The 54,745-nt window shown below is 61.3% G+C and carries 65 protein-coding genes and 1 pseudogene (2 of these 66 cut by a window edge); 25 read left to right on the top strand and 41 right to left on the bottom strand.

Features of this window, described 5'->3' with window-relative positions; translation table 11 throughout:
• From B5526_RS06245 to B5526_RS38385, 20 genes and pseudogenes are all read right to left on the bottom strand, one after another.
• Positions 1–209, bottom strand: partial view of a hypothetical protein gene (locus B5526_RS06245; protein ID WP_079537429.1) — the 5' portion only. Its footprint begins 88 nt before the window's first position; the window shows 209 of its 297 coding nt (coding positions 1–209); its start codon is at positions 207–209; the stop codon falls past the left edge of the window.
• Positions 206–1,153 carry a hypothetical protein gene (locus B5526_RS06250; RefSeq protein ID WP_079537430.1) on the bottom strand — a complete coding sequence of 316 codons (948 nt, stop codon included), beginning with the start codon at positions 1,151–1,153 and terminating at the stop codon, positions 206–208. Before B5526_RS06250 ends, B5526_RS06245 begins: the two co-directional genes overlap by 4 nt.
• On the bottom strand, positions 1,153–1,932 hold the full coding sequence (locus tag B5526_RS06255; RefSeq protein WP_079537431.1) for an HNH endonuclease: 780 nt from the start codon (positions 1,930–1,932) through the stop codon (positions 1,153–1,155). Before B5526_RS06255 ends, B5526_RS06250 begins: the two co-directional genes overlap by 1 nt.
• On the bottom strand, positions 1,932–2,216 hold the full coding sequence (locus B5526_RS06260; protein WP_079537432.1) for a DUF2312 domain-containing protein: 285 nt from the start codon (positions 2,214–2,216) through the stop codon (positions 1,932–1,934). Before B5526_RS06260 ends, B5526_RS06255 begins: the two co-directional genes overlap by 1 nt.
• Entirely contained in the window at positions 2,213–2,485 is a 273-nt protein-coding gene (locus tag B5526_RS06265; RefSeq protein WP_079537433.1) for a hypothetical protein, read from the bottom strand. The genes B5526_RS06260 and B5526_RS06265 overlap by 4 nt, the downstream gene beginning before the upstream one ends.
• Positions 2,482–2,676: a hypothetical protein gene (locus tag B5526_RS06270; protein WP_079537434.1), complete on the bottom strand. Its 195-nt coding sequence runs from the start codon at positions 2,674–2,676 to the stop codon at positions 2,482–2,484. The genes B5526_RS06265 and B5526_RS06270 overlap by 4 nt, the downstream gene beginning before the upstream one ends.
• A complete protein-coding gene (locus B5526_RS06275; protein WP_079537435.1) occupies positions 2,673–2,999 on the bottom strand; it encodes a DUF6378 domain-containing protein in 327 nt (108 codons plus the stop codon). Before B5526_RS06275 ends, B5526_RS06270 begins: the two co-directional genes overlap by 4 nt.
• On the bottom strand, positions 2,996–3,535 hold the full coding sequence (locus B5526_RS06280) for a phosphohydrolase (RefSeq protein ID WP_079537436.1): 540 nt from the start codon (positions 3,533–3,535) through the stop codon (positions 2,996–2,998). The genes B5526_RS06275 and B5526_RS06280 overlap by 4 nt, the downstream gene beginning before the upstream one ends.
• Positions 3,532–4,146 carry an SAM-dependent methyltransferase gene (locus B5526_RS06285; RefSeq protein WP_079537437.1) on the bottom strand — a complete coding sequence of 205 codons (615 nt, stop codon included), beginning with the start codon at positions 4,144–4,146 and terminating at the stop codon, positions 3,532–3,534. Before B5526_RS06285 ends, B5526_RS06280 begins: the two co-directional genes overlap by 4 nt.
• Positions 4,143–4,700 (bottom strand): DNA N-6-adenine-methyltransferase, encoded by a 558-nt coding sequence (locus B5526_RS06290; protein ID WP_197688418.1) that lies wholly within the window; start codon positions 4,698–4,700, stop codon positions 4,143–4,145. The genes B5526_RS06285 and B5526_RS06290 overlap by 4 nt, the downstream gene beginning before the upstream one ends.
• A complete protein-coding gene (locus B5526_RS06295) occupies positions 4,697–4,978 on the bottom strand; it encodes a hypothetical protein (protein WP_079537438.1) in 282 nt (93 codons plus the stop codon). The genes B5526_RS06290 and B5526_RS06295 overlap by 4 nt, the downstream gene beginning before the upstream one ends.
• Positions 4,975–5,184 carry a hypothetical protein gene (locus tag B5526_RS06300; RefSeq protein WP_079537439.1) on the bottom strand — a complete coding sequence of 70 codons (210 nt, stop codon included), beginning with the start codon at positions 5,182–5,184 and terminating at the stop codon, positions 4,975–4,977. Before B5526_RS06300 ends, B5526_RS06295 begins: the two co-directional genes overlap by 4 nt.
• Positions 5,181–5,528: a hypothetical protein gene (locus B5526_RS06305; RefSeq protein ID WP_154071164.1), complete on the bottom strand. Its 348-nt coding sequence runs from the start codon at positions 5,526–5,528 to the stop codon at positions 5,181–5,183. The genes B5526_RS06300 and B5526_RS06305 overlap by 4 nt, the downstream gene beginning before the upstream one ends.
• A complete protein-coding gene (locus B5526_RS06310; protein WP_079537441.1) occupies positions 5,528–5,719 on the bottom strand; it encodes a hypothetical protein in 192 nt (63 codons plus the stop codon). The genes B5526_RS06305 and B5526_RS06310 overlap by 1 nt, the downstream gene beginning before the upstream one ends.
• Complete coding sequence (locus B5526_RS06315; protein WP_154071165.1) at positions 5,716–5,937, bottom strand: hypothetical protein; 222 nt, start codon at positions 5,935–5,937, stop codon at positions 5,716–5,718. The genes B5526_RS06310 and B5526_RS06315 overlap by 4 nt, the downstream gene beginning before the upstream one ends.
• A 35-nt stretch (positions 5,938–5,972) precedes the next feature.
• Complete coding sequence (locus B5526_RS06320; RefSeq protein WP_079537443.1) at positions 5,973–6,485, bottom strand: GcrA family cell cycle regulator; 513 nt, start codon at positions 6,483–6,485, stop codon at positions 5,973–5,975.
• Positions 6,485–6,784: pseudogene (locus B5526_RS38855) on the bottom strand (helix-turn-helix domain-containing protein); the annotation flags it as partial. The pseudogene B5526_RS38855 and the gene B5526_RS06320, both read right to left, overlap by 1 nt.
• Before the next feature lie 347 nt (positions 6,785–7,131).
• Positions 7,132–7,467 (bottom strand): hypothetical protein, encoded by a 336-nt coding sequence (locus tag B5526_RS06330; RefSeq protein ID WP_079537445.1) that lies wholly within the window; start codon positions 7,465–7,467, stop codon positions 7,132–7,134.
• Positions 7,468–7,595: 128 nt separating this feature from the next.
• Positions 7,596–8,051, bottom strand: coding sequence for a hypothetical protein (locus B5526_RS37435; protein WP_154071166.1), 456 nt, complete (start codon positions 8,049–8,051; stop codon positions 7,596–7,598).
• Between the two features lie 295 nt (positions 8,052–8,346).
• Positions 8,347–8,574, bottom strand: coding sequence for a hypothetical protein (locus B5526_RS38385; protein WP_079537447.1), 228 nt, complete (start codon positions 8,572–8,574; stop codon positions 8,347–8,349).
• 472 nt (positions 8,575–9,046) lie between these two features.
• Here B5526_RS38385 and B5526_RS06345 point away from each other — a divergent pair, with 472 nt between their 5' ends.
• The gene (locus B5526_RS06345) at positions 9,047–9,283 is read left to right on the top strand and encodes a hypothetical protein (RefSeq protein WP_154071167.1); all 237 of its coding nucleotides are present in this window, start codon (positions 9,047–9,049) and stop codon (positions 9,281–9,283) included.
• Here B5526_RS06345 and B5526_RS37440 read toward each other — a convergent pair.
• Positions 9,277–9,525 carry a hypothetical protein gene (locus B5526_RS37440; RefSeq protein WP_154071168.1) on the bottom strand — a complete coding sequence of 83 codons (249 nt, stop codon included), beginning with the start codon at positions 9,523–9,525 and terminating at the stop codon, positions 9,277–9,279. The two genes, B5526_RS06345 and B5526_RS37440, sit on opposite strands and share 7 nt — an antisense overlap.
• Between B5526_RS37440 and B5526_RS06355 the strand changes: the two genes are divergently transcribed.
• The 16 genes from B5526_RS06355 (at position 9,506) to B5526_RS06425 (ending at position 18,671) form a co-directional block, all read left to right on the top strand.
• Entirely contained in the window at positions 9,506–10,351 is an 846-nt protein-coding gene (locus B5526_RS06355; protein ID WP_172841983.1) for a S24 family peptidase, read from the top strand. The two genes, B5526_RS37440 and B5526_RS06355, sit on opposite strands and share 20 nt — an antisense overlap.
• Before the next feature lie 169 nt (positions 10,352–10,520).
• Positions 10,521–10,793: a hypothetical protein gene (locus B5526_RS06360; RefSeq protein WP_079537451.1), complete on the top strand. Its 273-nt coding sequence runs from the start codon at positions 10,521–10,523 to the stop codon at positions 10,791–10,793.
• Positions 10,793–11,059 carry a hypothetical protein gene (locus tag B5526_RS06365; protein WP_079537452.1) on the top strand — a complete coding sequence of 89 codons (267 nt, stop codon included), beginning with the start codon at positions 10,793–10,795 and terminating at the stop codon, positions 11,057–11,059. The genes B5526_RS06360 and B5526_RS06365 overlap by 1 nt, the downstream gene beginning before the upstream one ends.
• Positions 11,059–11,568: a hypothetical protein gene (locus B5526_RS06370; protein ID WP_154071169.1), complete on the top strand. Its 510-nt coding sequence runs from the start codon at positions 11,059–11,061 to the stop codon at positions 11,566–11,568. The genes B5526_RS06365 and B5526_RS06370 overlap by 1 nt, the downstream gene beginning before the upstream one ends.
• Positions 11,565–11,801 carry a hypothetical protein gene (locus tag B5526_RS06375; protein WP_079537454.1) on the top strand — a complete coding sequence of 79 codons (237 nt, stop codon included), beginning with the start codon at positions 11,565–11,567 and terminating at the stop codon, positions 11,799–11,801. Before B5526_RS06370 ends, B5526_RS06375 begins: the two co-directional genes overlap by 4 nt.
• Before the next feature lie 136 nt (positions 11,802–11,937).
• A complete protein-coding gene (locus tag B5526_RS06380; protein WP_079537455.1) occupies positions 11,938–12,315 on the top strand; it encodes a hypothetical protein in 378 nt (125 codons plus the stop codon).
• Between the two features lie 152 nt (positions 12,316–12,467).
• Positions 12,468–12,962: a DUF1643 domain-containing protein gene (locus B5526_RS06385; RefSeq protein WP_079537456.1), complete on the top strand. Its 495-nt coding sequence runs from the start codon at positions 12,468–12,470 to the stop codon at positions 12,960–12,962.
• A gap of 126 nt (positions 12,963–13,088) precedes the next feature.
• Entirely contained in the window at positions 13,089–14,138 is a 1,050-nt protein-coding gene (locus tag B5526_RS38630) for a hypothetical protein (protein ID WP_197688419.1), read from the top strand.
• A complete protein-coding gene (locus tag B5526_RS38390; RefSeq protein WP_079537457.1) occupies positions 14,131–14,310 on the top strand; it encodes a hypothetical protein in 180 nt (59 codons plus the stop codon). The genes B5526_RS38630 and B5526_RS38390 overlap by 8 nt, the downstream gene beginning before the upstream one ends.
• Positions 14,307–14,792, top strand: a complete 486-nt coding sequence (locus B5526_RS06400) for a hypothetical protein (RefSeq protein WP_154071170.1) — start codon at positions 14,307–14,309, stop codon at positions 14,790–14,792. Before B5526_RS38390 ends, B5526_RS06400 begins: the two co-directional genes overlap by 4 nt.
• Positions 14,792–15,403: a hypothetical protein gene (locus tag B5526_RS06405; RefSeq protein ID WP_079537459.1), complete on the top strand. Its 612-nt coding sequence runs from the start codon at positions 14,792–14,794 to the stop codon at positions 15,401–15,403. The genes B5526_RS06400 and B5526_RS06405 overlap by 1 nt, the downstream gene beginning before the upstream one ends.
• Positions 15,404–15,583: 180 nt before the next feature.
• Complete coding sequence (locus tag B5526_RS06410) at positions 15,584–15,997, top strand: hypothetical protein (protein WP_079537460.1); 414 nt, start codon at positions 15,584–15,586, stop codon at positions 15,995–15,997.
• The gene (locus B5526_RS38395; RefSeq protein WP_172841984.1) at positions 15,990–16,223 is read left to right on the top strand and encodes a hypothetical protein; all 234 of its coding nucleotides are present in this window, start codon (positions 15,990–15,992) and stop codon (positions 16,221–16,223) included. The genes B5526_RS06410 and B5526_RS38395 overlap by 8 nt, the downstream gene beginning before the upstream one ends.
• Positions 16,220–16,984, top strand: a complete 765-nt coding sequence (locus tag B5526_RS06415; RefSeq protein ID WP_079544735.1) for a hypothetical protein — start codon at positions 16,220–16,222, stop codon at positions 16,982–16,984. The genes B5526_RS38395 and B5526_RS06415 overlap by 4 nt, the downstream gene beginning before the upstream one ends.
• Before the next feature lie 339 nt (positions 16,985–17,323).
• On the top strand, positions 17,324–18,298 hold the full coding sequence (locus B5526_RS06420; protein WP_079537461.1) for a tyrosine-type recombinase/integrase: 975 nt from the start codon (positions 17,324–17,326) through the stop codon (positions 18,296–18,298).
• A complete protein-coding gene (locus B5526_RS06425) occupies positions 18,291–18,671 on the top strand; it encodes a GIY-YIG nuclease family protein (protein ID WP_172841985.1) in 381 nt (126 codons plus the stop codon). The genes B5526_RS06420 and B5526_RS06425 overlap by 8 nt, the downstream gene beginning before the upstream one ends.
• Before the next feature lie 129 nt (positions 18,672–18,800).
• Here B5526_RS06425 and B5526_RS06430 read toward each other — a convergent pair whose 3' ends face one another.
• Positions 18,801–19,037: a hypothetical protein gene (locus tag B5526_RS06430; protein WP_079537463.1), complete on the bottom strand. Its 237-nt coding sequence runs from the start codon at positions 19,035–19,037 to the stop codon at positions 18,801–18,803.
• 493 nt (positions 19,038–19,530) lie between these two features.
• On the opposite strand from B5526_RS06430, the gene B5526_RS06435 reads away from it, so the two are divergent.
• Positions 19,531–20,031 carry a hypothetical protein gene (locus tag B5526_RS06435; RefSeq protein WP_079544736.1) on the top strand — a complete coding sequence of 167 codons (501 nt, stop codon included), beginning with the start codon at positions 19,531–19,533 and terminating at the stop codon, positions 20,029–20,031.
• A gap of 148 nt (positions 20,032–20,179) precedes the next feature.
• Here the strand turns inward: B5526_RS06435 and B5526_RS06440 are convergent, their stop codons facing one another.
• The 6 genes from B5526_RS06440 to B5526_RS06465 form a co-directional block, all read right to left on the bottom strand.
• Positions 20,180–20,413 (bottom strand): LapA family protein, encoded by a 234-nt coding sequence (locus B5526_RS06440; RefSeq protein WP_079544737.1) that lies wholly within the window; start codon positions 20,411–20,413, stop codon positions 20,180–20,182.
• A 60-nt stretch (positions 20,414–20,473) separates the two neighbouring features.
• Positions 20,474–21,049 (bottom strand): HdeD family acid-resistance protein, encoded by a 576-nt coding sequence (locus tag B5526_RS06445; protein WP_079537464.1) that lies wholly within the window; start codon positions 21,047–21,049, stop codon positions 20,474–20,476.
• Between the two features lie 398 nt (positions 21,050–21,447).
• Positions 21,448–23,820, bottom strand: coding sequence for an efflux RND transporter permease subunit (locus tag B5526_RS06450; RefSeq protein ID WP_079537465.1), 2,373 nt, complete (start codon positions 23,818–23,820; stop codon positions 21,448–21,450).
• Between the two features lie 200 nt (positions 23,821–24,020).
• Positions 24,021–24,857: an ethanolamine ammonia-lyase subunit EutC gene (gene eutC, locus B5526_RS06455; RefSeq protein WP_079537466.1), complete on the bottom strand. Its 837-nt coding sequence runs from the start codon at positions 24,855–24,857 to the stop codon at positions 24,021–24,023.
• A gap of 6 nt (positions 24,858–24,863) precedes the next feature.
• Positions 24,864–26,453: a B12-binding domain-containing radical SAM protein gene (locus tag B5526_RS06460; protein WP_079537467.1), complete on the bottom strand. Its 1,590-nt coding sequence runs from the start codon at positions 26,451–26,453 to the stop codon at positions 24,864–24,866.
• Positions 26,454–26,567: 114 nt separating this feature from the next.
• Positions 26,568–27,968 (bottom strand): ethanolamine ammonia-lyase subunit EutB, encoded by a 1,401-nt coding sequence (locus B5526_RS06465; RefSeq protein ID WP_079537468.1) that lies wholly within the window; start codon positions 27,966–27,968, stop codon positions 26,568–26,570.
• Between the two features lie 186 nt (positions 27,969–28,154).
• Here B5526_RS06465 and B5526_RS06470 point away from each other — a divergent pair, with 186 nt between their 5' ends.
• Positions 28,155–29,918: a methyl-accepting chemotaxis protein gene (locus B5526_RS06470; RefSeq protein WP_244562208.1), complete on the top strand. Its 1,764-nt coding sequence runs from the start codon at positions 28,155–28,157 to the stop codon at positions 29,916–29,918.
• Between the two features lie 607 nt (positions 29,919–30,525).
• Here the strand turns inward: B5526_RS06470 and B5526_RS06475 are convergent.
• From B5526_RS06475 to hpaR, 11 genes are all read right to left on the bottom strand, one after another.
• Positions 30,526–31,404 (bottom strand): transglutaminase family protein, encoded by an 879-nt coding sequence (locus B5526_RS06475; protein WP_079537469.1) that lies wholly within the window; start codon positions 31,402–31,404, stop codon positions 30,526–30,528.
• Positions 31,401–33,941 carry a circularly permuted type 2 ATP-grasp protein gene (locus B5526_RS06480; protein ID WP_079537470.1) on the bottom strand — a complete coding sequence of 847 codons (2,541 nt, stop codon included), beginning with the start codon at positions 33,939–33,941 and terminating at the stop codon, positions 31,401–31,403. Before B5526_RS06480 ends, B5526_RS06475 begins: the two co-directional genes overlap by 4 nt.
• A gap of 25 nt (positions 33,942–33,966) precedes the next feature.
• Complete coding sequence (locus tag B5526_RS06485) at positions 33,967–37,242, bottom strand: DUF2126 domain-containing protein (RefSeq protein ID WP_079537471.1); 3,276 nt, start codon at positions 37,240–37,242, stop codon at positions 33,967–33,969.
• 175 nt (positions 37,243–37,417) lie between these two features.
• A complete protein-coding gene (locus B5526_RS06490) occupies positions 37,418–38,941 on the bottom strand; it encodes a UxaA family hydrolase (protein ID WP_079537472.1) in 1,524 nt (507 codons plus the stop codon).
• Positions 38,942–39,117: 176 nt separating this feature from the next.
• Positions 39,118–39,894 (bottom strand): HpcH/HpaI aldolase family protein, encoded by a 777-nt coding sequence (locus B5526_RS06495; protein WP_079537473.1) that lies wholly within the window; start codon positions 39,892–39,894, stop codon positions 39,118–39,120.
• Between the two features lie 53 nt (positions 39,895–39,947).
• Positions 39,948–41,033 (bottom strand): malate/lactate/ureidoglycolate dehydrogenase, encoded by a 1,086-nt coding sequence (locus B5526_RS06500; RefSeq protein ID WP_079537474.1) that lies wholly within the window; start codon positions 41,031–41,033, stop codon positions 39,948–39,950.
• Between the two features lie 15 nt (positions 41,034–41,048).
• A complete protein-coding gene (locus B5526_RS06505; protein WP_079544739.1) occupies positions 41,049–41,777 on the bottom strand; it encodes an ABC transporter ATP-binding protein in 729 nt (242 codons plus the stop codon).
• A complete protein-coding gene (locus tag B5526_RS06510) occupies positions 41,777–43,558 on the bottom strand; it encodes a branched-chain amino acid ABC transporter ATP-binding protein/permease (protein ID WP_079537475.1) in 1,782 nt (593 codons plus the stop codon). The genes B5526_RS06505 and B5526_RS06510 overlap by 1 nt, the downstream gene beginning before the upstream one ends.
• Positions 43,555–44,430 (bottom strand): branched-chain amino acid ABC transporter permease, encoded by an 876-nt coding sequence (locus B5526_RS06515; RefSeq protein WP_079537476.1) that lies wholly within the window; start codon positions 44,428–44,430, stop codon positions 43,555–43,557. The genes B5526_RS06510 and B5526_RS06515 overlap by 4 nt, the downstream gene beginning before the upstream one ends.
• Before the next feature lie 136 nt (positions 44,431–44,566).
• Complete coding sequence (locus B5526_RS06520) at positions 44,567–45,712, bottom strand: ABC transporter substrate-binding protein (protein WP_079537477.1); 1,146 nt, start codon at positions 45,710–45,712, stop codon at positions 44,567–44,569.
• Positions 45,713–45,968: 256 nt separating this feature from the next.
• Positions 45,969–46,511 (bottom strand): homoprotocatechuate degradation operon regulator HpaR, encoded by a 543-nt coding sequence (gene hpaR / locus B5526_RS06525; protein ID WP_079537478.1) that lies wholly within the window; start codon positions 46,509–46,511, stop codon positions 45,969–45,971.
• A gap of 126 nt (positions 46,512–46,637) precedes the next feature.
• On the opposite strand from hpaR, the gene hpaH reads away from it, so the two are divergent.
• From hpaH to B5526_RS06555, 6 genes are all read left to right on the top strand, one after another.
• Positions 46,638–47,444, top strand: coding sequence for a 2-oxo-hept-4-ene-1,7-dioate hydratase (hpaH, locus tag B5526_RS06530; RefSeq protein WP_079537479.1), 807 nt, complete (start codon positions 46,638–46,640; stop codon positions 47,442–47,444).
• A 30-nt stretch (positions 47,445–47,474) separates the two neighbouring features.
• On the top strand, positions 47,475–47,873 hold the full coding sequence (locus tag B5526_RS06535; protein WP_079537480.1) for a 5-carboxymethyl-2-hydroxymuconate Delta-isomerase: 399 nt from the start codon (positions 47,475–47,477) through the stop codon (positions 47,871–47,873).
• Positions 47,866–49,410: a 5-carboxymethyl-2-hydroxymuconate semialdehyde dehydrogenase gene (gene hpaE, locus B5526_RS06540; protein WP_079537481.1), complete on the top strand. Its 1,545-nt coding sequence runs from the start codon at positions 47,866–47,868 to the stop codon at positions 49,408–49,410. Before B5526_RS06535 ends, hpaE begins: the two co-directional genes overlap by 8 nt.
• Positions 49,411–49,513: 103 nt before the next feature.
• Entirely contained in the window at positions 49,514–50,497 is a 984-nt protein-coding gene (hpaD, locus tag B5526_RS06545; protein ID WP_079537482.1) for a 3,4-dihydroxyphenylacetate 2,3-dioxygenase, read from the top strand.
• 15 nt (positions 50,498–50,512) lie between these two features.
• Positions 50,513–51,385, top strand: a complete 873-nt coding sequence (locus tag B5526_RS06550) for a fumarylacetoacetate hydrolase family protein (RefSeq protein WP_079537483.1) — start codon at positions 50,513–50,515, stop codon at positions 51,383–51,385.
• Between the two features lie 28 nt (positions 51,386–51,413).
• The gene (locus B5526_RS06555) at positions 51,414–53,042 is read left to right on the top strand and encodes a thiamine pyrophosphate-dependent enzyme (RefSeq protein WP_079537484.1); all 1,629 of its coding nucleotides are present in this window, start codon (positions 51,414–51,416) and stop codon (positions 53,040–53,042) included.
• Here the strand turns inward: B5526_RS06555 and B5526_RS06560 are convergent.
• Positions 53,020–54,282: an MFS transporter gene (locus tag B5526_RS06560; RefSeq protein WP_079544740.1), complete on the bottom strand. Its 1,263-nt coding sequence runs from the start codon at positions 54,280–54,282 to the stop codon at positions 53,020–53,022. The two genes, B5526_RS06555 and B5526_RS06560, sit on opposite strands and share 23 nt — an antisense overlap.
• Positions 54,283–54,337: 55 nt before the next feature.
• A protein-coding gene (alkB, locus tag B5526_RS06565; protein WP_079544741.1) for a DNA oxidative demethylase AlkB crosses the window boundary here: on the bottom strand, positions 54,338–54,745 show its 3' portion. Its footprint extends 246 nt past the window's final position; only the last 408 of its 654 coding nucleotides appear in the window; its start codon lies off the right edge, out of view; the stop codon is at positions 54,338–54,340.

A 54,745-nucleotide genomic window follows, 5' to 3' on the forward strand; every position in this document is an offset into this window, starting at 1 on the left:
TTGACGGTGCGATTCCTGCAAACCGATCCCTCCTCCGGATCAGCACTCACGCAGTATTTCTGTTCGACGCCATTCAGAAACACGACGATCTTATAGCCGCCCGCCATCAGGTTTTTATGATTCTCGTAGCCGGGATCATTCCTGTCCGCCGATACGCGACCGCGGAAGTTCGCCGGGACGTAACGCCGTTTTTCGAATGCATCCTTCATGCTGCGTCTTCCTCTGATTGCGGGGCGATACGTTCGCCGGTTGCTTCGTCGTAGCCTGGCGCATATTCGGACGGCCACCACCAGCCGAGTTGAACGCGGCCGGTTTCCTCATCGCGCCGTTCGATCGTGCGCGACCAGGTAATTCCGCGCGTTTGTTTGATGTGCGCGACCCAGCTTTTCCAACCGAGCGTATCGAGGATGACGAAAGTTTTGTTGAGCATCGTCAGGCCGGCAGTCGCCGCCGGTACAGGCTCCGGTGTGGCGCGCTGGAACCACGAAACGAGCATCGCGTTCCAATCGTCAGCAACGGTGCCGCGGCCCATGTGGTAGGGGTGAAACCGGCTGAATTCCTTGTTAAATTGCTGATCTCCAAAGCCCATTCCGCGAATAGCTTCTCGCGTCGATTCCGATGGCGCGAACGCGATGGTTAGTTTTTCCTTCGAATCCAATCGCGAAGCCCTCGGGCGCGCGGGCTTCTCTCCCCCTCCAAGTCCTACTCCAAGGATCAAGGAGTCTCCTCCCTCCTCCCTCTGACGTACCATTTCTCCTTTTTGTGGAAATGGCTCCGGCTTAGATGGTTCGATTTCCTCTTTTGGATACTTTGAGGCGACGTACTTTCTGATTTCGTCGTCCCTTACGTCACGGAATTTCGGCGTTTTGGGTTTCTGGTACTTGCAGAAATTACGGACTGCGCCATGCGGTTTCCCCTCAAAGGAGAATTGACGCACGGCATCGGCTCGCGTCAGCTCAGCGAGCAGCGGAACTACGTCGAGATTATCGGCCGAAAACACCCGCATCTTCAGCGTAACCGGCTTCCACTCAAACACACCCTGGTCGTCTGACTCGGTCCAGATGCCCAATAGCAGCACGCGCGCGGCCATAGAGAGCGACGCGAACGCCTCATCGGTGAACAGGCCGGGATGAATGCTGCGGATGCGCGCCATCAGAACTGTTTTCCGTTCTTTTCGAGCCAATCGTCATAGGGCTTTTCGAAACTCGCGAGATCGCCCATGCGCATGCCCTTGGCATCCGACTCGATTTCCTCAAGAGAGAAGCCGCAAAGGTGCAAATGCTCGAGATAGGCAACGCAGCTATACCGCGGAGCGCGAGCGCGCTTGCGGATGATGCCCTGGATATAGAGAAGCTTACGGATATAGGGCTTCTCGGCCTCCTGCTTTTGAATGCTGCAAAACGCCGGGATCTTCGTGAAGGCTTTATTCCAACTCTTTGACGTCGGGGCACCGGATTCGTACTCAAGATAATTGCTGAACGATTCTTCCGCGGCCTGCAGGACGTCGGCGACGGTGTATTTTTTCAGCCACTTCCGAACATCGTTGCGGCCGGCGTCGTTGAGGGTAAATCCGTTCCGCTCTAAACGCTCCACCACCCGATCAAGGGTATCGGTTGATAGACGCTGCAATTCGTCGCGCCATGCAATCATCATCTCGATTTGGTCGCGGCGCTCGGCAAGCTCCGCTATTTGGTCAAGCTGCTTTGTGAGCACTGCGCGATCGATTAATTCCCGGCCACCCTTGCCTGAATTGCAATCGAAGCATGATGTAATCAGATTCAGTATGTCGGCATCGCCGCCGGCAACAACGGGCTTAACATGGTCGCATTGCAGAATGACCTCTGGCGCCTTCCGCCCACAGTACTGGCAGGTAAAGGAGTCGCGCTTGAAGACTTCAAATCGCAATTTTTGGGACAGCGCGGCCCGTGCCATTATATCATTCCAAGTGCTTGCTGGTATGTCTCGACGATAGTTTCATGTTCGGCGCGCTCGTTGGCGTCCTGCTTGCGTAGGCGGACGATCGTCCGGAGGGCTTTCACGTCGTACCCGTTGCCCTTCGCCTCCGCGTAGACATCGCGGATATCGTCGCTGATGGTTTTGCGCTCTTCCTCGAGACGTTCGATTCGTTCGATGATCGCCTTGAGTTGGTCCTTTGCGAAGGACGTCGCCGGCGCGTCTGGGGCTATAGCGGTGTTGTGGCCTGTTGCTGGCGTCATGATAACTTCCTTGCTTTCAGTTTTGCGACATTGCGGCGGCGTTCGCGCCACGTTGCGAGGGATTCAAGCCACGCCCAACAACACCAAACGATGCCGACCGCGATTGCGACGCCGATCGCGAATACCCAGGTGGTGATAACCAGCATGATCGGCCATCCGAAAAGCCAACCGAACGTCCACGCGGATGACCAATCGAATTGCGGGCCAATGAACAGGGCGTGAAGCATCGCGCCGATACCGAGATAAATTGCGAAACCGATCAGCCTCATGCCGCGCTCTCCGTTGCTGTCGCAGCCGCGAGACGTTTTCCCCGCACGATCAAATCACACGCTCCCATATCGTCTGTTTTGAAAAGGTCGCGGATCATCGCGAGTCCATCGTTGAAGGGGAGTCCACCGACCGGCGCGTATGCGAGACGCGCCTCTTCGTCAGCGCGCTTGTTGGTTGGGGTGCGGGTCATACCGCGTCGCCGTCTGGCTTGATGTACGCGCCCCGGAGACGCGATGCGGCCTCGCCAGCAAGCGCCGCCCATCCGGCTTCATCAATGTAATGGTCGAGACGCAACGGGCCGGTGTACGCCCTCGCCTGCTTGAGGCTCACCATCATTTGCGCGACGTCATGCTCGTCAATTGGCCGCTTGGGCGCCTTCCCGGCCACAGCGAGAAGCCCGTTCCATAGGAGGGCTATCCTGGCGAATCCGGGCATGGGATCGAGCCCGTAGGCTTCCTGACGGTCGCCGCCGACCAACGTCGCGGCGGACCCGATGATCTTCCCGGCCTTCATGCTGCGCGATCCTCGGTCAGGTAACGGAAATCGGATAGGAAATTGGCCCGCGCAACTAGGGGGGTCCAATACTGAAGCGTTACGCCGATCGGCGCAGCATCGGTCGACCAGCGGACAGGCGCGGTTGCCATGTTCTGCGTGCGCTCGTCGAAAAGAATCCGCCCATCAAACTCCTTGACCGCGGTCGGCATATCGGCGTCGAGGCCGAAACGCTCGCAGACAGCGCGCATGATCTTGTCCTCAGCCTCTTTGTATCCGGCCAGGAACGGCTTTAAGGGGCGCGGAACGTCGACCAGGTAGGCTTCGCTGGCGTCATGCAGGAGCGCCCAGAGCTTGTGCTCCGGCGCCGCGGCGCGTGAAAGCAGAACCGAATGTTCCGCGACGCTGTAGAACCGCAAGCAATGGCCGCCGAACCGGCAGAGCATCGAAAGCGCATGGGCGATATCGTCGATGAAAACCTCATCGGCGCGTGGGTCGATCGGCCAAAATTGCCGTCCAAGCGCTGTCTGGATCCAATCTCCTCGAGAGTCTGTCATTCCGCAGCCTGCCCCTGTATTCCAGCAAAGATCGGTTCCCATGAGATCCGGCGCAATTCGGTCGCTCCGCAGTGGCCGCGGTCCCAGACGAACCAAGCGAACGCCGTTGGGTTGCTGACCTTCGGTCCTTCCCAGCCGTCGCGATGCATCATCGGCAACCGGTTTCGGAAAACATGCACGCGCGCGAGATGGCCGCCATCAAGTATCGGCGCTCTCCTGGTGCTCTCGAGGAACGCCAGCCGAAGCAACATCACAACACGCGGGCAGAGATCGAGCGCGTGAACGACGAATTCGGAAGCGTTCTTAAATGGCGGGTTGGTGACGATGGCCTGCACGCCGATCGGTAATTGGCGCTCGGAGAGGAAGTCCCAACCGTGTTCGTCCTGGTCCGGCGACTCGTAGTCGACGAGATCGGTCGCATAGACCTGCCGGCCGGATACGCGAAGGACGCGCACGATTGAACCGGGACCGCAGGCCGGTTCCCAGATAACCGGTGGGAGGTTTTCAGCCTTTAGCAGCGCCTGCACCGCCTCCGGCGGCGTCTCGTAAAGGTCGTTCTTCCGTTCAGCCAATGCCGCTTTTGTATCGGAGATCGCGAGTCCAGCGCTCATGCCGCACCCTTTGCGAGTTCGATAAATTGTCCGGCAATTCCGCAGTCTCTCAAGATCGCAGCATCACGCTCGCCATAAGCGATCAGGACGGATGGCGCCCCTGCGTTTGCCGCGGCCCGCTTGCCGTCGACGTGATGAAAATAGAGACGACCGCGGAAGAACAGCAGCGCGGTTGCTTTCTTCCAAACCGTTTCAAAAAACAGATCGGTTTCGGTTCGCGCGAATATCAGCGTCGTCCCGATGCCATGCTCGACCATGCGGCGCATCCAGGGGCCAACGATCTGAGGGCCGCCATAGGGCGGATTGAACCACACGCGACCGTTCCATGGCTTCAGCAGTCCATTGTCGGCGATCGTGAAATGCTCTTTCGCGGTCGGCCATGGGCGAACGATCGGGGAGCATGGATCAAGATCGAACGAATCGGGGCCGCCTAACGCGTCGATAATTTCGGGCGGAGTCAGCCATTCGTCCTTGAGCATATTCGCGCTCTGATGGCCGCCCATTCCCGTGAAGCGCGCGCTCTGCTCGCGATCGAATAGGGTTTGATCGCTCATGCGATTACCGCTGCTTTCATGTGATGGAGGTAATGGCCGGTGCAGCCGTCGCCGCCGGGCTCGATTTCGATAATCTGCTCGCTCGCCTCGTGGCGGAACGTCCGCAGCGTGTTCGGATCGCGATGCCAGCCTTGACGCGCCAAGATCCCGCGCAGCGTGGTCAAATATGCGCGCGTCGCGTCATCCTCGTGCAAATAGGTCCGGCGCCCATCCGTTTCCCAGGCGTCGTCTTCCGGGCGGTATCCGAGAATGGTGAGAGTATCGGCGAGCATGTTCATACCGCTGCCTCGCGCCAGTAAATCCACTTAAATCCCTGCTGAGATGATGCCGGCTCTTTGCGAGACTTGATCGCCTTCAAATCAGCAAGTTGCGCCAATCGATTCGCGACAACGTCCGGCGAAAAGGCGTCGACACGCTTCCATATCTCCCTGGATGAAAGAGCGTTGTCGGAACCGAATGGGATGGCGTTTACGATTTCGTTCATGCGGCCCTCCCGTGGAATAGGCCGCTGCGGTAGACCGGATAATTATGATTGTGCTTGCCTGGGTCGCTCACGCAGGGGCGTATCGTCCCGGTGCGGATAATGACGCCATCCTTGATCGCGCGCAGCCAGACGGCGCCCATCGCATTCGGGTGACTTGGCCGAATCTTCAGATGCCGGAGCAGGTCGTCGACATGCACTTCACACTGCCTCCGCGCGACATGACAAATCGCTGCGTAAGCCACTTCCGCGAAATCTGGATTGACCAGCGTCTCTGCGAATTCAGCTTCGATCATGCCGACGTCGCGGTTATGTGCGGCCCAGTCGAATAGAGATACGGACTCCATCATGCGCGCACCTTTGAGGCCACGTCGGCACGAAGAACCAATTCGTTGATGGAGCGAACCATGCTGGCTTGTTCGCGGGCCGCGAATGGATCCGTCAGCGCTTGCGCGAGCGCGGCATTAATCAGCACAAGCTTTTTGAGAACCAAAAGCTCGACCGGACTGATCTCGATCTTGATTGTTCGGTCGATCACGCGCCCATCTCCGCAGTATTTCGAACTGCTTGCGCGAGCATGTCGCGGAGTTGGTTCTTTGACATTTCAGGTGCGGGACCGTAGAGCCGCCGACGCATTACGGGATCGGTTTTGCTGACCGCGAGGATCGGAGCCGCAGCCAACTTCGCGGCGCGGACTTTCGCCTTATGCCTCTTGCTCTTTGCGCGGTCGCGGGCGCGTCGGCGTTCGGCAAACATCGCGCGCTGTTCCGGTGTTTGATCTTCGCGTCTGATCATGCCGCCACCGCGATCTTTGGCGCCATTGCCGGCGCAATCCAGCCCCGCGGCGGCTGCAGTTTCAGGCGATGATGCGGACACCAGGACGTTTCCGAATCGACGGCATGGCCGCAATATCGGGCGTCCGTCAGGTCATCATTCGTGATGAAGCGGCATTCGACGGGCCTGCCGTCCTTCATGGTCAAATCAGCGAGCGCGAGATTTAACGGTTCAAGACATTGCATCGGGATTTCCCTCGGAATGGGTTTCGGTTTGAACGCAACGGAACCGCGACGCTTACGCATACGCTCGGTATTTTTTTCTCGGATACGATCTTTCCTCGCCTGGAGCTCGGACTCGGTCGGCGGCGGCTTGACGCTCCTGGACAATTTCAGCCGATCAATCTTCCCGCAAACCGCGTTGCGCGATATGCCAAGCTCGTCGGCGATGGCCTGCGCTGTTACGCCGGCTTCCCATTTGGTCTTGAGAAGATCGCGCTGTTCTTGTGACCATGTTTCGACCCACCGCATCAGATCGCATCCTGTTTTGGTTGGATGACTTCGATGATCTCGGCGATTTCAGAGGCAAGCGCGGGGTCGAATCGAAGTAACCGGGTTATCTTCCGGACGGCGTGCAAGACCGACGTATGGTCACGATCCATGCGACGACCGATTTCTGGAAGAGATTTTAGCGTCAAGGTTTTCGCCAAATACATCGTAATTTGGCGCGGCCTGACGACGGCATGGGTGCGGCGCGGTGAAAGTATATCGTCCCGCGTGATGTTATAGCGACGCGCAACAATCCTGATTAGTTCGTCAATGCGTGGTCGCGGCGCCCCGGCCGCGGGCTCATATTCGCATACGATCGAAAACCACGGTTCCTTGAATGCCGGAGCGACTTCTATCGGAGCGGGTTTTGACGGATGAAGGATGGGATCGGGCCGGAAGGTCTTATCGGCGGGAACGAAATCCGGCGCACCGAGCGCGCGCGACGCCATCCTGGCGCGACGCTCACGCCTCGCCGCAATGCGGTCACTCGATGGCAATTTCAAATAAGGATCGTGCTGAACGAGAGTCGCAATCGCCTGCATATTCCCCTACCCCATTCATTTTTAAGAAACGCGCGGCCCGCATTTGCGCGGGGTGATGCCGGGCTCAGTTATGCGTCGGAGCTATTTCAGGAGCGATCTTCACCGCGCAATTTGCGCAGAGTGCCGACAAGCGCAGCAATCGTCGGCTGATGAAAATTCGGATCGGTAACGTTAAGTCCGCTAACGATCGATTCGAGTTGTGAAGCGAGCGCCGCTGCCTCTCGTTGTGCCTGGAGGATTTCAACGGCGCGTTTAATGTCGCGAGCTGCCCAGTGATCCGGGTCTGTGATTTCACCATACCAAAGCGCTTTCACTGTTCGAAACGTTACGGTCTGAACCTTCTCCGGAACGCGAGCCAACCAACTCTCTCGCGTTACGCCCCAATCTCTCGGGCCTGCTAAAAACGCAATCTCTTTGCGCATCGAAATCACTCCTTACGCTGTACGAATTGAGTTTCCGGATTTCGGAAAGCTTTCGGAAGGACTTTCCGATTTCCGGAATTTTTAAGCTGTAACTTCACCTCATCGAAAACGGTTGACGTTGAAGGGAACTAGACGGTGGAAGAGGAAGCGGACGCCTGGACCAAGTTCGCAGACATCGAATCGAACGCGCGACTGCGTAACGAGGTCGAATTGTTCATGATGCGGTCGGAAGCGCTGATGTCGAGAAGCGACCACTGCGCTTCAAGCGCACAGATCGCGGCCTCAAGTTCGGGATCAACGGAAGTGGCGCCGGAGCCGAGAATTGCACTCGACCGCAGTAGCGGCGTTGGCCCAGCCAAATTATCGCGCGTGGCCTGTTCAACGCTGCCGGCAGAAGAGAAAAGCGGCGCCGCCTCTTTTTTAGGGCGCGGCGCCGAGTGTACCGGTGCGGGAGGAATAGAAGACACCGGATCTGAAATTGAATCTTGCGGGCCGGACGCTATCCCGGCTGACAGTTGGAGGGTGGAAGAGCCCACCTGTCGCACCCCAAGGCTCTGCTCTAGAGGGGTAGCGCCGGTCTGCATTTCCCGGCCTCCGCAAGAACTGTTTCCGGTGACGGCGGGGCACATAGCGCGATCACGCGCCCTTCCCGATGGAGCCGGCGTCGCTTCGCGACCGCCCCATGTCATTGACCTGGGCTGTTGGATGCCTGGGCCGTCACCGGAACTGGAATTGGTTGCCCCGAGGAAATCACGTTCGGGGCCAGACGTGCCGGGGCCTGTACCGGTACGGCAGGTATTAGTTGCGGCACTCTCTCCGCCCGTCACCCCCTGTAGGTGGCATTGCCTGGGGTTGGCAGCATCGGGTCCTACTCCCGATTCATGTGGCGTCGTCGATTGCGATGACGCTTGGATCAAGCCTGTACATCCGGAGACCATGCCGGACGCCGTTGGCGTCGGATTCGCGAGTGAACCGGATTGCGGAGGCGACGTCGGCAGACCATCGGAGACTGCGTTTTGTTCGGGCGCAGACATTCTCGTCGCCCTTGAATCCGCTCCAGTAAGTCTTGGGTCCGTAGCCGCCGCGGCGGATAATGAACGATTGCATGTGACCTCGCGCGAATTAGTTGCGGTCGCCACCGATGGGCCGGGGGCGAGCTTTACAGCGACGACCGCGTTCACGTCCGAAGGGGAAGCCACCGCGGACGCAACTGAATTAACGGCGACAACCGACGCGCTCAGCGCAGCAGGGGCATTGCCACCCGAGCCAGTTGTCGCAATCACGTCGGAGGAGGTAATGGCCGACGTAACGGAATTGATGAGGATCGCTTCACACGAAGCGCATAGGAAGAACGTCTCGTCGACCTGCACGACCGCAGGAGCGTTGCCGCATTCATCGCAGATGGCGCGGGTGTGCAGCGAGATCATGCTGCGCGCTCCGCCTGTTTCATTGCGGTACAGGGATGTGGCAGCGATGCAACTATCGAGCGAATTGCAAAAGCGGAATTGGAATTTAATATCGAAAGATGAACGACGGTGTTCTGATGTTCCCTCGCCTTATTTCCGCTGGGGAGCGTGCCATGCAGGACTTCGAAGCCTATGGAGTGCCGACTTTTTATATGAATGTGCCGGTTGCGGAGCCCGCCGGGGGCGGGAATGTCCGCGTCTGGAATTGCGTCCGCAGGCATGGAGTGCTCGTTCCGGTTTGCGAAATCATTATTCCGGCTGTCGAGTTGCTGGTCGCGTCCCGCATCATCACGTCTGCCGCAATCGAGACTTTCAAAATGGAGGGGGAGGCGATAATGCTCGCTCATTGAGCGGCCTCGAGCTTCGCGCGGTTAGTCTCATCGAGTTTAGCCGCAGCGAGGTCCGCCAGCGCTTCAAGCGTCACGCCCTTAATCCCGCGTTCAAGAGCGGCTTCGACGGTCCGCGGCCAGTATCCGGCCGGGATAGAGTCGCGCTGTTTCATCTGGCGCGCGTTCACATCGGGAAGCCCAAGGGCGTCCCTGAAGGGAACTACGCCACCGAAGGCCGCGATGATGTCTGAGAACGACTGCATTCCGGATTCGATACACGGAGTATCGCGCTTAGTCAATACGGCACGTATCAAAAATATCGGTACAGTCCGTATCGGCATGGCGGGTGATGATCGAGACGAGGTAATTCAGGCGCGCGCGCAAAGGCTTAAGGCCTATCGCGAGGCGGCCGGATTTCGTTTCGCGGCGGAGGCGGCGCGGCGTTACCGATGGGTCGAGCCGACATATCGGTCTCATGAAAACGGGACGCGCCCGATCGGCGATGATGACGCCGACCGCTACGCCATAGGATTTAGCCGCCCCGGCCGCAAAATAACGGGCAAGGATATCATGTATGGACCGGCGGAAACCCCGGCCGACCCGTCAGAGAGCGGCATTTTGCGCGTTCCGGTCGTTGGCATGATCGGCGCAGGCGCCGTGGTCGAGCCCGAGTTCGAACAAGTGCCCGAAGGCGGCATTTATGAGGTCGAGCTGCCCTACGCCGTCCCGGAGGATCTGATCGCGTTCCAGGTAGAGGGTGATTCGATGATGCCGCGCTATGACGATGGCGACGTTATTCTCGTCTGGAAAGACCAAAAACGATCACTTGAGAGCTTCTACGGCGAGGAAGCCGCGGTCCGGACGCACGACGGGCGGCGCTATATCAAGACGATTTTATACGGAAAAACCCGCCAAACCGTGAATTTGCAAAGCTTCAACGCCAAGCTGATCGAGGGCGTCCGGATCGAATGGATCGGCGAAATTTACTCAACGATTCGGGCTGGCCAGGTCCACCGGCTCACCAAACGGGACCGCGCGCGTAAACCGGTCGCGAAACGCCCTAGCGCCGCCAAGGGCGCGCATAAATGAACCGGGCGCCCCATCGCCGCCCAAGCCCGGCCTCTACGCCCCAATAACCGCCCCTTCCCGCGGCGCCCCACCCCTCCGAAAATAATTGATACACCCCGTATTGACTAAGGTTCGATACACGGCGTATCGTTTCGAAATCAGCCGCTTATTGCGGTCAGGGGGGAAGCAGATGGCAGCAACACTTTTCCACGAACCGACCGGTCGATGGCTCACCTATTGCTTTGATTGGGCTGAAGGCACCGTCGTAACGCTTTCGATCGGGTCGTATTCGAAAACGCGAACTTATCTCAGCGGCAAGCCGATGTGGTGCGAGTTCACGCAATACACGCTGGTTGCGCCCGTCGCTTTCGACGGTCTCACTGGGCGCCCGCTGTTCGATCTCAATGAATGCAATCCAATTTGCGCGCTTGACGTCTCGCGGCTTCGCGCGGAGGCCGCGTGATGATCGCAATTGGCGGCAAGCCTCGTAAGGCTAAACTTCCTGCGCAACCGCAAGTCGTCGTGCAGCGCGCGGCCCTTGCGAACGAATTCGCCTTGTTCGGCACCGACGACAAGGGTTTGACCATCATCACTTGGATCGGCGATCCGAACGCCGCGACGAAATTCAATTCAAAATATGAAGCCAAATCCCGAGTGCGGGAGATGGAGGATGTTCCAGAGACCCGAGTGTTCAAGGTTATGGAGCACAAAGCCAAGGTGGCCGCGTGATGCCCAGCACCACAACCCTCCCCCACGTCTTTGCGCTCGCCCCTGATGATCGTCGCGTGGCCTATGACGCCGCAGCGGCACGCGCCCTGGATGCCGCAAGCGAGGCATCGGCGGCGCACAATGCCCGCAAGGTCGATCCCCGCTCCGTTCTCGACTATCGCGGATATCAGACAATGCGGATGGTTTGCGTGTTGCTGGTTAGGCATCACGACAAGCCGGCGTCGATCGAATGCTCGCGCGACGGGACCGTGGCGCGCATCTACCTGCCGAATTCAAAAATGATCGCGCAACCGGAGTCGAGCGCCGATTTCCTGCTCTGCGTCATCCCGAAATGGCTGGCGCAAAAAGCTGAATTGATGGGCGTTACGCCCGATCTCGCTGGCGATTGGAGCGAGGAGCAGCGCGAGACGTGGAATCGACTGAAAGACGCGCGCTTCTCGATCAATCGCAAGATCCAATCTCCGCCGCGCCTGACAACTCACGCTATTTCGAGGGTAAACACCGCATGAGCAAGATTGCATACATTGAGCGCCGTCCATTCGCCGCATCGGACGCCATCGCCGAAGAATTCGGCCGCGAGATTTATGGCGCGCGCCTGGACCCGTCCGATCCAGAAGCGTGTTTCAACTTTCTCTATTGTCAATTCGGCGATCGCTGGCGCGAAGTGATGGCGAACCTGGACGGCGCAATTTATGCCGCGGGTCAGCTTTACATCGACGCCGAGATGCGGAGGGCCGGATAATGGACCTTCAGCCATTTATCGCCTGCATTGCGGTTTTCGGCTTCGTTTGCGCCGTTGTCGGCTACATCGTTGGCAGAGCCGAAGGCAAGAGCCTCGCCGCGTTTCCGGATCCGACCGAAAGCGGGAGCAATCCCCTTTGAATCTCCGCGGTTTCGAACGGCGCGAATTTCCTCTGTCGGTGCGTAAGCTGGCGTTTAAACGTTGTTGCCGCGATGGCGTGCCGCATTGCGAAAATTGCGGCATTGAATTGAAGGCCGGCAATATCGAATACGAACATCTTTTGGCGGATGGGCTTTCGGGCGAACCGACGCTTGAAAACTGCGGCGTGTGGTGCCGGTCGTCTTGTTCAAAGAAGAAGACCTTCACCGAAGATAATCCGCGGATGCAGAAGGCCGACCGCGTTCTCAAAAAGAATTTCGGGCTAACGCCGTCACGTCACAAAATTCAATCTGCCGGATTTCGCAAAGCCCCACCACAACGAACCGCATCTCGTCCTATCGAGCGCAGATCATGAATTTCAGATTAGCCCTGCGAGCCGCGTTCTGGGCCTGCTTTTTCGCCGCCGGCCTGATCTCCGCATATCTGCTTTGGATCATACTCACGATGCCGAATGCGCCAGCGTCGTTTGGAGGGTGAACGGATGCCGTCTGCACATCGGGGGACAGAATGACTGACCTATTCCTTGAGCGCGATGCAGTGATTTCGGACTGCGGCAAGTATCGCTATTTGCTGCGCCGGACATGGGATCACGGCAAGCCGCGCTGCCTATACGTCATGCTCAATCCGTCAACGGCGGATGCGGAGATCGATGACGCCACAATCCGATCCTGCATTCGTCTTGCCAAAACCTACGGCTACGGCAGCTTCGAAGTAGTCAATCTGATGGCGTGGCGCGCAACCGATCCGAAAGACTTGCCAGCAAAGCCGTCCGAGGCCATGGGATCGGACAATCCGAGGATAATTGAAGCGGCAATAGCGCGCTGCGATGTCGTGATCTGCGCCTGGGGCGCCCATCCCTACGCCGCGCGGTTCAAGGGCGCTGTCCTCGATATGGTGGGCCTATATCGACCGACCGCGTACTGCCTCGGCAAGACGAAGGCCGGCGCTCCGAAGCATCCTCTTTACATCAAGAGCGGCACTCCGCTGGAGGCATTCCGATGACCCCGCCCCGCTGTTCTCCTGGCACCGTGGACGCCCCATGATCAGAATCCGAGGAATTTGGTGGCCATGCTCGGCTTGGCATCGCCACCGTAAGCCGATCCGAGGGAAGTATCGCAGGAGAATGAAATGAGCCACTTCACCGAAGATCAGATCAAACACATGGTGAACCGTTTCTTGGGTTGGCGGCTGCCGAAGAATTTCAATCCCGACGCTGGAATTAGCTATACGCGGCCCAATTATGCGCCGTCCGTAGATGCAACGCCGAGCGGGACCAATCTTTTCGATGCCACCCAAGCAGACGCGATGGTGCGCTATATGATCGAAGGGTTGCCCATCCCCAGCACTCTTGCCGCCGCTATCAAGCGCGCCTTAGAACGGGGTGAAGGGTATGTCCGGGCTGCGACGTGGAAGGAAATCAGTGAGCCGCCTTACGAACGAGGGCGGGCCCATAAAGACTTGGCGGAAGTGCATGCTGCCCTATGCATGGCTATCAACGGTCCTGCCCAACCGCCGCTGCAAGGTATTTACGATGCAATCAACGCGCTGGGCGGCAGACCCGATCAGGACAATTGCTATGACCAGGGCATTGTTGATACCGTCGCGAAGGTGCTGGATATCATCGAGAAGGCGCAGGCTGCTGGTGTTGCCCAAGCACCATTGGACTGCGATACGCTGGCGAGCGCTATTTATTCCGCTGATGACCTCTACCTCTCTCCAGATCAATCGCGACGCGCTGCTGAAGCGGCTATTCGCTTTTTTGGGGGTGCCCAAGCATCTGCGCCGGACCCGCTCAAGGCGATGGGATTGCCGTGGGAAGATGTCGCAGAAGATGATCCCGACGTAATCCTCGCCGCCCATGCTATCGCCGAGCACGGCATTGGGCGTCAGTGGGACGATTTTCTGCCGACCAATGCCTACGACGTAGACCAGGGAGACCTGATCGAATACGCGCGAGCGGCGGTCGCGGCCTTGCGCGCGAAGGTATCCCCGGTGCCATCGACACATGAGGCACCAGTCAACCTTCCGTTTGAGCGATTGCCACAACATGCCGGCGATCCAGCCTTTGGCCCTGTGCCAAACGTAGTGCCGCTTGGTAGCAGCGATCCAAACCACCCCAGCAATACGCCGGCCGATGCGGTGGTTTCCTCTAACCACCAAGGTGACTCCGATGCGTGAGCAAGAGGACGATTTCGCATTTACGCGAACCAAGTGGCGCTGTTCGGCGTGCGGTCGGCTCAACAGCATGGAGCGCGATAACGTCTGCCCCAAGTGCTTTGATCTGGCACTTGATGAAGATCAGAAGAAGCTCGACAGCCCCGTGTCTCTACAACACCAAGGTGGCAAATGACTCCATCCGAACAGGCTGCGCTGATTGATCGGCTGACCACAATGGCTCGCTGGCAACGCGACAACATGACCAAGACCGGCGTGTATAATAATTTCACGAACGGCAGCCTCGCTGAAGAAGCCGCAGCAGCGCTCTGCAACGTTTCCGCTAACGCTTCCGGGGCCGGTGGATTGCGGGAGGCGCTGGAGAAGATCATTACCTCCGCGATGTCATGGCATCCAAGCGAGAACGGTCCTTCGTATACCGATACCAAGAAAATTTTGTTCGACCGTCTCGCCGCCCTCCCGGATCAGCGAGCATCCGCACAAGGCTGTTTCGATAACACCACCGTGGCTCCGACCAATAGAGAACTGCACGACGCAATCGCGACCGCCATGCAGCAGGACGGCCTCACATATAGCGGCATCCAACAGGCGGTTAAAGTTGTGCAATCGCTATACGCGGTGACGCGCCCACATCCCCGTACCCCAGGAGAAAAATAATGCCCACCGGATACACCTATCCCGTTGTTGACGGGAAGATCACCGAGTTTCCCGATTTCGCCCTGTTGTGTGCCCGTGCATTCGGCGCGTTGATCATGATGCGCGACGATCCGATGGACGCGTCGATCCCCGATGAATTCGAGCCAGAAACCAAATATTACGATGATCGCCTCGCTGCGGATATGAAGCGGCTTGGCGGGGTTCAGGCAATGACCATGGCCGACGCCAACACGGCGGCTTTGGAGGTCCACCGAGAGGCCCTGGCTTCGCGCTCGAAGTATCTGGCCGACAAGGAGATCGAGGCCGGACGCCTGAATGCGATGCTGGCGCACGTCCGAGCTTGGAATCCGCCGACGCCGGACCATGCCGAGATGAAGAAGTTTATGATCGACCAGCTCGTCATGTCCCTGCCCGGAGATTATGCGCCAGCCATCCCGGCGCTTCTGGACGGTGCTGCATGGCGCCAGCAGGAGATCGACCGGCTCGCTGATTCCATCGTCTACAGCCAGAAGGAAATAGCCAAAGAGGTTGAGCGAGCGCGCACCCGAACCGAATGGGTGAAGTCGCTTCGGGCATCACTGATTCCTTCGCAACAGGGAAACACCCCATGACGCTACGCTGCATAATTTGCAATTGGCCGCTTGCTGAGAGCCGAGAGAGGGGCTGTGTCCCCGGCGATTGCAGCTATCGGCCCGACGATCCTGCCGAACAAGCGCGGATCAGAGAGCGTAGGGCCACGCTTAGCGCCGAACGATCGATGCCCTCGCGCGGGTGCCCCCAGGAGACCAGCCATGACTGACGGCGAAGATCACATGGTGAAAATCAGCGCCCTGATTTCTCGCCTGCAATCGACCATGGATCAGTTTGGGGACACCTGCGTTTATATTCGGCGCGGCGGCCTATCTTGGGGCGCCGTTGCCCTCAATCGTCGATCTGACGACCAAAAACACGGCGTGTTCGACCTCCATGCGCAGCATGACCGAGACATGCTTCAACGGCTTGAACAGATTGAGCGATTGAAGGCTTCTCGAAACGCAGCCGAAGCTCGGATTACAGAGGCAGTGGCAGAGGAGCGCGAGCGGTGCGCGAAGATTGCAGACGATACCGCGAAATATTTGGTCGGCGTAGGGAGTAAGGAATTTTCCGCTGCAGTCTCTGTGGCGACGGCTATCCGCGGTCCTGTGGGAGGAGCGCGCAATGGCTGAGACCGTGAAGTGCGGCGACTGCAAGTATTTCATTCGGAACGGCAAGTGCGTCTTTTTGCAAACAGCAGAGGGGCGCGATCCTGCACGCAAGTTCGAACACGCGCCATTCTGGGTCTGGTCGGACTGCTACAGCGATAGAGAACAGGTGCGCGCCAATGTTACCAGCGCATGCCCGACGTTCGCCCTCCGCACGCAGTCTCCGGCAAATCAGGGAGGGTCGCGGTGAGCCTCCCCCGAATTGTCTGCCGGTTCTCATGTGGTGCAGCCTCGGCAGTTGCCACAAAACTTGCACTGGCAAAATACGGACATGAGCGCGTCGAGATCACTTATTCCGACACTGGCTCTGAGCACCCCGACAACAAGCGGTTTCTCGCGGATTGTGAGCGCTGGTTTGGGAAATCCGTGACTGTCATCAAGTCGGAGAAGTACGCCGACACCTGGGCCGTGTGGGAAAAAGAGCGGTTCATTATGTCCCGGCAAGGCGCGCCTTGCACGGCAGCGCTGAAACGCGAGCCGGTCTATCTCTTCGAGCGGCCGACCGATATTCAAGTGCTCGGCTACACCGCTGAGGAAGAAGATCGGGCAAAACGATTGCGTGAGCAGAACTTTGAGCGAGTCATCGAAACCCCTCTCATTGAAGCCGGGCTGACCAAGGCAGACTGCTTAGGCTTGCTAGAGCGCGCCGGCATCGAATTGCCCGCAATGTATCTCCTCGGATTCCAGAACAATAACTGCATCGGATGCCCCAAGGGCGGGCGCGGCTATTGGAACATGATCCGCAAGCATTTCCCCGATCAGTTCGAGCGCATGGCTGCGCTACAGAGGAAGCTTGGCGAGGGGTCGGCATTTTGGGTTGAGGAAGATGGCACCAAGCTAACCCTAGACAGACTTGAACCTGACCGGGGTGAACAACACAACGAACCGAGCATCGAATGCTCGATCATGTGCCATATCGCTGAGGTCGAAATCGCAGAGGCCGCAGAGTGAAAAACGATCCTAAATGCTGCTGCAACCGCGAGATTTGCACCTATGACCCGGATGTAGGATGCGGCTCTCGGCGCATGTTCGGTGATAGCCTTGGACGGAAGCGCGCAGAGATCACCGCGACAGAGGAAACAACGACCCTATCCCCGGTGTCTCAGGCACAGAGCAAGACCCCATGACGCTGCCAGCCGTTTACCGCCCCGATCAGGTCGCCCAGCATCTCGGCTGGTCGGAAAGACGTGTGCGAAGTCTCGCTAAAAGGCTTGGAGCCTGCCGGGTTTTGGGCAATCGTATGGTGTTGCTGCCCGAGGACGTGACGACCATTATGGAGGCGACGAAGCCATGCCCATCAAAATCTATCGGCGTAAAGGAAGTAACGTCTGGCAGTACCGGGGCACGGTTACCGGAAATCGATTACGAGGATCGACTGGCACAGCGAACCGCGAAATCGCGGCGCGAGTTGCGTCCGAGATCGAAAACCGCCACTGGAAACGTCATCTCGATGGGCCAGAAGACACTCTGACATTTCCGAAAGCAGTTGCCCTGTATCTCAAGGCCGGCAAGTCCGAACGGTTTGTGTGGAAGATCGAAGATTATTGGAAGAATGCCAAGGTCAAGGACATGACATCGGGCGCGATCAGACAGAGCGCGATCGATCTTTATCCCAAGGTCAGCGGAGCGACGTGGAATCGCTGCGTCATCGTGCCGACGCAGGCGATCATCAATCATTGCGCTGAGTTGGAATTGTGCCCGCGCATCCGCGTCAAGAGGTTCCCGTTCGATGAAAAGATCAAGCAGCCCGTCACGCTCGAATGGCTCGATGCCTTCTGCGCCCATGCCGACAAACAATTGGCTGCGCTAGCGCTGTTCATGTTCGCGACCGGATGCCGTATCGCCGAGGCCCGGCGCATCGAGTGGGATGATATCGATTTTCAGGCGCGCACCATCCTGATCCGCAAGACCAAGATCAGGCGCCAGCGCTTGCCGAACATGCCGCCGCGCCTCCTGCTGGCGCTCGCCAACATGGACCGCAATTGCAAGCCGTTCGGGGATGCCTACACGACGCTGCGCGACCGCTGGGAACGCGTCAGGGTCGCGGCCAAACTCAAGCGCCTGACCTTCCATTGCAGCCGCCACGGCTTCGCTACCAAGCTCCTGCATGACGGCATCGACGTGGTGACGGTCGCGAAACTCGGCGGCTGGGCATCGGCGCAGCAAGTGCTCAAGACCTACGGCCACGCCAAAGATAACCCAAAGATCACCGATGGGCTTTTTGACGCGCCCCCTGATCTTTCTAAGAAGGTGTCGAATGATTGATACCCTGCATCATGAAATCCGCTTCGTCTACGGCATCAAATCCTTGGACCTTATCAAGGTTGGCGTTGCGATGAATATCGAAAAACGAATGGAAAAAATGCGGCTCGAAAACCCTCATGGGTGCGAGTTGGTATTTTACCGAAGAACGTTCGCCCCCTTTGTCTTTGAAAAGAGGATGCACGAACTCCTAGCCGACAAGGCAGTCGGTCGCGAATGGTTTCGGGTGTCGCTGGCCGATCTCCGTCAAGCCGCGAACAAAGCAAAGGGCGCCTCCATGAAGGCCCATAGGGCATTGGAGCGATGGAAGCGAACCCCGATAGAAATTGGCACGCTAGAGACACACCCGACCTATGACGTTGAGCAAAATCAATAGCTTGCGCTGAAAAGCGCAACCCATATAGGGGAATACGACGCCAAAACCAATGCTATCTGCGATCGCTCGCCGCGGCCGCCGCGTCCGAAATAGGCCGATAACAGCCGATTACCGGACGCGTTGAGCGTTCTATTGCCCGTGGTTCTTCAACACCTGATCGCAGGCCTTGGATATCTTGGGACGATTCTGCTGCAGGCAGGCCAGAACGGTGAAGTCGCCCTGATCGATCACCGGACGGCAGTAGCGCTGAACGTCACGCGAACAGGCGGCCTGTTCCTCCGGCGTGCCGCTGCGTGGCTGATCGGCGACGGCGGCGGAAGAAAGCGATAGCGACAACAAGGTGAGTGCCAGGAAAAATTTGGACATCGTGTTCCTTCTTCTGACGGCTTAGAATTCCAACCCGAAAAGCACATGGCATCACCGGGACAGTCTAGGCAGATTGCAAATGCCGCGGACCGCAGCAGGGAGCCAGTCAGAAACGCTGGTAAATGCGGCCAAATTTGCGGCGCGGGCTTCCTAAGGACAATTTATTGATGCAAATAACCATCTGATATTACAACATTATTTTCTAGATTTAGATTTTCGCGCTTGACTGTTGCAGCTATGCCCCAGCTTTCCAAGCTGGCGCGGAGCCCGAGGGGATATCCGGCATTTCGCTGGGCGAAAAATGCCGTTCGCCTGCGCGGCGCGGTTTGTGTATTTTAGCCTCGCGCCGGTCCGGCGGTGCCGATCTGCGGGCGCAACGCGGGGGGCCGGGGCCGGATTGTCATTTGAACCTAACACTCTGCCACGACACTAAACTTTCGATGCGGCGAGACGTATCTAGCATTAGAACGTCATTTGAATGGGAAAATCCGATATGAAATTGTTTGGTTCCCGCTTGTTTGGACAGGCGATCAAGGTAGCAGGCGTAGGCGCCGCACTTATGTTGTCGGTATCGGCGGGCCATGCCCAGTCCGGCCCGTTTGTCGGTTTTGACGGATCATGGTCCGGCAACGGAACCGTTTCGCTTTCCGACGGAACGACCGAGCGGATTCGATGCAAGGCGGACTACAAGGTTAACGGCACTGGCCTTGGTCTGAAACAAAGCCTGCATTGCGCCAGCGACAGCTACAAGTTCGACCTGAGCAGCGATGTCACGAGCCAGGGCGACCGCATTTCCGGCAACTGGAGCGAAGCCAGCCGCAATATTTTCGGCAATTTGCAGGGCACCGCGGGTGGCGGCCAGATCGACGTGTTCGTCGAAGCTTCCGGCTTTGCCGCCAACCTGACCTTGCGGACCAACGGCAACAAGCAGACCGTGCAGATCAGCTCCAAGGGCGAGATCAGGGGCGTCAGCATCACGATGGTGAAGAGCTAGCGCCCGCAAGCTTCCAGGGGGGCGTGAACTCATAAACCCGCAGGCGTCGCCGGACGTCTGCTTTGGTGCGCACTACGGACTCAAGTCGCACATTGCGCGAGGTCCGAAAAGTGCCATGAGAGCGAATCGGGGGCCGGCAACGCTCGATTCAGGACGAGCCCATGATGCTTCGTCTCGACCCTTCGTACGATCGACGCAGCAGCGCAAACAGGCTGCCGCCCGTCGCGGCGCCCAGCAGGTAGGCGACAGCGACCAGCAGCGCGAGCGGTACGCCCGCATTGGAGCCCAGGAAAGAGATGGTCACTATCTCGAAGTTCTGCAGCGCGAAGATAATCGTCACGGCGGCGAACAGAATGATGACGGCGAGGTAGATCCAGCGCATGGGTGCCTCCTTATCGTCGATCAAGAGACCGCGTGGCGCGCATTCCGCCAACTACACCTCTCAATGAGCGCGGCGCAGGCCGAAGCCGAGGCCGATCCAGGCTGCGCCGGCCATGATGAGATCGATGCCGAGGAACAGGCCGAGGATATAGAGGCTCGAGACCGGCCAGTGCGCCAAAATCAGCAGGCCGAGCAGCAGCGTGATCGCACCGGACAGCAGCACCCAGATCCAGGGCGTTTCCCGTTTCATGCTGAAGGCCAGCATGATGCGCATGATGCCCGAGGCTACCAGCGATGCGCCGAGAATGAGGGTGAGCAGCGCGGCGGCGAGCAGCGGATTCTCGAACGTGACGAAGCCGGCGATGATGTAGAGCGCGCCGAGCAGGACCCAGAGCAGGAATTTGCCCCAGCTCTTGATTTGGAAGGCGCTAAATACCTCGGCGACGCCGGCGATGATCATCATCACGCCGACGACGAGGACGCTCGCGACGGTGGCCATCACAACGCTGCCAAGCGCGATAAACCCGGCGAGCAGATAGACGACGCCGAGTGCGACGATCCAGCCCCACTTGGCGCGTAGCGGCGCCATATCAGAACCGGCTTGATGATTTGTCAGGGTATCTGAAGCATTGGTCATGACGGTCCTCCGATGCGAAAACCTATCCGACGCTCGTCTGCAAGAGACGCAAGATGAGAGAGATCAGGATATCGAACAAGTCACACCAGCCACAATCACTATTTCTTGCCGTTTCGGCTTTTCTGGTTCCGATATGGGTTCCATTGCTGACAATTTTAATGAATGACCGGTCTCCCCGGATCATGCGTTGCAATTGGCACACCGGCCGTTCACGACACGCGCACCGGCTAGACGCCCGGCGATTCATTCGGGAAGACTCGCAGCCTTAGTTTTTTGCGTGAAGGAGGCGTCGCGGTAGCGAGGCAACCGCGTCCGCAGCAGTCGGGTTAGAAGGCAAGCTCGGATGTTTTGCGCTGGCTGTTGACGCGCCACCAGCCGCTCACATCTGCTGGCCCCGCCTACTCCGCCGGCTTCGCGTGCGCTTTGCCGCGAAGCCGCTCTGACAAATTGATCAGGAACATCGCCGTCGGCCGCAGGATGAAGAGATCGGCGATCAGCGCCGCCACCATCGAGAAGGCCGAGAGCCAGCCGAACAGCCGCAGCGACGGCAGGTCGGAAAACACCGTCACCACCAGGCCGCAAGCCAGCACCACCGTGGTCAGGATCAGCGCGGGGCCGACCAGCACGGTCGCGCGCTCGACCGCCAGTTCCGGACTGACGCCGGGCCTGGATTCGAGCCTGAGCCTGTTGAGGAAGTGGATCGTCGCGCTGAGCCCGAGGCCGAACGACACGGTGAGCGCGACGACGCTTGCGAACTGCAATCCCTCCCCGAGCAGCCACAGCACCGTGCCCGACAACACCACCGGGAAAATGCCCGGCAGGATGCAGGAGAACATCACGACCACCGAGCGGAAGGCGAGCCCGATGAAGATCGCGACCAGCGCGAACTCGATCGTCAATCCGCGATTGAGCTTTTCGATCATGTTGGAGCTGTTGCGCGCGGCGATCGCCGAAAGTCCGGTGACGGCGATCTCGTAACCGGGATGCGCCTTGCGCACCGTGTCCAGCGTCTGATCGAGATTTTCGACGACGGGAAGAATTTGACTTGAATCGAGGTCGGGCACCCGCCCCGACACCACCACCGCATCCTGATTGGCGGAAATGAAACGCCGCACCAGATATTCGGGGATCAGGTTGACGTATTCCTTCAACGTCGCGACGTCGGAGCTTCCGGCCTTCTCCGCAAGCCAGCGCCGCAGCGTCTCCAATGACCAGACATTGCCGACACCCGCCTGCTTCTCCACCGTTGCGTGAACGTCGGCAATGGTCTGCAGCGTCTGGGGATCATACAGCGAGGCGCCCTTGGGGAATTCGATCAGCACGTCGATTGCATTGGCGCCGGTCAGCTTGGCGTCGAGACGGCCCGATGCCGCGACCGCCTGCTGCTTGTCCGGCACCTGATCGGCGAGCCGGTAGCGCGGCTCCAGATTGGCGTAGATCACCGCCAGACCGCCGACAAAGATCACCGCGATCAGGCTGAACAGGCCGGGCCGGCTCACCATGCGCACCGCGATCCAGTAGCAAAAATTGCGCAGCATCTGAACGCCGGCGTCGGCGCTCTGGAATTTCACGGCGAAGACTTTTTCGTTGCGGACAAACAGCACCCCGAACACCGGGACCAGCGACAGCACCGCGATCAGCGCGATGATGGTGGCGGCAAGGCCTGCCTCGCCGAATTTGCGGATCAGGTCGGAATTCGAGAACTGCAGCGCAATGAACGATATGCCCGCGGTGCCATGGGTCAGCACGCAGGCCGGCCCGACCACCATCACGGCGTTCTTGAACGCGGTGTATTTATCCTGCCCAGCGATCAGGCGATCGCGCGCCGCGAATGTCAGCTGCATCGAGTCGGAGAAGCTGATCACCATGATCAGCGGCGTCATCACGTTTAAGAACATGTTGAGATTGAAATTGGCCCAGCCGAGACCACCAAGCGCGAGTATGATCGCGATGATCGGCGGGAACGCGGCGACCACCATGAACGATATCTTGCGGAAGAAGATGATCGCGATGATGCAGCCGGCCAGAATGCCGAGGATGTTATAGGTCAGCCCGTCGCGCTTGACCGCATTGCGGATTTCGAGCTGCATGACGGGAACGCCGGATAATTCCGCATTCAAACCGCTGCCCTTGAGATCCTCCGCCATCGCCTTGCGAATCTCGCCGACCACTTTGCCGAGCTTGTTGCTGGCGACGACCTCGGGCTCGAGCGACAGCACGATCAGCGCCAGCGTGCCGTCTTCGGACAACAGCTTGCCGCGGATGATCTCGTTGGTTTTGACGGTCTCGATGAATTTGTCGTAGTCGGCGCCTTGCGGCAGTTCCGAGGGGAACAGCGCCGCCGGCAGCTTGCCCGGCGCCGGCGCCTGGCGCGCCGAGAACAGCGAGATGATCCCGCGCGTGCCCTCGATCAGCTGGATATCGGTGACGAGATCGCGCATCTTTTCGAGGTTTTCGCGCTTGAGCAGCGTTTTGCCCTCGACCACCACCAGCACGTCGAATTCGACCGCCGGGAAGCGCTTGGTCTCCGCCTCGTACTGCTTGTAATCCTTGGAATTGGAGCGGAACAGCTGGCTCAGCGAATCATCGATCTTGATGCGGTCGATGCCGAACAGCGCGCCGATGATAAGCCCGACCAGAATGATGCAGGACAGGACCGGCTTCTGGACTGCAATCAGCCCGAGCCGCTCCAGCCCGAAGGCGATGCTGGCGCCCGGGCGCTGCTCTTCCTTCTCGACATGGACCTCACTGTCGCTGTTCTTTTCGAGCATGCTTTGTCCAGTTCTCACATCGGTCAATTTGTATCGCTAAAGTTCCGGGGCGCGAATGAGACCGAACTCGGCCATGGATGATTGGCGCTAGCCCTTGAAAACATGTGGTAAATTTGCGGCCGGAGGTTTAGCAGGTCTTGACCGCGTCTCGCAAGCGCGCCTCTGACGCAAATCGAGGCGTGGGCTCGCGATAATGGGCCTCAAGTCTTGGAATTGCTGTTGGATTTGTTCTTAGGGTTGTTCTTGAATTTGTCATTTACCTTTTGAATTTGTCGTGAAACGGCGGGCGTACTAACGCCGCTTTCGTCCTTTAATGCGACCCCGGTGACTTCCCGGGCGAGGCCCTCGCGGACCAGCCAGGCTATACGGAAAGCGGCTTCGTCATAGCCAAGCCCAGCGCCGTGGATGTTGGACACGCAATTGCGCTCGGCGTCGGTCAATCCCGGCCGCGGCGCGAAGGTCAGATATGCCCCAAGACTGTCGGAGGCCGACAGGCCCGGCCGCTCGCCGATCAGCATGACCATCATGCGCGCGCCCAACATCGCGCCGATCTCATCACCCAACGCGACCCGCGCGCCCGACGCCACCACGGCGCGACCGATCTCGATGCCGTCGACGGCAAGCTGGGGAATGAGCCTGCGGAGAAGTTGAATCGCGTGCGTATCGACCGCCGTCGGCGACAGGCCATCGCCGACCACGATCGCAAGCCGGCAGGGCGTGCCGCCATGGCTCTCAAGCAAAAGCTGCGAGGCCTGATCGAGGGTCCGGCCGAGATCGGGACGCCTGAGATATTCCGCCCGGTCGCGCGCACGGCTGCGGACAGCGAATGCCTCAAGACCGAGATCGCCAAGGCCTGCGACCACAGCCGATGCATCGAAGGCGGCATGCACGGCGTCGCGGGCGCGGGCATGGTCGAGGGTAAAGTCGAGCAACGCCTTGGTCGGCATGCTGGCGCCGGCCCGCCCAAGGCCAACGCGCGCCGGCGTGAACGCGCCCAGATCCCTCATCGAACGGGACGGCGGCGCTGGCGTTTTCATGTCGCGCTACTCGGCAGGGACCGACGCCTCGCGCAGCCGGAGCGAGTAGTTCGACGCGTTCTGCTGGCCAACGGACGCCGCGCGCGCGAACATGATCAAATGATGGGCGATCAGCGCCGAGGAAATCAGGCCCTCGATGTCGCCTTTCCGCAGCCGCGGCAAGGCAAACCGCCAAAACACCTTCCGGTAGTCGCCGAGCACACCGACCTTCCAGAAAATCTTCGAGAGCATGATCAATCCGCGCTTGATATTGGACCAGCTCTTCTGCGCCGCGCTGACCGGCACCTTCAGCCGGTTGGCGTAGGTGTAATCGCACTGATGCTGGTAACGCGCGTAAAGCCGTGCCGGCTGGTAGGCGATTTCCATGCATTTGCGCCAGGAACTGACGACCTGGTCATAGGGCATCAGGAAATCGACATTCGAATCGCGGGTCTCGTCGTCGTGGATCAGCCGGTTCTCGCGCTCGAGGCGATCCCACAACGGCGTCTTCGGCAGCGCCTGCAGCAGATTGATGGTCAGAAGCGGAATCCGCGACTCCTCGACGAAGGCGAGCAAGGCGTCGCCGGTCTCCGGCTTGTCGGTGTCGAGCCCCATGATGATGCCGGAGACGACCTCCATCCCGTAAGAGTTGATGGTATGCACGCCTTCCAGGATCGGGACCATCATGTTGTGGTCCTTGTGCATTGCCTTCAGCGCATCGGGATCGGGGGTTTCGATGCCGCAGAAGATCGTGACGAAAAACGCCTCGCGCATCTTCTCGAGGATCTCCGGCCGCTTGGCGATATTGAGCGTCGCCTCGCAGGCGAGCCGCATCACATAGCCGGTTTTTTTCTGCCACTCGATCAGGTGCGGCAGCAGGTCGACCGCCGCCTTGCGGTTGCCGATAAAATTATCGTCGACGAAATAGACCGAGCCCATCACCCCGCATTCGAGCAATTTGTCGAGTTCGGCGATGATCTGCTGCGGCGTCTTGAGGCGCGGATTGCGGCCGTAAAGGCCGGGGATATCGCAAAACTCGCACTGATAGGGACAGCCGCTCGAATACTGGATGCTGCCGAGAAAATAGCGTTTGACCTCGGCGAGCTCATAGGCCGGGATCGGAAAGCGGGTCATGTCGAGGCGGTCTTTGGTCTTCAGCACGATCTGCCGGTCGGGGCGGGACGGATCGCGCGCCAGGCGTGCAATCAGGTCGTCGGTGGCGTCGCCGAGTTCGCCGACATGGAGATAGTCGAACGAGGGATAGTAGTCCGGGCAGGCTGAGACCGACGGTCCGCCGATCGCAACCGCAAGCTCGAACGCATGTGCCCGGCGGCAAATATCGTTCATCTGCTGGCGCTGGATGTGCATGCCGCTGACGAAGACCGCCTCCGCCCATTCGAAATCCTCTCTGGTGGCCGGGCGGATGTTTTCATCGACGAAACGGACCGGCCAGTTGTCGGGCAGATAGGCCGCGATCAGCAGCAAACCCTGCGGCGGCATGAAGGCCTGCACGCCGTCGGTCAAAGGATAGGAATACTCGAACGTGCCGAAAGAAGACGTATAGCGCGGAAAGACGCACAGGATGCGCCGTACCGTTTCAATGCCCTCAGCTCTCATCGCCCTTCCTCTATGCGATCCCATTATTTAAGCACGTGCTTGAAAGCTCGGCTACAAATTCCTCAACATTGTGGCAGCGGTTTTACCTTGAGACGGCCTATCTTGTGCTTGGGTTCATGTTTGAGAGGCGCTTTCCGCGATCAACCGCATTGCAAAATCGGGCAGCAGACCCGTGTTTCCGGCAAGGCGGAAGCCGGCATCGGCAAGCCCCACGCGAAACAGCCAATCGTCGAACTCCGGCGCCCGCCTCAGGCCGAACAGGTCGCGAATATAAAGCGCGTCGTGGAATGAGGTGGACTGGTAGTTGAGCATGACGTCGTCGGCGCCGGGCACCCCCATGATGAAGGTCACGCCGGCGGCCGCCAATAGCGTCAACAGATTGTCCATGTCGTCCTGGTCGGCCTCGGCATGGTTGGTGTAGCAGACGTCGACCCCGAGCGGCAGGCCGAGCAGTTTGCCGCAGAAATGATCCTCGAGGCCAGCGCGGATGATCTCCTTGCCGTCGAACAGATATTCCGGGCCGATGAAGCCGACCACGCTGTTGACCAACAGCGGATCGAACGCACGCGCCACCGCGTAGGCGCGCGCTTCGCAGGTCTGCTGGTCGACGCCGTGATGGGCGCCGGCCGACAGCGCCGAGCCCTGCCCGGTCTCGAAATACATCACATTGCTGCCGACAGTCCCGCGCCGCAGCGACAATCCCGCCTGATGGGCTTGTTTGAGAAGCGCCAGATCGACGCCAAAACTCCGGTTGGCGGCTTGCGTGCCCGCGACCGACTGAAACACCAGATCGACCGGGAAGCCCTGATCGATCAATCCCAATGTCGTCGTCACATGGGTGAGCACGCAGGCCTGGGTCGGAATCTGCAATCGCGTGATGATGTCGTCGAGGTGCCGCAGCAGCCCGCCGATGATTTGCGGATCGTCGCTGGCCGGATTGATGCCGATACAGGCGTCGCCGGATCCGAGCAGCAGGCCGTCGAGGATCGAGGCCGTGATGCCCTTCAGATCGTCGAAGGGATGGTTGGGCTGCAGCCGCACGCTCATCCGCCCGCGCAGGCCGATGGTGTTGCGAAACGCCGTCGTCACCTGGCATTTCTTCGCCACCAGGATGAGGTCCTGATTGCGCATCAGTTTTGACACCGCCGCGGCCATTTCCGGTGTAACCGCGTGCGACAATTTTTGCAGCGCCTCAGGGGTCGCTGCATCCGACAGCAGCCAATCGCGGAACGCGCCGACGGTCAGCGACGACACGGCGCCAAAAGCGGACGCGTCGTGGCTGTCGATGATCAGCCTTGTGACCTCATCGTCTTCATAGGGAATGACGGCTTCGCGCAGGAATTGCTTCAAGGGCACATCCGACAGCGCAATCCGCGCCGCGATCATCTCTTCCGCGCTGTCGGCCGCGACGCCAGCCAGGCGGTCGCCGGAACGCGGCGGCGTGGCCTTGGCCAGAAGATCGCGCAGGCTTTCGAAGACGTAGGACGTGGCATCGATCGTGTGGCGATAGACCATCTCGGCTCCGGGCCATCAGCGCTTGATAGCAACGACTTGTAAAGGTTTGCCCGTTTTCACTGGTACAATTATACAATTTTCAAGAAATGCTCCAGTTTAAGTCAAAGGTTTATAATTTATGCACCCGGATTTCGCATGCTTTTTGGGCGGCCGATGGTGACGAACGGCCTCGGAGGAGAGGCCGAGATGGCTGAAGCAACGAAGTCTGATAATCCCGCATCCCCCAACGGTATGATGTCGCGGCTTTCGCTCGCCGGCAAACTGTACGCGGTGTTCGCGCTGTTCGCAGCTCTGACCGCGGCGATCACCGCTCTGTCCGACTATAATTCCCGCCGCAACGCCGAGCTCACCGAAGCCATCGAAACCGCGAGCCGCGCCGCGCTCAATGTCGAGCGCGTCAATTCGCTGGTCTATGCGGTGGTGATGGAATCGCGTGGCGTCTACATGTCGACGGACGCCGCCGCCGTGAAGAAGTTCGGCGAAGGCCTGCTCAAGTTCAACGACCAGATCCTCGCCGTGGTCAAGGATTGGGAATCCATCATCCGCGCCGACGATGCCGAGCAGTTTTCGACCTTCAAGCAGCGCATCCTGCAGTTCGTCGACTTCCGCAAGGAACTGGTCCGCCGCGCCGTCGAAATCAGTCCCGCCGCCGGCCGCGAGTTTGGCGACAACGATGCCAATCGCGCCGTGCGTTCGGCGCTGAACAGGGATCTTGAGGCGCTCTCCAGGGTCTATGACGAGCGCTCCCGGCAGATCGTCCAGCAGACCGCAGCCAACCGCAATATGTCGTTTGTCCTGACCTGTCTCGGCGCCCTGGCGCTGCTCGTGGTCATCATCGGCGTGCTGATCATTTCCCGCTCGGTGGCGCGGCCGCTTTCGCTCATCACCACGACCATCAAGCACGTCGCCGAGGGCGCGGAGAATGTCGAGGTGCCCCATATCAACCGCACTGACGAGATCGGCGCGCTGGCGCGGGCGATCCGGATTTTCCAGGAGGCGATGGAGCGCAATCGCAATCTCAATTCGCAGGTGCTGGAAGAATCCAAGTCGCGCGACCAACGCGCCCGGCATATCGAGACCTCGGTGGAAGAATTCCGCAGTGCGATTGGAAACGTGCTGCGCGCGGTCACCGATAACGCATCGGCGATGCGCGACACCGCGCAGTCGATCACCAAGGTGGCGTCAGACGCCAACGGCCGCGCGGTTGCCGCGACCGGCGCGACCGAGCAGGCCTCCAGCAACGTGTTCGCGGTCGCCGGTGCGGCCGAAGAACTATCGGCATCCGTCGAGGAAATCGGCCGTCAGGTCCGCCAGTCCGCTGATGTCGTCGAGCAGGCGGGCCTTCGCACCGAAAAATCGATCGCCGAAATCGAAAGCCTGGCGGCCGCGACCCAGCGCATCGACGGCGTGCTCAATCTGATCCAGACCATCGCCGAGCAGACCAATCTCCTGGCGCTCAACGCGACCATCGAAGCCGCCCGCGCCGGCGAGGCCGGCCGCGGCTTTGCGGTGGTTGCTCACGAGGTCAAGGCGCTGGCGGAGCAAACCGCGAAGGCGACCTCCGAAATCGGCCAGAACGTCAGCCTGATCCAGGTGTCTACGCGCAACGCGGTCGATGCGGTTCGCGAGATCGGTCATGCCGTGCGCGACATCAACGAGGTCACCTCCAACATCGCCAGCGCCGTCGAGCAACAGGATCTGGCGACCCGCGAGATCTCGGCGAACGCGCAATCCGCAGCCCAGGGCAACGAGACGTTGGTGGCCAACATCACCTCGCTCTCGGATGCCATCGGCGAGACCAACAAGTCCGCGGCATCCGTGCTGTCGACCTCCGGCGATCTGACCTCGACCGCGGAAACGCTGTCGCGCGAGGTCGACAAATTCTTCCACAATCTTCGCGCCGACCCGCTTGAGCACGGTGGTGCAAGGCAGACGGCGGTTGCCGGGTGAGTTTGTCCCGGTGATATGGGGGCACCTCGCTCCCGCACCATCGGTCGTCATACCCCGCGAAAGCGGGGTATCCAGTACGCCGCGGCTTTTCGATTCGATCGCTGACGTCTCTGGAATACTGGATCACCCGCCGGAGCCTGTCATCGGGCGGCGCGTTGCGCCGACCCGGTGGCGGGTGATGACGACCACGGATTCTAACCATCATTGCGAGCCAACGGGTCGGCGCGAAGCGCCGCCCGAGGACAGGCGCCGCGACTTGTCCGCCGTAGCTCGAAGAGCGAAGGCGGAAGCAATCCAGCTTTGGAGTCTGGAGCAAGCAAGGGGATGCCGCCCGATGCCGTAACAGCCACAGTTAACGCGATTCCCAAGGCAGCCGCGCAAAACTTCTCGCCGGTTGAAAGAGCCGCCTGTCAAAGTTTTGGACCGCATTGTCCTCCGGGCTTTGTGTGGACCTGCGGCGGCGGACGTTGCTGGTGTCGTCCCTGCCGATAAACGCGAAGCGACGGGCGGAGGTTTGATGGCCGCCTGATCCACGACCATCCGGTTTGGACATCAAGAGCCGCCTCCGGGCGGCTTTTTTGGCGGCCGCCGCCGATCGCGGGCCTTCTCATTCCACCAGCAGCACATCCACCGCGACGCCGAGCTTCTGCTTGCGCGAGCCGACGATGATGCCGTCGACCGGCGAGACATCGGAAAAATCCCGTCCCATTGCGAGCTCGATGTGGTCGTTCTCGACCACGAGGTCGTTGGTCGGGTCGAGGCCGACCCAGCCGATCCCCTCGCCGCACCACAGCGAGACCCAAGCATGCGTTGCATCCGCGCCCTGCAGGCGCGGCCGGCCCGGCGGCGGAATGGTGCGGAGATAACCGGAGACGTAGGCGGCCGACAGGCCGAGACCACGTAGGCCTGCGATCATCACATGGGCAAAGTCCTGGCAGACGCCGTGGCGTTTTTCGAACACCTCCTTGAGCGGCGTCGAGATCACGGTCGCCTTCGGGTCGTATTTGAATTCCGTGCGGATCCGGTGCATCAAATCGACCGCGCCGGCAAGGACGCCACCGGCCGGCGGAAAGCTCAACGCGGCGTAGTCAGTGACCGGCTCGAGCACCGGCACCAGCGGACTCGCAAAAATGTAGCCGATCGGCGACGACGGCCCGAGACTGGTCGCGGCGAACGCGACGTCGCGGACGTTTTCCCAGGCGGGCCCCTGCGTGGTACGGCCCGGCGCGCGGCGGGACACCGAGACCCGCGAGCGGCTATCGATGCGAAGGTTGCGATGCGCGGTTTCGATCAGGATGCTCTCGGTCAGCGTCCCGAAAAAGTCGCGCCGCTGGGTACGGTCGGCCGGGCGCGGCCGGATCTCGACGCTGTGCGAGATCAATTGCTGTCCGTCGCCACTTTTGGGCTCGAGCCGCAGCGAGCAGCGCGCGAAACTGACCGGACTTTCATATCCGTAAGTCGTGACGTGACGGATGTCGTAGATCACGCGAGGCCCGTCAGCTTCTCAGGACGGCTGGCATTGGGCCCATGCGGAAAATAATGCGATCCGATGGCGTCGGCGAGGTTGAGCAGGTCCTGTTCCAGCGCGAACAGTGTTTTGGTATCGAGGCTCGTTGCTTCCGCCGTCGTCAGCGTCGCCTGCAGGGCCACCGCAAGGCGTTGCGGACGCTCGATCAATCCGCCCTCCTTCAGGGTCGGCAGGCCCGCGATATGGTCGTTCAGCGCTGTGACCTGAAACGCCACCGAGCGCGGGTTATAGGGATCGAGCACCACGAGATCACGCACCGGCGCCAACAGCGGACCGACCAGATAGCGCGAGCGATAGGTGATCTGGCAATCGACCAAGGTCAGGAGGATGTCGAGGTCCTCGTTGCCGGCCTCATCATAAGCGAACTGGCGCGCGAAGCGCGTGGTGTTGATGGCGCGCTCGGCGCGGCGGCCCATCTCGAGAAAGCGCCAGCCGGCGGCGCGGTTCATATTCTCTTGCGCTAGCCCTGCAAAACTCGCCAGTTCCTGCAACGTCAGTTCGGCGGCGCTGACGACGCTTTCGTCGTCTTCAACCTCCTGCGCCAGACGCTCGGCCATCTCGGTGATGACCTGCCAGGCATCCGGCGACAACCGCTCCCGCAACGAGGTCGCGGTTCGCTGCGCCGAGCGCACCAGCGACAGGGCCGAGCCGAATTTGTCCTCGGCCTGCAACGCTTCGGCTGCGACTTTCGCCGCTTGCGTCCGCGACGCCTGCGAGGCCGCCCCCCAGGTCACCAGAAGCCGCTGGATGCGCTCGACCGAATGCAGCGCAGTGGACGCGCCCTTGCCGTGATCACGCTGCATCCCGAGCGCCCGGATCAATCGCAGGGTCGCCTCGGCCCGTTCGAGATAGCGGCCGAGCCAGAACAGATTGTCGGCGGCGCGGCTCGGCACCACGCCGGCGATGCGCTTGATCCGCACGCTGTCGACCGCCGGCAACAAGGTTGCAGTCGAAACCGCCTTGTCCGAGACCACCCAGACATCGGCGGCGCGCGCGCCGTCCCCCATCGACACCGCGCGGGCGTCGAGCTGTTCGGCGATCCGGCAAAAGCCGCCGGGCATGATGGTCCAGCCGCGGGGCGTCGCCGCCGCGAATACCCGCAAGACGAACGGGCGCGGCGTGATCTGGCCATTGTCCCACACCGGCGTCGTCGAAAGCCGCACTAATTCCTGGCCGACATAATCGATGCCGCGATCGTTGATCGCGTTTTTCAGCCGTTCGCGCTCGCTTTCCGGCAACTCGCTGGCAAGCACCGGCCCGTGGCCCGGAAAACCGGGAACGCCGCGGCCGTAAGCGCCCTCGATGGCAACCCTGTCGAGCCGCGACAGCACTTCCTCGCGCGCGGCCTTCTGGCCGCACCACCAGGTCGCGATATGCGGCATTTTCAGTTCCTCGCCGAAGAAACGCCGGCTCAGGCTCGGCAGGAAGCCGAGCAGCGCGCGGGCTTCCATCACGCCCGAGCCCGGCATGTTGGCGACGACGACGCCGTTCTTGCGTAGCACATCGATCAGGCCGGGCACGCCGAGCTGCGAGGTCGCGTTGAGCTCGAGCGGATCGAGAAAGTTGGAATCGACCCGCCGCAGCAGCACGTCGAGCCGCTTCAGGCCCGCTACCGTGCGGATATGGATGCGGTCGCCGCTGACGGCGAGGTCGTCGCCCTCGACCAGGAGAAATCCGAGATAGCGCGCCAGCGTCGCATGTTCGAAATAGGTTTCGGAGAACTGGCCGGGCGTCAAAAGCCCGATCCGCGGCTCGTCGCGGTCGGCGCTGGCGCGCAAGGCATCGCGAAAGGCCTCGAAGAACGGAGCCACGCGCTCGACATTCATCGATTTATAAAGCGCGGCAAAGGCGCGCGACAGCACCAGGCGGTTTTCCAGCGCGTAGCCGGCGCCCGACGGCGCCTGGGTGCGGTCGCCCAGCACCCACCAGCGCCCGTCCGGCCCGCGGCCGACATCGGCGGCATAGAGGTTGAGGTAACGGCCGCCGGGCGGTTTGACACCGCAGACCGCGCGCAGATATTCGGTAGAGCCGGCGATCGCCGCCGCCGGGATCGCACCCTCGGCGACCAACCGGCCCTCGCCGTAGAGGTCGCTTAAGACCAGTTCCAGCAATTGGGCGCGCTGCACGATGCCGGCGGAGAGTTGCTGCCAATCGGCCTCGTCGATCAGAAGCGGCAGATGGCTCAGCGGCCACAATCGGTCGGCGGTGTCGCCGGGCGCGCGATAGGTCACGCCGGCTTCCCGCAAATGCCGGTCGGCGGATCCGAACCTCCGCTCGATATCGCCTGGCGTCAGTGCGGCAAAGGCATCGAAGAACCGGGTCCAGACCGGGCGCGGCGTGCCGTCGGGCGCGATGAATTCGTCGGGAATGCCGGGCAGCCGCGTATACTCGCGCGTCCACTGCGCCACCCGCCGGTTGCCCGGACGGGCTCTCGCGCCTTGACCGCCTCCGTGACCCGATCCCTGACCCGTCCCTTGGCCGGCGTGTCCCGCCATTTCCGCCTCTCCCGCCCAGCCCTCTTCAATGCAGGAGCTGTGTCCTCAAGTCGAGGGTCAAGGGGAATTCAATTGTGCGTTCCTCGCGCGGCGGATCGATGGTGCCGGGGGTGTGGCCATGATCCTGGAACCGCGCCAGCCGCCGCGCCTCGGCCTCATAGGAATTGACCGGTTTTGTCTCGTAGCTGCGGCCGCCGGGATGGGCCACGTGATAGACGCAGCCGCCGAGCGAGCGGCCGTTCCAGGTATCAATGAGATCAAACGTCAATGGCGCATGTACGGGAATGGTCGGGTGCAGGCCCGACGCCGGCTGCCAGGCCTTGAAGCGGACGGCGGCGACCGCTTCGCCGGAGCGGCCGGTTTCAGTCATCGGCATCCGTCGGCCGTTGCAGGTAACGACATGGCGGCCTTCGATGAAGCCGGACGCCTTGACCTGCAGCCGCTCCACCGAGGAATCGACATAGCGGACGGTGCCGCCGCCCGCGTTCTCTTCGCCGAGCACATGCCAGGGCTCCAGCGCCTGACGCACTTCAAGCGCGACGCCGCCATGGTGCACGCGGCCGAACACCGGAAAGCGGAATTCGAGCTGCGCCGCGTACCAATCCGGTGAAAAATCGTAACCGGACTGTCTGAGTTCGGCGAGCACATCCAAAAAGTCTTCCCAGAGGAAATGCGGCAGCATGTAACGATCATGCAGCGTGGTGCCCCAGCGCACGAATTTTCCTTGTTGCGGCTCGCGCCAGAGCTTTGCAATCAAGGCCCGCACCAGCAATTGCTGGGCGAGCGACATCCGCGGGTCCGGTGGCATTTCGAGCGCGCGGAATTCGACCAGCCCGAGCCGGCCGGTGGTGCCGTCGGGCGAATAGAGCTTGTCGATGCAGATTTCGGCGCGGTGGGTATTGCCGGTGATATCCACCAGGATGTGCCGGAACAGCCGATCGACCAGCCACAGCGGGGCTTTGATCCCGGGCGGAGGCACATGGCCGAGCGCGATTTCCAGTTCGTAGAGGCCATCGTGGCGGGCCTCGTCGATGCGCGGCGCCTGGCTGGTCGGACCGATGAACATGCCCGAGAACAGATAGGACAGCGACGGATGCCGCTGCCAATACAAGACAAGGCTCTTCAGCAAATCAGGGCGGCGCAGGAACGGCGAATCCTGCGGGGTAGAGCCGCCAACCACCACATGATTGCCGCCCCCGGTGCCGGTGTGCCGGCCATCGACCAGGTATTTGTTGGCGCCTAACCGGACCTGGGCCGCGTCTTCATAGAGACCAAAGGTGATATCGACCGCCTCGCGCCAGCTTGTCGCGGGCTGGATATTGACCTCGATCACGCCGGGGTCGGGCGTCACTTTTATCACCTCGACGCGCGGGTCGAAGGGCGGCGGATAGCCCTCGACATGGACCTGCATCTGCATTTCCTCGGCGGTCGCCTCCACCGCCGTGACCAATTCCAGGTAATCCTCCAGTTTCTCCACCGGCGGCATGAACGCGCACAAAATGCCATCGCGGATCTCGATCGACATCGCGGTGCGCACGCCGCCGCTCTTGAGATTTTGCTCCTGCACCGCCTGATGCGGCGCGGCCTCGGTCTGCGCTGTGGCGTCATACACCGGCAATTCTTCGCGCGGCTCCAGCGGGTCCTGCTCGACGGTGTAGGGATATTCCTCCGCCGGTATGTGCGGCAGTGAGGCGATCGGCAACCGCAAGCCGAGCGGGGAATCGCCGGGGGTGAGGAACAGATTGCCGCGGCGAAGCTTCCAGCGCTCGCTCTTCCAGCGGCCGGCATCCGCATTCCAGCGCTGGATCGGCAGCACGAAGCCTTTGGGCACGTCGAGCCCCTGCTCGAACACCCGCGCCATCCGCGAACGCTCTTCCGGATCGGACAGTTTGGAATCGCTGGGGTCGACGTTCGGCGGCAGCGCGGCTTCCTTCTGCAGCCAATGGCCCGGGTCTTCGAACGCCGGCATGATGAACTCGGCATCGACGCCGAGTTTTTTGGCGGCGCCTTCGGCGAAGCGCTCGGCGTCTTCGATTTCCGCTTTGCGCGGGTTCTCGATCTTGGCGATCAGATCGGAATTCTTCCAGATCGGTACGCCGTCCTTGCGCCAATAGAGGCCGAACGCCCAGCGCGGCAGGCTTTCGCCGGGGTACCATTTGCCTTGCCCGTAATGTAAGAGGCCGCCAGGCGCGAAGCGCGTCCGCAATTTGCGAATGAGATCATCGGCCAGCGCCCGCTTGGTCGGTCCGACCGCGGCGATGTTCCATTCCGGCGATTCCAGGTCGTCGACAGAGACAAAGGTCGGCTCGCCGCCCATCGTCAGCCGCACGTCGCCGGCTTTCAAATCGGCATCGACTTGCTCGCCCAATCTGTCGAGGCGCGCCCAAGAGTCGTCGGAGAACGGTTTTGTGATCCGCGGCGCCTCGCGGATCCGCTTGACGCTCATCTCGAAGCCGAATTCGACATTGGCAAAGCCGACCGCGCCGGAGATCGGCGCCGCCGTGCGATAATGCGGCGTGGCGGCGACGGGAATGTGCCCCTCCCCGGTCAGCATGCCCGAAGTGACGTCGAACCCGATCCACCCCGCGCCCGGAAGATAAACCTCGGCCCAGGCGTGCAGATCGGTAAAATCGTTCTCGACCTCGCGCGGCCCTTCGAGCGGATCGATGTCCGGGCGCAGCTGGATCAGGTAGCCCGAGACGAAGCGCGCGGCGAGCCCGAGATGGCGCAGCGTCTGGATCAACAGCCACGCCGAGTCGCGGCATGAGCCCGCGCCCGAGCCAAGCGTCTCTTCCGGGGTCTGGATACCCGGCTCCATGCGGATGATGTAGCGGATTTTCTTTTGCAGCTCCGCGTTGAGCTCGACCAGGAAATTGACGGTGTTCGGCGCCTCGCGCGGAATCTCCGCCAGATATTTTGCAAACAGCGGTCCGGGCTCGATGGTCGCCAGATAAGGCGCGAGTTCGGTCTTGAGATCGCCGGTGTAAGCGAACGGAAAACTGTCGGCATAGGGCTCGACGAAGAAATCGAACGGATTGATCACCGTCATCTGCGCGGTGAAATCGACCTCGATCTTCAGCTCATGGGCCTTTTCGGGAAACACATAGCGCGCCAGCCAGTTGCCCTGCGGGTCCTGCTGCCAATTTACAAAATGGTTGGAGGGCGTGACCTTGAGCGAATAGCTCAGGATCGGCGTGCGCGTGTGCGGCGCCGGGCGCAGGCGAATGGTTTGCGGGCCGAGGTCGATCGCACGGTCATATTTGTAGTGCGTAACGTGATGTAGTGCGACGAAGATCGACACAGGCTGATAACTCCAGCAGCTTTTTTAAGCAGAACACTGGTTCCGGCAGGGATCAAGCACTAACAACGGGCAGCGGTTGCCTATGGGGGTGGCGTAAGTGAGGGCGAATAGCGAATAGGGAGTGGCGAATAGGGAATAAGTTCCATTCGCCACTCCCTATTCGCTATTCGCTCACTTACATCGTAGCCCCAAGCACCCAGGGCGCGAATTCGGCGCCGCCGAAATCAAAACTCTCGCTCTTGGTCGGCTGGCCGGAGGCGGTCTTTAGCATGAGGTCAAAGATGCGCTGGCCGCATTGCTGCACGGTTTCCTCGCCGTCGAGGATGGTGCCGCAATTGACGTCCATGTCGTCTTCCATGCGCCGGTACATTGCCGAGTTGGTGGCGAGCTTGATCGAGGGAGCGGGCTTGCAGCCGAACACGCTGCCGCGCCCCGTGGTGAAGCAGACGAGGTTGGCGCCGCCGGCGACCTGGCCTGTCGCCGCGACCGGGTCGTAGCCCGGCGTGTCCATGAAAACAAAACCCTTTTTGGTGACGGCTTCGGCGTAGTTGACGACATCGACGAGATTGGTGCTGCCGGCTTTCGCCATGGCGCCGAGCGATTTTTCCAGGATCGTGGTGAGGCCGCCGGCCTTGTTGCCGGGGCTCGGATTGGCGTTCATCTCGGCGCCTTCGCGCGCGGTATATTCTTCCCACCAGCGCATCAGCGCGACGAGTTTTTCGCCGACTTCGCGGCTGACCGCGCGGCGGGTCAAGAGATGCTCGGCGCCATAGGTTTCGGGTGTTTCCGACAGGATCACGGTACCGCCGTGGCGCACCAGTAGGTCGCTCGCCGCACCTAGCGCGGGATTGGCGGAAACACCGGAATAGCCGTCGGAGCCGCCGCATTGCAAGGCGACCGTTAGCTCGCTTGCAGACACAGGCTCGCGTTTCACTTTATTCGCGTCGGTCAGCGCCTCGCGTACGAAGGCGACGCCGGCTTCCACCGTCTTCCGGGTGCCGCCGATTTCCTGGATTTCCATTTCGCGCAGCCGGCCGGCGAGCTTTTGCTCTTTCATCAATCCGCCGATCTGGTTGACCTCGCAGCCCAGCCCCAGCACCACCACTGCGGAAAAATTGACATGCCGCGCGTAGCCGCCGAGCGTCCGCCGCAACAGCGCCAGCGGCTCGTCCTGCGTCATGCCGCAGCCGGTCTTGTGGGTGAGCGCAACCACGCCGTCGACATTGGGGAAATCGGCGAGTGGATTGTCGTGCGTAAACGGATTCTTCTTGAAGACATCGGCGACCATGCCGGCGACATGCGCGCTGCAATTCACCGAAGTGAGGATGCCGATATAGTTGCGGGTCGCGACGCGCCCGTCGGAGCGGCGGATGCCGTTAAAGGTCGCGGGCAAGTCAAAATTCGGCGTCGGGGTCACGTCGACGCCAAACGCGTAGTCTTTGGCAAAGTCGCCCATGCCGCAGTTTTGCGTATGCACATGCTGGCCCGGCGCGATCGGAGCGGTCGCAAAACCGATGATCTGGCCATAGCGGCGGATCGGCTCGCCTGTCGCAATCGGGCGGATCGCAACCTTGTGGCCCGCCGGAATCCGCTCGACCGTGGTCACGCCATCGGCCACGACCATGCCGGCCGGCAGGCTCGAGCGCGCGATCAGCACGCCGTCGTCGGGGTGCAGGCGGATGACGGGAGCTGGGGCCATGGGGGTGTCTCCTGTTTCTTCTTACCTCTCCCCGTTCTTTTACGGGGAGAGGTCGGACTGCGAAGCAGTCCGGGTGAGAGGCGAGGCACACTGTCAAACGCTACCACCGGATCCGGGGAGAGAGGCCCCTCACCCCAACCCTCTCCCCGCGAAGAGCGGGGCGAGGGAGAAGTAAGTTACGCCTTGCCGCCGGAGTCTTTCCGCGTCTGCGCGACCTGCATCTTGGCGTAGGTCATCATCAATCCGCTTTCGTTCGACAGCGTCACGAGCTTGAAGCCCATGTTGATCGCGCGCACCGCGCCGTCGGCGCCGCCGCAATGAATGCCGGGATTGAGGCCGCGCTTGCCGCATTCCCTCACGATCTTCTCGTAGATCTTGAGGATTTCCGGCTCGTCGCGATCGAGTTTTGGTACCAGCCCATAGGAGAAGCCGAGATCGGAGGGGCCGATATAGACGCCGTTGATGCCTTCGACATCGAGGATCGATTCCATGTTCTCGATCGCGGTCTTGGTCTCCATCATCGGCAGCAGCACGATCTCTTCATTGGCGGTCTTCTGATAGGTGCCGGCCGAACCATACATGCCGGAACGGATCGGGCCGTTCGAGCGCGTGCCGCGCGGCGGATATTTGCAATAGGAGACGAGGTTTTCCGCTTCCTGCGGAGTGTTGATCATCGGGCAGATCACGCCATAGGCGCCGGCGTCCAAAACCTTGCCGATGATGCCGGGCTCGTTCCAGGGCACGCGGACCATCGGCGTCACCGGATGGCCGTGCATCGCCTGAAAACATTGCACCATCGACTGATAATCCTGCACGCCGTGCTGCATGTCGACGGTGACGCTGTCGAACCCGCATTGCGCGATCACCTCGGCGGAAAAACCGGATGGGATCGCCAGCCAGGCGTTCACCACCGCCTTGCCCGACGCCCAGACTTCCTTGACCTTGTTTGCCACTTTTTATTCCTTCCCTGTTTTGTCCAAACGCACCGTCATTGCGACGGCGCAAATCACTGCACGGCCCTCTGGATGCTTACCTCGCTCACGCCGACCTCGCGGGCGGTGTTCACTATCGCCGCCCAGGTATCGTCAGGCAAGGGCACACCGTTTTTGGTGCGCTCAGCGCGCATTCTCCGCTCGGGATCGCCGGGGATCAGCACGCGATCGACGCCGGCGACCGGCTTGGTCGCCCGGATGAAGTCAGTATAACGCGAGATTTCGCCGTCGAAGAAATTGGAGGTGTCGACAACCTTCGGGTCGATGTAGATCGCGAGCATGCCGTTGGCAAAACGCCGGTCCGGCGCGGTGGCGCCGGTGCCGGTCAAGGCGCCGCCGAGCAACTCGCAGATGAAGGCGAGGCCCGAGCCCTTGTGCTCGCCGAAGGCGCGGATCGCGCCAGTTCCCTTGGTGTGGTCGCGCGGTCCTTCCGCGCTGTGGGGCCCGTACAGCACCGCCGGGTCTTCGCTCAGCGTACCGTCGGCATCGATCAGCGCCCCCTTCGGCAATTTCTTGCCGCCGCGGCTTGCGACCAAGACCTTGCCTTCGGCGACGATCGATGTGGCAAAATCGAGCACGATCGGGTCCTGCCCCTGGCGCGGAATGCCGACGCAATAGGGCGCGGTCGACAGCCGCTTCTCGACACCGCCGTATGGCGCGACCAGCAGCGAGCCCGCGGCATTGACAAAATGCACCGATACCAGTCCTTCGGCGGCCGCCATCTCGGCCCAGTCGCCAACCCGGCCGATATGCCCGGCGTTGCGCAGCGCGATCGCGGCGAGGCCCGCCTTCTTGCACTTCTCGATGCCGATCCGCACCGCCTGCGGCGTCACGGTCTGGCCGTAGCCGAACTTGCCGTCGACCACCGCGAGCGAGGGAGTATCCACGACGACCTCGGCAATCTGGTCGGGAACGACCGAACCCATCTTCTTCCATCGGATATAGACGGGAACCCGGATCACGCCGTGGCTGTCATGTCCGGTGAGGTTTGCCGTTGTCAGATAGGTTGCGATGCGTTTTGCCTCTTCGGGCGAAGAGTCGGCGTGTGCAAAAACGTCCGCCACGAAGTCGATAAGATTTTGAAGTTTTATGGTGACCATCGTCCGTCTTTACCTCTAGGCACTTACCTTGGCATGACCGCCGAGATAGGCGGCGGCGATGGCTTCATTGCCCCACAACTCGTCCGGCTTGCCGCCCAGCACGATGCGCCCGGTTTCCAGCACGTAGCCGTGGTCGGCCACCGAAAGTCCCATGCGCGCGTTTTGCTCGACAAGCAAGACCGTGGTGTTGCGCCTGATTTCCGAGATGATCCGGAACACCGCCTGCACGATCACAGGCGCAAGGCCCAACGAAGGCTCGTCGAGCAGCAGCAGGCGAGGTTTGGCCATCAGCCCGCGGGCGACGGCGACCATCTGCAATTGACCACCCGACAAGGTCCAGCCGAGCGCGTTGGAGAATGCGCGGATGTCCGGAAACAGGTCGAACATGGCGTCGGCCTCGCGAGATAGTTCAGCTTTCCCGGCCCGTCGGTTCGACCCGCCGAGCATGATGTTTTCCTTCACCGAGAGCCCGGGAAACACCCGCCGCCCCTCCGGCACGTGCGAAATGCCGAGCCGGACAATCGCCTCCGGCCCAAGGCCCGCGATCGATCTGCCGTCGAACAGGATTTCGCCGGCGGCCGGTTTTGCGAGCCCCGAGATCGCCCGCAGCGTGGTCGATTTGCCGGCGCCGTTGGCACCTAACAGCGTGACTACCTGGCCCTCATCGACGCTGAGCGAGACGCCGCGCAGCGCTTCGATCTCGCCATAGAGCACGATCAGATCGTTGATTTCGAGCAGCGGCATCATTCGGTTCCGAGATAGGCGGAGACGACATCGGGATGGCGCAGCACCGCCATGGATTCGCCGTCGGCGATGCGGCGTCCGAAATTGAGCACGGTGATGTGCTGGGCCGCTTCGGAGACCAACGTCATGTCGTGATCGATGATCAGGATGGTCAGGCCCTGGCCTGCGATGCGCTTGAGCAACTCATGCAGTTCGAGCTTTTCGCTCGAATTCAGCCCGGCCGCGGGTTCGTCGAGCAATAGCAAGGTCGGATTGGCGGCGAGCGCGCGCGCGATCTCGATCAGGCGCTGATGGCCATAGGAAAAGCTCGAGATCAGTTCGTTGGCGCGGGCCCCCAAGCCCACAAAGGTCAGCGCTTCCATCGCACGCTCGGTCAGAGCGTCGTCGCCGCCCGCGCCGATCAGCGGATTGCCGGGCCGCTCGGCGCCGATCTCGACGTTCTCCAGCGCCGTCATCGAGCGGAACAGGCGGATATTCTGGAACGTGCGCCCGAGGCCTGCCGCGGTGCGCTGATGCGGCGGCATGTTGGTGATGTCGGTGCCATCGAGCAGGATCTTGCCCGATGTCGCCTTGTAGAGGCCGGAGAGCACGTTCAGCGTCGTGGTCTTGCCGGAGCCGTTCGGCCCGATCAGCGCGTGCACGCCGCCGCGCCTGACCGCGATATCGACGCCATCGACGGCCTTCAGTCCGCCGAAGTATTTTGAAAGGCCTTTGACGTCGAGGACGATGTCGCCGCCGACGGTCGCGGGCTTTAGCTGCAGGGTTGCAGCCGCAGCCTTCGTCTTGGTCGCGCTGCGCCAGCGCTCGGTGGCAAAATTGAAAAATCCCCAGATGCCGTCAGGCATGTAACGGATGATCAGGATAACCGACAATCCGTAGATCGCAAGATAAAGCCCGGGAACGCTTTTGAGAAACCGCAGCCATTCCGGGATCAGGATCAGCAAGCCCGTGCCGATCGCCGATCCGATCGGCGAGGCGACGCCGCCGAGCAAGGACATCGTCAGGAACACCACCGACTCGGCGAACGAGAACTGGTCAGGGCTGACATAGGCGAACCCGCCGGCGAACAATCCGCCGGCCAATCCGCCGAGCACGGCGCTGAGCGCAAAGGCGGATACCTTGGTGCGGAACACGTCGATGCCGACGACGCCTGCGGCAAGCTCGTTGTCGCGCACCGCGCGCATGGCGCGTCCGAGCCGCGTGTCCGACAGGTGCCAGACGATATAGCCGACCAGCGCCAGCATGGCGACGCAGAACGCCAGATACGATTGCGCCGATTGAAACAGCGCGGGACGGCCGATATTCGATACGCCGTCCGGGCCATGGGTGAGCCAGATGGTGTTGATCATGACCAGCGTCACGATCTGCTGGAACGAGATTGTCACCATGGCGAGATAATGCCCGCCTAGCCGCAGCGTCGACATGCCCAGTAGCGCGCCGGCCAGCAGCGCGACGATGCAGCCGCCGACCAGACACAGCCAATAGCTGAGATGGTAGTCGGCAGTGCCTAGGCCTACCGCATAGGCGCCAAGGCCGAAAAACGCCGCCTGCGCCAGGTTGATCTGCCCGCACAGGCCGAGCACGACGGAGAGACCGAACACCGCGATCGCAAACGTCGTCGCTTCCATCAGGATGTTGAGGATGTAGCCGTCGAACCGCATGGTCGCGGCGAGCGCGACCGCGATCGCGGCGCCGACAAAATACGGCAGATGGCGCAGCAGCAGCGGTTTTCCGCGCGGCACGGCGGCTGCGATCGGCATGTTGTCGCTGGGGGCGCTCATGCTTTCTCCGCGACGCGTTCGCCGAAAATGCCCTGCGGCCGGAACACCAGAAACAGCACCAGCACCAGGAAGGCAAAACCGTCCTTGTAGGGCACTGAAATATAGGCCGCGCCAAAGGTTTCGATGATGCCGAGCGCCAGTCCACCGATGATCGCGCCGGCGACGTCGCCGAAGCCGCCGATGATGGTGGCGGCAAACGCCTTCAGCGCGATGGTCGATCCCATCTGGATCGAGACGAACAGCACCGGCGCCACCAGGATGCCGGCGAGGCCGCCGAGCACGGCCGAATAGATGAAGGTGATCATGATCATGGTGGAGACGGAAATCCCGAGCAGCGAGGCCATCTCCTTGTCCTGCGAGGTCGCCTGCAATTTCTTGCCCAACATCGTGTGCTCGAAGAACCAGTAATTGAAGATCACCAGCACGACCGTGACCGCGATGATCAGTAAGTATTGGCTGTCGAGATAGACCGGCCCGAGCTGGATGCCCGGGGTCTCGAACCACCCTTCCAGCACCTGCGGCTGCGGGCCATAGATCGCGAGCACGGAATTGGCCATCAAAATCGACGCGCCGATGGTCGCGATGATGACCGGCAAGAACGTGCGATGGCGCAGCGGATAGTAAACCCCGAGATTGAAGATCGCGCCGAGCAGCGCCATGCCGGCCAGCGCCAATAGGAACGACAGCCAGTACGGCCAGCCGAGATCGACGGCGAACACCACCATCAGATACGCCGCGACCATCGAGAATTCGCCTTGGGCAAAATTCACCACATTGGTGGCGCGGAAGATCAGCACGAAACCGAGCGCGACCAGCGCATAGACCGCGCCGATGCCGATACCCGTGAACAACAATTGCAGCGCTAGATCCATGGAAACGCCCGGTCAGGAGAAAGTTTTGGACCTCGTTTGGCGAGGGCTTGGGCTGCCGTGGTGCGACGGCAACGCGAAGCGCCGCTGATCGAAAGCACGCAGGCCCCCTTCGCTTGAAGGGAGCCTGCGAAAGCGATCAATCGTTGAAGTCGATGTGCTTGTCGTAGACGATCGTGCCCTTTTCGTTTCGCACGACATTGTAGCCGTGAAGACCATCGCCGTTCGCATCGAAATTATACTCGCCTTCGGCACCGGGGGTCTTCTTGATGGCAAGCAGCGCCTCGCGGATCTTTGTGGGCTCGGTCGAGCCGGCCTTGTTGATCGCCGCCGACAGGATGGTGATGGCGTCATACGGCCAGGCGCTCTGGTTGTCCGGCGCGGTTTTATAAGCTTCGCGATAGGCCTTGCCGAACGCCTTCGATGCGTCGCTGGAATCTTCCGCATAGTCCGCAACGCCATAGGTGCCGAACAGCGCCGGACCCGCGAGCTTGGTCGATGAAACCGCGACCACCGAGGGCGATCCCACCCAGGGAATGGTGACGCCGAGCTGGCGCAATTGGCGGGCGAAAATGCCGAGGTCGTTCTCGAAGGTGAAGTAAGTACCGAGAATGTCGGCGCCGGATTGTTTCACCGCGAGCACGACCGGCGTAAAATCCTGGCTCTGGTTGGCATAGCCCTGATCGAGCACGGCCGGGTTGCCGAGCTTTTCCAGCGCCGAGGCGAGTGCCTTGCCGCCCGCGGTGCCGAAGGCGTCGGTCGAATGCACGATCGCCCATTTCTTTTTGCCCAGCGTGTTGACGCCGTAATCGGCGATGACGCGGCCGGAATAGCTGTCATTGGGGCGGAACCGAAACAGCCATTGATTGCCCATATGCGTCAGCGTCGGATCGGTGCCGCCGATCATCACCGGCTTGCCGAGTTTCAAGACGTCCGGCGCCATCGCATGGACCTGGGTCGAACGGATCGAGCCGAGGAAGCCGACGATGTCGTCCTGCGCCGCCAGCTTCGAGAACGCCAGCACGATGCCGGGATTGGTGGTCTGATCGTCCTCGATCACGAGCTCGACTTGCTTGCCGAGCACGCCACCCGCCTTGTTGACCGCCGCGAGCGCCAGCTTGGCGCCGTTCTGCGCCCACAATCCCTGCTCGGCGGCGGGGCCGGTCACCGGCACGCACATCCCGATCTTGATGGTCGCGGCTTGCGCGCGGGCGCTGCCGATCACGTAAGGTGCGGTGATACCAACGGCCAAGCCTGCTGTGAACTCGCGTCTCGAAAACTTCATCCATTCCTCCCTGAGGCCGGGCTTGTCCTGCCGGCCTTTCTTGAGTGCGTATCTACGGGCTCTCTTGCCCGGAGTAAATTGATATCGAGAGGATTTCATCTCGTGGGTGAACTTGTCGCAAAGTACGGCTCCACAGAAGATTAACGCCTGTGCACCGCGCCTATTCCATCGTTTCACTGTGGGCTTTTTCGATGCTCAAACAGTATGCAGCGGGGGAGCTATGCGCCCTTCTCCGCATCAGCATGCAAATTTGCGCTCACTCGGATTCGGCGGTTTCGGCACTTGCCTCGCCAAAGACCTTCATCCCGGACAGGCTGCGCTCAAGCGCGTGCAGCATGTCCTGCAACTCGGCGAGTTTGCGCGCGCCGTAGCGGCGGGTGATATCGGCGTAGATCGCCTCCGACGACGGCGCGACCGCCTTGATCAGTTTTAGGCCCTTGGCGGAGATTGACAGCACGCCGCGGCGCAGATCGGCCTTTACCGCGCGCCGTTCGATCAAATGACGCGCCTCGAGGTCGCGCAGGATTCGGGACAGGCTTGGGCCCAACAGGAAGGCGACGCGCGCGAGTTCGGTGACTTCAATGGTGTCGACGGACGCAAGCGCCCGCAAAATCCGCCATTGCTGTTCGGTCAAGCCGTGGTCGCGCAGCGAGGCACGGAAATGCCGCATCACCGCCTCGCGAGCGCGCAGCAGCGACATCGGCAGCGAGCGGGAGAATTCGCGCATCGGCACGCGCCGGGTTTTTGTTCCCTTAGCCACCGGGGCGCCGGGACGCTTGGGCGACCTCTTCCGCGCCATAATCAATTGTCCGCATTGTCAGGGGTTTGCACTGCAGCAAGTCCAATTCGATTTGATCCGATACATTTAACATGTTAATTAGATTTCCGCGAACTCCCTTTTTTGCCCGCAATCGGCTGACCCAGCATGGCCCTGACCCAAGACGATATCCGTCTCGCCGCAAGGCGGCTGCATCAGGCGGAAAAGACGAAGCAGCAGATCCGGCAGCTGTCGCTCGAATTTCCCGCCATCACCATTGAAGATTCCTACGCGATCCAGAAGGCCTGGATCGGGATCAAGGTCGCCGAGGGCCGTGCCGTCAAAGGCCACAAGATCGGGCTGACCTCGAAGGCGATGCAGAGCGCTCTCGGGATCGACGAGCCGGATTCCGGCATCCTGCTCGACGATATGTTCTTCGCCGATGGCGGCCTCGTGCCATCGGACCGCTTTATCGGCACGCGCGTGGAAGCGGAACTGGCGTTCATCATGAAAGAGCGGCTTAAGGGACCGCACTGCACGATGTTCGACGTGCTCAACGCGACGGATTTCGTGGTGCCGGCGCTGGAAATCCTCGACACCCGTATCCAGCGGGTCGATCCCCAGACAAAATCGACGCGAAAAATCTTCGATACGATTGCCGACAACGCGGCGAACGCTGGTATCGTGCTCGGCGGCCGCCCGCTGCGTCCGCTCGATGCCGACCTGCGCTGGATCGGCGCCTTGTGCTATCGCAACGGGCAATTGGAAGAGACGGGTCTCGCCGCCGGCGTGCTCAACCATCCCGCGACCAGCGTCGCCTGGCTCGCCAACAAGGTCGCAGCCCAGGGGCTTGCGCTGGAGAAGGGTCAGGTGGTGCTGGCCGGATCGTTCATCCGCCCGATCGAGACCCGCAAAGGCGACACGATCCAGGCCGATTATGGCCCGTACGGGTCGGTCAGTTGTTATTTCGCCTGATGTCGACGCCGCACAAGGGAGTGATCTGACATGCCGCATTTCACCATCGAATATTCAGCCAATCTCGATGACCGCGTCGACATGGCAAAAGTCGTCGAGATCGTCCGCAAGGCCGCGGTGGAAACCGGAATCTTCCCGCTCGGCGGCATTCGTGTCCGCGCCATTCGTTGTGAACATTATGCGATCGCCGACGGCAGGGCGCAGCACGGCTTTCTCGACATGGTGCTGCGGCTCGGCGAAGGCCGCGATCTCGCCACCCGCAAGAAAGCCGGCGAGCATATTTTCGAGGCGCTGTCGGACCACCTCGATCCGGTGTTTGCGGCAAGCAAGTTTGCGCTGTCGTTCGACATGCAGATCAACGACAAGGAAACCAGCTGGAAGCGCAACAACATCCACGAAGCTTTGAAAGCGGAGGCGGCGCATGGATAAAGTCACGCCGAAGGATCTGTTTCAGGCCAATCGCGATCGCGCCGCGCCGCTGCTCAAGCAACTCCGGGCCGACGGCATCGGGCACATGATCGACGGCAAGGTGGTGGCGTCGATCTCGGGCGAAACATTTGAAACAAAATCCCCTGTCGACGACGCGGTACTGGCGACGGTCGCGCGCGGCAACGCGGAGGATATCGACCGCGCCGCGACCGCTGCCGCCCTCGCCTTCAAAGCCTGGCGCGACATGCCGGCGACGATGCGGAAGAAACTGCTGCATCGGGTCGCCGACGCGATCGAGGACCGCGCCGACGATATCGCCGTGCTGGAATGCATCGACACCGGACAGGCTCACCGCTTCATGGCGAAGGCCGCGATCCGGGCTGCGGAAAACTTTCGCTTCTTCGCCGACAAATGCGCCGAGGCGCGCGACGGTTTTAATATGCCGAGCGAGGAACACTGGAATGTCTCCACAAGGGTGCCGATCGGCCCGGTCGGCGTGATCACGCCCTGGAATACGCCGTTCATGCTCTCGACCTGGAAGATCGCCCCCGCGCTCGCCGCCGGCTGCACGGTCGTGCACAAGCCGGCGGAATGGTCGCCGGTGACGGCTGACCTGCTGGCAAAACTGGTAAAGCAGGCCGGCGTGCCCGACGGCGTGCTCAACACCGTGCACGGCATCGGCGAAGAGGCCGGTAAGGCGTTGACCGAGCATCCCGCGATCAAGGCGATTGGTTTCGTCGGCGAAAGTTCGACTGGCTCAGCCATCATGGCGCAGGGCGCGCCGACCCTAAAACGCGTGCATTTTGAGCTTGGCGGCAAGAACCCGGTGATCGTGTTCGACGATGCGGATTTGGACCGCGCGCTCGATGCTGTCGTGTTCATGATCTACTCCCTCAATGGCGAGCGCTGCACCTCATCGAGCCGGCTGTTGGTCCAGCAAGACATCGCGGAAAAATTCGTCGAAAAGCTCACCGCGCGGGTGAAAGCGCTAAAGGTCGGACATCCGCTCGATCCCGCGACCGAAATCGGGCCGCTCATTCATGAGCGGCATCTGGCAAAAGTCTGCAGCTATTTCGACGTGGCGCGAAAGGATGGCGCGGTCATCGCGGTCGGCGGCAAGGTGCATGAAGGCCCCGGCGGCGGGCATTATGTGCAACCGACGCTGGTCACCGGCGCGCACGCCAAAATGCGCATCGCGCAGGAGGAAGTGTTCGGCCCGTTCCTCACCGTGATCCCGTTCCGCGACGAGAGCGACGCGATCGAGATCGCCAACGCCGTGCAGTATGGCCTCACCGGCTATGTCTGGACCGCGGACATGGGCCGCGCGTTGCGGGTCGCAGACGCGCTGGAGGCCGGCATGATCTGGCTGAATTCCGAAAACGTCCGGCATCTGCCGACGCCCTTCGGCGGCATGAAATCGTCCGGCATCGGCCGCGACGGTGGCGATTATTCGTTCGACTTCTACATGGAAACCAAGCACGTCTCGCTGGCGCGGGGCACCCACAAGATTCAGAGACTGGGAACACCCTCATCCTGAGGAGCGCGCCCTTCGCGCGCGTCTCGAAGGATGGGCCACGGGCCTCATGGTTCGAGACGGCGCAAGAGCGCCTCCTCACCACGAGGACAGACAGGGAAACAGCATGCCCGTTCCGCAACACATCTTCGACCCACCGTTCAACATCATCCGCTGCAGCCACGCGGTGCTCGACGTGGTTGACCTCAATGCCAGCCGCGAGTTTTACGAAAACACGGTCGGCCTCCATGTCGAGGATCGCGACGACAAAGCGGTCTATCTCCGCGGCAGCGAGGAGCATCAGCATCATTCGCTGGTGCTGCGCAAGGCTGAGAGCGCCGCCTGCAATCGCCTCGGCTTCAAGGTCGGGAACGAAAACGATCTCGACAAGGCGGCTTCCTTCCTGTCGGAAAACGGAATCTCCTACGCATTCGCCGAGCAGCCGTTCCAGGGCCGCACGCTGCAGTTCGCCGACCCCTTCGGCTTTCAGGTCGAGCTCTATGCTTCGATGGAGAAGCGCCCGCATCTGTTGCGACGCTACGATCTCTACAAGGGCTGCCATCCGCAACGGCTCGACCATTTTAACGTGTTCGCGGCCGAGGTTCAGGACACCGTCGATTTCTACGCGCGGCTCGGTTTCCGGCTGACCGAATATGCCGAGGAAGACGGGCCGAACGGACGCATCGCAGCCGCCTGGATGCATCGCAAGGGCAACGTGCACGATTTTGCCATCACCAACGGCAAAGGCCCACGCCTGCACCATTTTGCTTATTGGGTGCCGACCGCCATGAACATCCTTCATCTCTGCGACGTCATGGCGTCCAGCGGCTTCCTGAAGAACATCGAGCGCGGTCCCGGCCGCCACGGCATCTCCAATGCATTCTTCCTTTACATCCGCGATCCCGACGGCCATCGGATGGAGCTCTACACCAGCGATTATTTTACCATGGACCATGATCACGAGCCGCTGCGCTGGTCGTTGAAGGACCCGCGGCGGCAGACGCTATGGGGCGCGCCCGCGCCGCGCTCTTGGTTCGAGCAGGGCTCGCCGTTTACGGGTCAGGCCGTCCGCGAGCCGCTGTTTGTCGCCGACGTGACGATTGCTGACTAAAGTATCGGACACCAGATGACCCCTCCCCGCCTTGCCACCTACTCCGTTGACAGAATGACAAAGTACGGCGCCGTGGTCGATGGCGGCATCGTCGATCTCTCCGCGCGCTTTGCCAAAGACTTTCCGACGCTGCGTGAGGCGATTGCCGCCGGCGCGCTGATGAGATTAGCCGAGGATGCCGCGCGGCGATCCCCGGACCACGCGCTCGACACGATCACCTGGCTGCCGCCAGTCCCCGCGCCGGAAAAAATCATCTGCATCGGCGTCAATTATCCCGATCGCAATGCCGAGTATAAAGACGGCCAGGACGCGCCGAAATTTCCGAGCATGTTCATGCGCACGCCACGTTCGTTCGTCGGCCACTTGACGCCGCTGGTGCGCCCGCGCGCGTCGTCGCAGCTCGATTACGAGGGCGAACTGGTTCTCGTCATCGGCAAGGCCGGCCGGCATATCCCGGAGAGCACAGCGCTGGATCACATCGCTGCCGTCACGCTGTGCAACGAAGGCACCATCCGCGACTGGGTCCGGCATGCGAAATTCAATGTGACGCAGGGCAAGAATTTTGACTCGGCCGGCAGTCTCGGCCCATGGATTGTGCCCTATACCAGCGAGTCACAAATTGCCGACATCCGGCTGACGACGCGGGTCAATGGTGAGGCGCGGCAGGACGACCGCACCGGGCGATTGATCTTCGGCTTTCGGTACCTGATCCACTATATCTCGACCTTCACGACGCTGGTGCCCGGCGACGTCATCGTCACGGGAACGCCGACCGGCGCCGGCGCACGGTTCGATCCGCCCCGTTATCTAAAACCCGGCGATGTCGTCGAGGTCGAGGCGGAAAATATCGGCGTGCTGCGCAACGGCGTGATCGACGAAGTTTTGTGAATCTATTCGCGAGCGATTGGAAGATGCAATGAGTTCAGCTACCGGCGGCGAAGCGATCGTCAGCGGCCTTGTCGCGCATGGCGTCGATACCGTGTTTGGGCTACCCGGTGCGCAGATCTACGGCCTGTTCGACGCGTTTCAGCAGGCGCAGCTGAGAGTGATCGGCGCCCGCCACGAGCAGGCCTGCGGCTACATGGCCTATGGCTATGCGCGATCGAGCGGAAGACCCGGCGTGTTCAGTGTGGTGCCCGGCCCCGGCGTGCTCAACGCGGGCGCTGCGCTACTCACCGCATTCGGCTCGAACGAGCCGGTGCTGTGCCTGACCGGACAGGTGCCGACGGCCTTCCTCGGTAAAGGCCGCGGCCATCTGCACGAGATGCCGGACCAGCTCGCGACGCTGCGCACCTTCGTCAAATGGGCCGAGCGCATCGAATATCCCGACATCGCGCCGGGGCTGGTTTCCCGCGCATTCCAGGAAATGCTGTCGGGCCGGCGCGGGCCGGTGGCACTCGAAATGCCGTGGGACGTGTTCACGCAGCGCGCCGACATCGGCCCGGCAAAGCCGTTCGAGCCGTTGCCGGCGCCGCAACCCGATCGCGAGCGCATCAAGGCCGCCGCGGCGCTGATCGCCGGCAGCAAGACGCCGATGATCTTTGTCGGCAGCGGCGCCATTCACGCCCGCGAGGAAATCCTCGAACTTGCGGAGATGATCGACGCGCCGGTGGTGGCGTTCCGCAGCGGGCGCGGCATCGTCAGTAACGCGCATGAACTGGGACTGACGATGGCGGCGGCATACAGACTGTGGCCGCAGACCGACCTGATGATCGGGATCGGCACGCGCATGGAATTGCCCGCCTCGTCGTTCCGATGGCCGTTTCAGCCAAGCGGCCTGAAATCCATTCGTATCGATATTGATCCGGCGGAAATGCGCCGGCTGACGCCTGACGCCGCCGTGGTCGCCGATGCGCGGGCCGGCACCAGCGAATTGCTCGCCGCGGTCAGAAGGGCCGGCTACACCAAAACGCGCGGCCGCCGCGCCGCGATCCGCGAGGCTTCGGCGGCGGCGCTGCAAGAGATTCAGAAAATTCAGCCGCAGATGGCGTACCTGAACATTCTGCGCGAAGTGTTGCCGGATAACGCGATCGTCACCGACGAGCTGTCGCAGGTCGGATTTGCGTCATGGTACGGCTTTCCGATCTTTGAGCCGCGCACGTTTATCACCTCGGGCTATCAGGGCACGCTCGGTTCGGGCTTTCCCACTGCGCTCGGCGCCAAAGTGGCAAATCCGGATCGGCCGGTGGTGGCGATCACGGGCGACGGTGGCTTCATGTTCGGCGTGCAGGAGCTTGCCACCGCCGTGCAGTTCAACATCGGCGTGGTCACGCTGGTGTTCAACAACAACGCCTACGGCAATGTGCGGCGCGACCAGCGCGAGCGTTTTGATGGCCGCGTGGTGGCGTCCGATTTGGTCAATCCGGATTTTGTGAAACTCGCGGAATCCTTCGGGGTCGGCGCTGCGCGCGTGACCTCGCCGGAAAACTTCCGCCCGGCGCTGGAAAAGGCGCTGGCGGATGGCGGGCCCTATTTGATATCAATCGAAATTCCCAAGGATTCGGAAGTCAGCCCGTGGGCGTTCATCCATCCGGCGAAACCGTAGGCGCCTCGAAATGGTGGCGCGCCGCGCTCTGCTGCACCCGCGACGCTGCGATCACCAGCAGACCAGCGCCGGCGACCGACCAGCATGCCACTGGCGCCCAGTGCAACAGCGGCGTGTATTCGGGAAGCTTTTGCAAGCCCCCCGCCACCGCCGCCATCCGCGCGAACGTCCCAAGCGCCAGCGCTGAAAATACCAGGCCCACCACCTTGCCTTCGGCGCCAGAGTCGCCGATTGCGAGCGCCGCCGAGATCGCACTCATCAGCATGCAACCCCAGGCCGCGCCCGCGACGAATTGGGCAATGATCAGCGTATTGAGGTTTCCGGCGAACTCCGCCCCGAGCACGGCCAGCGCGCCGAGCAGGCCGGCGGCGCCCATCACGATCAACCCGCCGCGATGTCTTGTCACGACGCTGGCCGGAAACATCGCGATATTGAAACCGATCCAGAACACCGGCATCAGCCATTGCAGGTCGTCCGGCTTTGCGAAACGCAAATAGAATGGCGCGCTGTTGATGCTGAAATGCAGTTGATAGCCGAGCGCCAGAACGACCATCGAAACAATGAAGATCATCGGCACCTTGCCGAGCGGCTTTGCAGCCGCGGCCGCCTTGTTCGCGGACGAAGCCTCGTCGGCAAGATCATGCTCGACCTTGGACAACGCCAACGCCGTAACCAACAGCACCGCGCTCGAGATCACAAAGGGCAGCCGCGCGTCATGTTTGACCAGGACCACGCCGAGATAGGGCGACACCGCGCCGGCCAGGCCGTAGCCGAGCATTGCCAGCGCCGACAAAAATGGGATGTGTGGTTTGGCGCGATGCTTGGCAAGCAAGGTCAGCGGCGGGGCGCGCAACGCGGACGACGTGATGGCCCAGATCACGATCAAGACGATGAACCATAATTGCGCGCGCGGCCCGGTGCCGGCCACGAACGGCAGCGCGAGAAAGGCCGCGCAGGAAAGCGCCGTCAACGCGCCGACGAACACGCCGAGCCGGCCGACGACCGCAGAAATCTTGTCGGCGGCGATCCCCATCGCGGTGTCGGTGATGGTGAAGATCGCCTGATCCATCATCAGGATGAGAATGACAGCCGCCGGCGCGATCCCCACCTCGGCGGCAAGTTTTGGCAGGTAGATGACGTAAGTGGTCCAGCCCAGCGTGAACACGAGCTGCAGGATGCCGAGATAGACGCCGGTTCGATTGACGCCGGCGTCGGTGGTTTCGGCTGGCGTATCGCTCATGTCGGCCCTCGGCGCCGCGAGCATAACCAGACGACGCTTTGATGGGAAGCCGCGACTACCGCGCTTTCCGAAACGTGAGATTGATGCGCTGCCGTCCGAGCAAGGCGTGCTCGCCGTCCGCCAACGGCGCGACGCCGTGAAAGACCAGCCGCGCCGGCCCGCCCCACGCCACGATGTCGCCATGCTTTAGGGGAAACCGCCGTGGCTTGTCGCTGCGCTTCAATCCGCCCCACAAAAAGATCGCGGGCAGCCCCAGCGACACCGAAACGATCGGCGCGCCGAAATCGAGTTCGTCCTTGTCCTGATGCAGCGACATTTTTGCGCCGGGTTGGTAGCGGTTGATCAGGCAGGCGTCCGGCGCAAAATCGTTGAAGCCCGCCTGTGCCGCCGCCTGCGCGGCGAGCCGGAAAAACGAGGATGGCATCGCCGGCCATGGTTTTGCGCTTTCCGGATCGTTACTGTC

The sequence above is a fragment of the Bradyrhizobium lablabi genome (assembly GCF_900141755.1).
Taxonomy (GTDB): Bacteria; Pseudomonadota; Alphaproteobacteria; order Rhizobiales; family Xanthobacteraceae; genus Bradyrhizobium; species Bradyrhizobium lablabi_A.

Bases quoted from the DNA above. Each gene is read 5' to 3' on its own strand.
- hpaH (WP_079537479.1), top strand. From the start codon at position 46,638: ATGGCCCTGACCCAAGACGATATCCGTCTCGCCGCAAGGCGGCTGCAT.
- B5526_RS06505 (WP_079544739.1), bottom strand. From the start codon at position 41,777: ATGCCGCTGCTCGAAATCAACGATCTGATCGTGCTCTATGGCGAGATC.
- B5526_RS06560 (WP_079544740.1), bottom strand. From the start codon at position 54,282: ATGAGCGATACGCCAGCCGAAACCACCGACGCCGGCGTCAATCGAACC.
- B5526_RS06345 (WP_154071167.1), top strand. From the start codon at position 9,047: ATGCAGGACTTCGAAGCCTATGGAGTGCCGACTTTTTATATGAATGTG.
- hpaD (WP_079537482.1), top strand. From the start codon at position 49,514: ATGCCCGTTCCGCAACACATCTTCGACCCACCGTTCAACATCATCCGC.
- B5526_RS06370 (WP_154071169.1), top strand. From the start codon at position 11,059: ATGCCCAGCACCACAACCCTCCCCCACGTCTTTGCGCTCGCCCCTGAT.
- B5526_RS06470 (WP_244562208.1), top strand. From the start codon at position 28,155: ATGGCTGAAGCAACGAAGTCTGATAATCCCGCATCCCCCAACGGTATG.
- B5526_RS06255 (WP_079537431.1), bottom strand. From the start codon at position 1,932: ATGGCACGGGCCGCGCTGTCCCAAAAATTGCGATTTGAAGTCTTCAAG.
- B5526_RS06535 (WP_079537480.1), top strand. From the start codon at position 47,475: ATGCCGCATTTCACCATCGAATATTCAGCCAATCTCGATGACCGCGTC.
- B5526_RS06480 (WP_079537470.1), bottom strand. From the start codon at position 33,941: ATGGCGGGACACGCCGGCCAAGGGACGGGTCAGGGATCGGGTCACGGA.
- B5526_RS38395 (WP_172841984.1), top strand. From the start codon at position 15,990: ATGGCTGAGACCGTGAAGTGCGGCGACTGCAAGTATTTCATTCGGAAC.
- B5526_RS06440 (WP_079544737.1), bottom strand. From the start codon at position 20,413: ATGCGCTGGATCTACCTCGCCGTCATCATTCTGTTCGCCGCCGTGACG.
- B5526_RS06365 (WP_079537452.1), top strand. From the start codon at position 10,793: ATGATCGCAATTGGCGGCAAGCCTCGTAAGGCTAAACTTCCTGCGCAA.
- B5526_RS06280 (WP_079537436.1), bottom strand. From the start codon at position 3,535: ATGACAGACTCTCGAGGAGATTGGATCCAGACAGCGCTTGGACGGCAA.
- B5526_RS06295 (WP_079537438.1), bottom strand. From the start codon at position 4,978: ATGAACATGCTCGCCGATACTCTCACCATTCTCGGATACCGCCCGGAA.
- hpaE (WP_079537481.1), top strand. From the start codon at position 47,866: ATGGATAAAGTCACGCCGAAGGATCTGTTTCAGGCCAATCGCGATCGC.
- B5526_RS06450 (WP_079537465.1), bottom strand. From the start codon at position 23,820: ATGCTCGAAAAGAACAGCGACAGTGAGGTCCATGTCGAGAAGGAAGAG.
- B5526_RS06320 (WP_079537443.1), bottom strand. From the start codon at position 6,485: ATGCGGTGGGTCGAAACATGGTCACAAGAACAGCGCGATCTTCTCAAG.
- B5526_RS06355 (WP_172841983.1), top strand. From the start codon at position 9,506: ATGTCTGAGAACGACTGCATTCCGGATTCGATACACGGAGTATCGCGC.
- B5526_RS06500 (WP_079537474.1), bottom strand. From the start codon at position 41,033: ATGGTCACCATAAAACTTCAAAATCTTATCGACTTCGTGGCGGACGTT.
- hpaR (WP_079537478.1), bottom strand. From the start codon at position 46,511: ATGGCGCGGAAGAGGTCGCCCAAGCGTCCCGGCGCCCCGGTGGCTAAG.
- B5526_RS06305 (WP_154071164.1), bottom strand. From the start codon at position 5,528: ATGGAGTCCGTATCTCTATTCGACTGGGCCGCACATAACCGCGACGTC.
- B5526_RS06400 (WP_154071170.1), top strand. From the start codon at position 14,307: ATGACTCCATCCGAACAGGCTGCGCTGATTGATCGGCTGACCACAATG.
- B5526_RS06360 (WP_079537451.1), top strand. From the start codon at position 10,521: ATGGCAGCAACACTTTTCCACGAACCGACCGGTCGATGGCTCACCTAT.
- B5526_RS06555 (WP_079537484.1), top strand. From the start codon at position 51,414: ATGAGTTCAGCTACCGGCGGCGAAGCGATCGTCAGCGGCCTTGTCGCG.
- B5526_RS06250 (WP_079537430.1), bottom strand. From the start codon at position 1,153: ATGGCGCGCATCCGCAGCATTCATCCCGGCCTGTTCACCGATGAGGCG.
- B5526_RS06285 (WP_079537437.1), bottom strand. From the start codon at position 4,146: ATGAGCGCTGGACTCGCGATCTCCGATACAAAAGCGGCATTGGCTGAA.
- B5526_RS06260 (WP_079537432.1), bottom strand. From the start codon at position 2,216: ATGACGCCAGCAACAGGCCACAACACCGCTATAGCCCCAGACGCGCCG.
- B5526_RS38630 (WP_197688419.1), top strand. From the start codon at position 13,089: ATGAGCCACTTCACCGAAGATCAGATCAAACACATGGTGAACCGTTTC.
- B5526_RS06265 (WP_079537433.1), bottom strand. From the start codon at position 2,485: ATGAGGCTGATCGGTTTCGCAATTTATCTCGGTATCGGCGCGATGCTT.
- B5526_RS06330 (WP_079537445.1), bottom strand. From the start codon at position 7,467: ATGCGCAAAGAGATTGCGTTTTTAGCAGGCCCGAGAGATTGGGGCGTA.
- B5526_RS38385 (WP_079537447.1), bottom strand. From the start codon at position 8,574: ATGCAATCGTTCATTATCCGCCGCGGCGGCTACGGACCCAAGACTTAC.
- B5526_RS06405 (WP_079537459.1), top strand. From the start codon at position 14,792: ATGCCCACCGGATACACCTATCCCGTTGTTGACGGGAAGATCACCGAG.
- eutC (WP_079537466.1), bottom strand. From the start codon at position 24,857: ATGAAAACGCCAGCGCCGCCGTCCCGTTCGATGAGGGATCTGGGCGCG.
- B5526_RS06385 (WP_079537456.1), top strand. From the start codon at position 12,468: ATGACTGACCTATTCCTTGAGCGCGATGCAGTGATTTCGGACTGCGGC.
- B5526_RS06510 (WP_079537475.1), bottom strand. From the start codon at position 43,558: ATGAGCGCCCCCAGCGACAACATGCCGATCGCAGCCGCCGTGCCGCGC.
- B5526_RS06290 (WP_197688418.1), bottom strand. From the start codon at position 4,700: ATGAGCGATCAAACCCTATTCGATCGCGAGCAGAGCGCGCGCTTCACG.
- B5526_RS06300 (WP_079537439.1), bottom strand. From the start codon at position 5,184: ATGAACGAAATCGTAAACGCCATCCCATTCGGTTCCGACAACGCTCTT.
- B5526_RS06425 (WP_172841985.1), top strand. From the start codon at position 18,291: ATGATTGATACCCTGCATCATGAAATCCGCTTCGTCTACGGCATCAAA.
- B5526_RS06515 (WP_079537476.1), bottom strand. From the start codon at position 44,430: ATGGATCTAGCGCTGCAATTGTTGTTCACGGGTATCGGCATCGGCGCG.
- B5526_RS06430 (WP_079537463.1), bottom strand. From the start codon at position 19,037: ATGTCCAAATTTTTCCTGGCACTCACCTTGTTGTCGCTATCGCTTTCT.
- B5526_RS06435 (WP_079544736.1), top strand. From the start codon at position 19,531: ATGAAATTGTTTGGTTCCCGCTTGTTTGGACAGGCGATCAAGGTAGCA.
- B5526_RS06420 (WP_079537461.1), top strand. From the start codon at position 17,324: ATGCCCATCAAAATCTATCGGCGTAAAGGAAGTAACGTCTGGCAGTAC.
- B5526_RS06550 (WP_079537483.1), top strand. From the start codon at position 50,513: ATGACCCCTCCCCGCCTTGCCACCTACTCCGTTGACAGAATGACAAAG.
- B5526_RS06410 (WP_079537460.1), top strand. From the start codon at position 15,584: ATGACTGACGGCGAAGATCACATGGTGAAAATCAGCGCCCTGATTTCT.
- B5526_RS06460 (WP_079537467.1), bottom strand. From the start codon at position 26,453: ATGAGAGCTGAGGGCATTGAAACGGTACGGCGCATCCTGTGCGTCTTT.
- B5526_RS06270 (WP_079537434.1), bottom strand. From the start codon at position 2,676: ATGACCCGCACCCCAACCAACAAGCGCGCTGACGAAGAGGCGCGTCTC.
- B5526_RS38390 (WP_079537457.1), top strand. From the start codon at position 14,131: ATGCGTGAGCAAGAGGACGATTTCGCATTTACGCGAACCAAGTGGCGC.
- B5526_RS06315 (WP_154071165.1), bottom strand. From the start codon at position 5,937: ATGTTTGCCGAACGCCGACGCGCCCGCGACCGCGCAAAGAGCAAGAGG.
- B5526_RS06375 (WP_079537454.1), top strand. From the start codon at position 11,565: ATGAGCAAGATTGCATACATTGAGCGCCGTCCATTCGCCGCATCGGAC.
- B5526_RS37435 (WP_154071166.1), bottom strand. From the start codon at position 8,051: ATGCAGACCGGCGCTACCCCTCTAGAGCAGAGCCTTGGGGTGCGACAG.
- B5526_RS37440 (WP_154071168.1), bottom strand. From the start codon at position 9,525: ATGCAGTCGTTCTCAGACATCATCGCGGCCTTCGGTGGCGTAGTTCCC.
- B5526_RS06445 (WP_079537464.1), bottom strand. From the start codon at position 21,049: ATGACCAATGCTTCAGATACCCTGACAAATCATCAAGCCGGTTCTGAT.
- B5526_RS06520 (WP_079537477.1), bottom strand. From the start codon at position 45,712: ATGAAGTTTTCGAGACGCGAGTTCACAGCAGGCTTGGCCGTTGGTATC.
- B5526_RS06465 (WP_079537468.1), bottom strand. From the start codon at position 27,968: ATGGTCTATCGCCACACGATCGATGCCACGTCCTACGTCTTCGAAAGC.
- B5526_RS06490 (WP_079537472.1), bottom strand. From the start codon at position 38,941: ATGGCCCCAGCTCCCGTCATCCGCCTGCACCCCGACGACGGCGTGCTG.
- B5526_RS06275 (WP_079537435.1), bottom strand. From the start codon at position 2,999: ATGAAGGCCGGGAAGATCATCGGGTCCGCCGCGACGTTGGTCGGCGGC.